Annotated in this window: 62 protein-coding genes, 1 tRNA gene and 1 riboswitch (2 of these 64 only partly in view); of the genes, 40 read left to right on the forward strand and 23 right to left on the reverse strand. The window is 68.7% G+C overall.

Translation table 11 applies throughout. From position 1 onward, the window contains the following. Positions 1–165, forward strand: partial view of a type I DNA topoisomerase gene (gene topA, locus ABIC28_RS10155; protein WP_097212866.1) — the end only. Its footprint begins 2,760 nt before the window's first position; only the last 165 of its 2,925 coding nucleotides appear in the window; its start codon lies beyond the left edge, outside the window; its stop codon occupies positions 163–165. 29 nt (positions 166–194) lie between these two features. Beyond that, positions 195–944 carry a helix-turn-helix domain-containing protein gene (locus ABIC28_RS10160; protein WP_097212867.1) on the forward strand — a complete coding sequence of 250 codons (750 nt, stop codon included), beginning with the start codon at positions 195–197 and terminating at the stop codon, positions 942–944. On the opposite strand, the gene ABIC28_RS10165 is transcribed toward ABIC28_RS10160, so the two are convergent. Continuing rightward, a complete protein-coding gene (locus ABIC28_RS10165) occupies positions 881–1,270 on the reverse strand; it encodes a VOC family protein (protein ID WP_097212868.1) in 390 nt (129 codons plus the stop codon). The two genes, ABIC28_RS10160 and ABIC28_RS10165, sit on opposite strands and share 64 nt — an antisense overlap. A gap of 91 nt (positions 1,271–1,361) precedes the next feature. Between ABIC28_RS10165 and ABIC28_RS10170 the strand changes: the two genes are divergently transcribed. After that, complete coding sequence (locus ABIC28_RS10170; protein ID WP_097212869.1) at positions 1,362–2,555, forward strand: DNA polymerase III subunit delta'; 1,194 nt, start codon at positions 1,362–1,364, stop codon at positions 2,553–2,555. A gap of 69 nt (positions 2,556–2,624) precedes the next feature. Next, positions 2,625–2,700: transfer RNA gene (locus tag ABIC28_RS10175), tRNA-Thr, on the forward strand. A gap of 65 nt (positions 2,701–2,765) precedes the next feature. Here the strand turns inward: ABIC28_RS10175 and ABIC28_RS10180 are convergent. Further along, complete coding sequence (locus ABIC28_RS10180; protein WP_354578663.1) at positions 2,766–4,025, reverse strand: tyrosine-type recombinase/integrase; 1,260 nt, start codon at positions 4,023–4,025, stop codon at positions 2,766–2,768. Next, positions 4,022–4,705: a hypothetical protein gene (locus ABIC28_RS10185; protein ID WP_354578665.1), complete on the reverse strand. Its 684-nt coding sequence runs from the start codon at positions 4,703–4,705 to the stop codon at positions 4,022–4,024. Before ABIC28_RS10185 ends, ABIC28_RS10180 begins: the two co-directional genes overlap by 4 nt. Positions 4,706–4,815: 110 nt before the next feature. Between ABIC28_RS10185 and ABIC28_RS10190 the strand changes: the two genes are divergently transcribed. From ABIC28_RS10190 to ABIC28_RS10245, 12 genes are all read left to right on the forward strand, one after another. After that, complete coding sequence (locus ABIC28_RS10190) at positions 4,816–5,058, forward strand: hypothetical protein (protein WP_354578667.1); 243 nt, start codon at positions 4,816–4,818, stop codon at positions 5,056–5,058. A gap of 98 nt (positions 5,059–5,156) precedes the next feature. Then, positions 5,157–5,450, forward strand: coding sequence for a hypothetical protein (locus ABIC28_RS10195; protein WP_354578669.1), 294 nt, complete (start codon positions 5,157–5,159; stop codon positions 5,448–5,450). Beyond that, positions 5,447–5,989, forward strand: a complete 543-nt coding sequence (locus ABIC28_RS10200; protein ID WP_354578671.1) for a DnaB-like helicase N-terminal domain-containing protein — start codon at positions 5,447–5,449, stop codon at positions 5,987–5,989. The genes ABIC28_RS10195 and ABIC28_RS10200 overlap by 4 nt, the downstream gene beginning before the upstream one ends. 148 nt (positions 5,990–6,137) lie before the next feature. Further along, a complete protein-coding gene (locus ABIC28_RS10205; RefSeq protein WP_354578673.1) occupies positions 6,138–6,386 on the forward strand; it encodes a hypothetical protein in 249 nt (82 codons plus the stop codon). 1 nt (position 6,387) lies between these two features. Continuing rightward, the gene (locus ABIC28_RS10210; protein ID WP_354578675.1) at positions 6,388–6,768 is read left to right on the forward strand and encodes a DUF7426 family protein; all 381 of its coding nucleotides are present in this window, start codon (positions 6,388–6,390) and stop codon (positions 6,766–6,768) included. Between the two features lies 1 nt (position 6,769). Further along, positions 6,770–10,048 (forward strand): phage tail tape measure protein, encoded by a 3,279-nt coding sequence (locus tag ABIC28_RS10215; RefSeq protein WP_354578677.1) that lies wholly within the window; start codon positions 6,770–6,772, stop codon positions 10,046–10,048. 47 nt (positions 10,049–10,095) lie between these two features. Further along, on the forward strand, positions 10,096–10,422 hold the full coding sequence (locus tag ABIC28_RS10220) for a hypothetical protein (RefSeq protein ID WP_354578679.1): 327 nt from the start codon (positions 10,096–10,098) through the stop codon (positions 10,420–10,422). Positions 10,423–10,432: 10 nt separating this feature from the next. Beyond that, entirely contained in the window at positions 10,433–11,191 is a 759-nt protein-coding gene (locus ABIC28_RS10225) for a hypothetical protein (RefSeq protein ID WP_354578681.1), read from the forward strand. Positions 11,192–11,250: 59 nt separating this feature from the next. Continuing rightward, positions 11,251–11,733 (forward strand): hypothetical protein, encoded by a 483-nt coding sequence (locus ABIC28_RS10230; protein WP_354578683.1) that lies wholly within the window; start codon positions 11,251–11,253, stop codon positions 11,731–11,733. After that, positions 11,730–13,241: a terminase large subunit domain-containing protein gene (locus tag ABIC28_RS10235; RefSeq protein WP_354578685.1), complete on the forward strand. Its 1,512-nt coding sequence runs from the start codon at positions 11,730–11,732 to the stop codon at positions 13,239–13,241. Before ABIC28_RS10230 ends, ABIC28_RS10235 begins: the two co-directional genes overlap by 4 nt. Positions 13,242–13,245: 4 nt before the next feature. Further along, on the forward strand, positions 13,246–13,620 hold the full coding sequence (locus ABIC28_RS10240) for a hypothetical protein (RefSeq protein ID WP_354578687.1): 375 nt from the start codon (positions 13,246–13,248) through the stop codon (positions 13,618–13,620). A gap of 329 nt (positions 13,621–13,949) precedes the next feature. Then, on the forward strand, positions 13,950–15,236 hold the full coding sequence (locus tag ABIC28_RS10245) for an AAA family ATPase (RefSeq protein WP_354578689.1): 1,287 nt from the start codon (positions 13,950–13,952) through the stop codon (positions 15,234–15,236). On the opposite strand, the gene ABIC28_RS10250 is transcribed toward ABIC28_RS10245, so the two are convergent. Further along, positions 15,233–15,685 (reverse strand): hypothetical protein, encoded by a 453-nt coding sequence (locus tag ABIC28_RS10250; RefSeq protein ID WP_354578691.1) that lies wholly within the window; start codon positions 15,683–15,685, stop codon positions 15,233–15,235. The genes ABIC28_RS10245 and ABIC28_RS10250 overlap by 4 nt on opposite strands. 184 nt (positions 15,686–15,869) lie before the next feature. On the opposite strand from ABIC28_RS10250, the gene ABIC28_RS10255 reads away from it, so the two are divergent. Then, entirely contained in the window at positions 15,870–16,643 is a 774-nt protein-coding gene (locus tag ABIC28_RS10255) for a hypothetical protein (protein WP_354578693.1), read from the forward strand. 68 nt (positions 16,644–16,711) lie between these two features. Continuing rightward, positions 16,712–16,864 carry a hypothetical protein gene (locus tag ABIC28_RS10260; RefSeq protein WP_354578695.1) on the forward strand — a complete coding sequence of 51 codons (153 nt, stop codon included), beginning with the start codon at positions 16,712–16,714 and terminating at the stop codon, positions 16,862–16,864. A gap of 600 nt (positions 16,865–17,464) precedes the next feature. Here the strand turns inward: ABIC28_RS10260 and ABIC28_RS10265 are convergent. Continuing rightward, complete coding sequence (locus ABIC28_RS10265; protein ID WP_354578697.1) at positions 17,465–17,743, reverse strand: helix-turn-helix domain-containing protein; 279 nt, start codon at positions 17,741–17,743, stop codon at positions 17,465–17,467. 522 nt (positions 17,744–18,265) lie between these two features. Between ABIC28_RS10265 and ABIC28_RS10270 the strand changes: the two genes are divergently transcribed. Then, the gene (locus tag ABIC28_RS10270; protein ID WP_097212870.1) at positions 18,266–18,451 is read left to right on the forward strand and encodes a hypothetical protein; all 186 of its coding nucleotides are present in this window, start codon (positions 18,266–18,268) and stop codon (positions 18,449–18,451) included. Positions 18,452–18,463: 12 nt separating this feature from the next. Here ABIC28_RS10270 and ABIC28_RS10275 read toward each other — a convergent pair whose 3' ends face one another. Continuing rightward, on the reverse strand, positions 18,464–19,279 hold the full coding sequence (locus tag ABIC28_RS10275; RefSeq protein ID WP_257017580.1) for an MBL fold metallo-hydrolase: 816 nt from the start codon (positions 19,277–19,279) through the stop codon (positions 18,464–18,466). Positions 19,280–19,402: 123 nt separating this feature from the next. On the opposite strand from ABIC28_RS10275, the gene ABIC28_RS10280 reads away from it, so the two are divergent. Continuing rightward, on the forward strand, positions 19,403–20,038 hold the full coding sequence (locus ABIC28_RS10280) for a TetR family transcriptional regulator (protein ID WP_097212871.1): 636 nt from the start codon (positions 19,403–19,405) through the stop codon (positions 20,036–20,038). A gap of 39 nt (positions 20,039–20,077) precedes the next feature. Next, positions 20,078–20,764, forward strand: a complete 687-nt coding sequence (locus ABIC28_RS10285; protein ID WP_097212872.1) for an EthD domain-containing protein — start codon at positions 20,078–20,080, stop codon at positions 20,762–20,764. Here ABIC28_RS10285 and ABIC28_RS10290 read toward each other — a convergent pair. After that, on the reverse strand, positions 20,754–21,119 hold the full coding sequence (locus ABIC28_RS10290) for a PH domain-containing protein (RefSeq protein ID WP_077043026.1): 366 nt from the start codon (positions 21,117–21,119) through the stop codon (positions 20,754–20,756). The two genes, ABIC28_RS10285 and ABIC28_RS10290, sit on opposite strands and share 11 nt — an antisense overlap. 211 nt (positions 21,120–21,330) lie before the next feature. Between ABIC28_RS10290 and ABIC28_RS10295 the strand changes: the two genes are divergently transcribed. The 6 genes from ABIC28_RS10295 (at position 21,331) to ABIC28_RS10320 (ending at position 25,942) form a co-directional block, all read left to right on the forward strand. Continuing rightward, positions 21,331–22,065: an RDD family protein gene (locus ABIC28_RS10295; protein ID WP_097212873.1), complete on the forward strand. Its 735-nt coding sequence runs from the start codon at positions 21,331–21,333 to the stop codon at positions 22,063–22,065. Positions 22,066–22,095: 30 nt separating this feature from the next. After that, complete coding sequence (locus ABIC28_RS10300) at positions 22,096–22,518, forward strand: DUF2752 domain-containing protein (RefSeq protein WP_245221061.1); 423 nt, start codon at positions 22,096–22,098, stop codon at positions 22,516–22,518. Between the two features lie 201 nt (positions 22,519–22,719). Next, entirely contained in the window at positions 22,720–22,917 is a 198-nt protein-coding gene (locus tag ABIC28_RS10305) for a hypothetical protein (RefSeq protein ID WP_097212874.1), read from the forward strand. A gap of 64 nt (positions 22,918–22,981) precedes the next feature. After that, positions 22,982–23,638: a GntR family transcriptional regulator gene (locus ABIC28_RS10310; protein ID WP_209927762.1), complete on the forward strand. Its 657-nt coding sequence runs from the start codon at positions 22,982–22,984 to the stop codon at positions 23,636–23,638. A gap of 98 nt (positions 23,639–23,736) precedes the next feature. Further along, positions 23,737–24,912 carry an MFS transporter gene (locus tag ABIC28_RS10315; RefSeq protein ID WP_245221819.1) on the forward strand — a complete coding sequence of 392 codons (1,176 nt, stop codon included), beginning with the start codon at positions 23,737–23,739 and terminating at the stop codon, positions 24,910–24,912. A 103-nt stretch (positions 24,913–25,015) separates the two neighbouring features. Further along, on the forward strand, positions 25,016–25,942 hold the full coding sequence (locus ABIC28_RS10320) for a barstar family protein (protein WP_354578703.1): 927 nt from the start codon (positions 25,016–25,018) through the stop codon (positions 25,940–25,942). A gap of 74 nt (positions 25,943–26,016) precedes the next feature. Here the strand turns inward: ABIC28_RS10320 and ABIC28_RS10325 are convergent, their stop codons facing one another. Together ABIC28_RS10325 and ABIC28_RS10330 are read right to left on the reverse strand one after the other, a co-directional pair. Further along, a complete protein-coding gene (locus tag ABIC28_RS10325; RefSeq protein WP_097212977.1) occupies positions 26,017–27,354 on the reverse strand; it encodes a M1 family metallopeptidase in 1,338 nt (445 codons plus the stop codon). Between the two features lie 2 nt (positions 27,355–27,356). After that, positions 27,357–31,247 carry a Pls/PosA family non-ribosomal peptide synthetase gene (locus ABIC28_RS10330; protein ID WP_354578705.1) on the reverse strand — a complete coding sequence of 1,297 codons (3,891 nt, stop codon included), beginning with the start codon at positions 31,245–31,247 and terminating at the stop codon, positions 27,357–27,359. A gap of 257 nt (positions 31,248–31,504) precedes the next feature. Between ABIC28_RS10330 and ABIC28_RS10335 the strand changes: the two genes are divergently transcribed. From ABIC28_RS10335 to ABIC28_RS10345, 3 genes are all read left to right on the forward strand, one after another. Then, the gene (locus ABIC28_RS10335) at positions 31,505–32,209 is read left to right on the forward strand and encodes a YciI family protein (protein WP_209929120.1); all 705 of its coding nucleotides are present in this window, start codon (positions 31,505–31,507) and stop codon (positions 32,207–32,209) included. After that, positions 32,210–33,427, forward strand: a complete 1,218-nt coding sequence (locus ABIC28_RS10340) for an RNA polymerase sigma factor (protein ID WP_354578707.1) — start codon at positions 32,210–32,212, stop codon at positions 33,425–33,427. An 86-nt stretch (positions 33,428–33,513) separates the two neighbouring features. Continuing rightward, positions 33,514–33,804, forward strand: a complete 291-nt coding sequence (locus ABIC28_RS10345; RefSeq protein ID WP_097212881.1) for a DUF1905 domain-containing protein — start codon at positions 33,514–33,516, stop codon at positions 33,802–33,804. Positions 33,805–33,814: 10 nt separating this feature from the next. Here ABIC28_RS10345 and ABIC28_RS10350 read toward each other — a convergent pair whose 3' ends face one another. The 4 genes from ABIC28_RS10350 to ABIC28_RS10365 all read right to left on the reverse strand — a co-directional run bounded on the left by ABIC28_RS10350 (position 33,815) and on the right by ABIC28_RS10365 (position 35,733). Next, positions 33,815–34,474 (reverse strand): SDR family oxidoreductase, encoded by a 660-nt coding sequence (locus tag ABIC28_RS10350; RefSeq protein WP_354578710.1) that lies wholly within the window; start codon positions 34,472–34,474, stop codon positions 33,815–33,817. Positions 34,475–34,560: 86 nt separating this feature from the next. Beyond that, the gene (locus ABIC28_RS10355; RefSeq protein WP_097212883.1) at positions 34,561–35,034 is read right to left on the reverse strand and encodes an iron chaperone; all 474 of its coding nucleotides are present in this window, start codon (positions 35,032–35,034) and stop codon (positions 34,561–34,563) included. Between the two features lie 67 nt (positions 35,035–35,101). Then, entirely contained in the window at positions 35,102–35,320 is a 219-nt protein-coding gene (locus tag ABIC28_RS10360; protein ID WP_097212884.1) for a hypothetical protein, read from the reverse strand. Between the two features lie 56 nt (positions 35,321–35,376). Beyond that, positions 35,377–35,733, reverse strand: a complete 357-nt coding sequence (locus tag ABIC28_RS10365) for a VOC family protein (protein ID WP_097212979.1) — start codon at positions 35,731–35,733, stop codon at positions 35,377–35,379. Between the two features lie 177 nt (positions 35,734–35,910). Here ABIC28_RS10365 and ABIC28_RS10370 point away from each other — a divergent pair, with 177 nt between their 5' ends. Then, entirely contained in the window at positions 35,911–38,712 is a 2,802-nt protein-coding gene (locus tag ABIC28_RS10370; RefSeq protein ID WP_354578713.1) for an ATP-binding protein, read from the forward strand. A 20-nt stretch (positions 38,713–38,732) separates the two neighbouring features. Here the strand turns inward: ABIC28_RS10370 and ABIC28_RS10375 are convergent, their stop codons facing one another. The 3 genes from ABIC28_RS10375 to ABIC28_RS10385 all read right to left on the reverse strand — a co-directional run bounded on the left by ABIC28_RS10375 (position 38,733) and on the right by ABIC28_RS10385 (position 41,574). After that, positions 38,733–39,350 carry a LysE family translocator gene (locus tag ABIC28_RS10375; protein ID WP_097212886.1) on the reverse strand — a complete coding sequence of 206 codons (618 nt, stop codon included), beginning with the start codon at positions 39,348–39,350 and terminating at the stop codon, positions 38,733–38,735. Positions 39,351–39,392: 42 nt separating this feature from the next. After that, positions 39,393–40,424 (reverse strand): oxidoreductase, encoded by a 1,032-nt coding sequence (locus ABIC28_RS10380; protein WP_354578716.1) that lies wholly within the window; start codon positions 40,422–40,424, stop codon positions 39,393–39,395. Between the two features lie 76 nt (positions 40,425–40,500). Beyond that, entirely contained in the window at positions 40,501–41,574 is a 1,074-nt protein-coding gene (locus ABIC28_RS10385; RefSeq protein ID WP_354578718.1) for a Glu/Leu/Phe/Val dehydrogenase family protein, read from the reverse strand. 295 nt (positions 41,575–41,869) lie between these two features. Here ABIC28_RS10385 and ABIC28_RS10390 point away from each other — a divergent pair, with 295 nt between their 5' ends. The 4 genes from ABIC28_RS10390 to ABIC28_RS10405 all read left to right on the forward strand — a co-directional run bounded on the left by ABIC28_RS10390 (position 41,870) and on the right by ABIC28_RS10405 (position 44,507). After that, entirely contained in the window at positions 41,870–42,151 is a 282-nt protein-coding gene (locus tag ABIC28_RS10390) for a hypothetical protein (protein WP_097212889.1), read from the forward strand. Positions 42,152–42,285: 134 nt separating this feature from the next. Next, positions 42,286–42,401, forward strand: a riboswitch (SAM riboswitch). A 47-nt stretch (positions 42,402–42,448) separates the two neighbouring features. After that, a complete protein-coding gene (locus tag ABIC28_RS10395; protein ID WP_209927749.1) occupies positions 42,449–43,723 on the forward strand; it encodes an aminotransferase class V-fold PLP-dependent enzyme in 1,275 nt (424 codons plus the stop codon). Between the two features lie 9 nt (positions 43,724–43,732). After that, a complete protein-coding gene (locus tag ABIC28_RS10400) occupies positions 43,733–43,825 on the forward strand; it encodes a putative leader peptide (protein ID WP_354578721.1) in 93 nt (30 codons plus the stop codon). Positions 43,826–43,871: 46 nt separating this feature from the next. Beyond that, positions 43,872–44,507 (forward strand): LLM class oxidoreductase, encoded by a 636-nt coding sequence (locus ABIC28_RS10405; protein ID WP_097212891.1) that lies wholly within the window; start codon positions 43,872–43,874, stop codon positions 44,505–44,507. 64 nt (positions 44,508–44,571) lie between these two features. Here ABIC28_RS10405 and ABIC28_RS10410 read toward each other — a convergent pair whose 3' ends face one another. From ABIC28_RS10410 to ABIC28_RS10430, 5 genes are all read right to left on the reverse strand, one after another. Further along, positions 44,572–45,108 carry a winged helix-turn-helix domain-containing protein gene (locus ABIC28_RS10410; RefSeq protein ID WP_077043011.1) on the reverse strand — a complete coding sequence of 179 codons (537 nt, stop codon included), beginning with the start codon at positions 45,106–45,108 and terminating at the stop codon, positions 44,572–44,574. A 121-nt stretch (positions 45,109–45,229) separates the two neighbouring features. Next, positions 45,230–45,781, reverse strand: coding sequence for an NADH:FMN oxidoreductase DszD (gene dszD, locus ABIC28_RS10415; RefSeq protein ID WP_077043010.1), 552 nt, complete (start codon positions 45,779–45,781; stop codon positions 45,230–45,232). Between the two features lie 64 nt (positions 45,782–45,845). Next, entirely contained in the window at positions 45,846–45,917 is a 72-nt protein-coding gene (locus tag ABIC28_RS10420; RefSeq protein ID WP_354578845.1) for a putative leader peptide, read from the reverse strand. A 41-nt stretch (positions 45,918–45,958) separates the two neighbouring features. Next, entirely contained in the window at positions 45,959–46,432 is a 474-nt protein-coding gene (locus tag ABIC28_RS10425; protein WP_077043934.1) for a YbaK/EbsC family protein, read from the reverse strand. A gap of 61 nt (positions 46,433–46,493) precedes the next feature. Then, positions 46,494–47,540, reverse strand: coding sequence for an ABC transporter permease (locus tag ABIC28_RS10430; RefSeq protein ID WP_373560272.1), 1,047 nt, complete (start codon positions 47,538–47,540; stop codon positions 46,494–46,496). Between the two features lie 131 nt (positions 47,541–47,671). Here ABIC28_RS10430 and ABIC28_RS10435 point away from each other — a divergent pair, with 131 nt between their 5' ends. After that, positions 47,672–48,250, forward strand: a complete 579-nt coding sequence (locus ABIC28_RS10435) for a TetR/AcrR family transcriptional regulator (RefSeq protein WP_097212982.1) — start codon at positions 47,672–47,674, stop codon at positions 48,248–48,250. Positions 48,251–48,289: 39 nt separating this feature from the next. On the opposite strand, the gene ABIC28_RS10440 is transcribed toward ABIC28_RS10435, so the two are convergent. Continuing rightward, positions 48,290–49,726 carry an amidase gene (locus ABIC28_RS10440; protein ID WP_354578724.1) on the reverse strand — a complete coding sequence of 479 codons (1,437 nt, stop codon included), beginning with the start codon at positions 49,724–49,726 and terminating at the stop codon, positions 48,290–48,292. 124 nt (positions 49,727–49,850) lie between these two features. On the opposite strand from ABIC28_RS10440, the gene ABIC28_RS10445 reads away from it, so the two are divergent. Continuing rightward, the gene (locus ABIC28_RS10445) at positions 49,851–50,816 is read left to right on the forward strand and encodes a helix-turn-helix transcriptional regulator (RefSeq protein ID WP_354578726.1); all 966 of its coding nucleotides are present in this window, start codon (positions 49,851–49,853) and stop codon (positions 50,814–50,816) included. On the opposite strand, the gene uraD is transcribed toward ABIC28_RS10445, so the two are convergent. Continuing rightward, positions 50,810–51,331, reverse strand: coding sequence for a 2-oxo-4-hydroxy-4-carboxy-5-ureidoimidazoline decarboxylase (uraD, locus tag ABIC28_RS10450; protein ID WP_354578728.1), 522 nt, complete (start codon positions 51,329–51,331; stop codon positions 50,810–50,812). The two genes, ABIC28_RS10445 and uraD, sit on opposite strands and share 7 nt — an antisense overlap. Positions 51,332–51,457: 126 nt before the next feature. On the opposite strand from uraD, the gene ABIC28_RS10455 reads away from it, so the two are divergent. From ABIC28_RS10455 to ABIC28_RS10465, 3 genes are all read left to right on the forward strand, one after another. Next, positions 51,458–52,285, forward strand: coding sequence for a crotonase/enoyl-CoA hydratase family protein (locus tag ABIC28_RS10455; RefSeq protein ID WP_097212895.1), 828 nt, complete (start codon positions 51,458–51,460; stop codon positions 52,283–52,285). 119 nt (positions 52,286–52,404) lie between these two features. Next, positions 52,405–52,962: a MarR family winged helix-turn-helix transcriptional regulator gene (locus ABIC28_RS10460; RefSeq protein ID WP_269589504.1), complete on the forward strand. Its 558-nt coding sequence runs from the start codon at positions 52,405–52,407 to the stop codon at positions 52,960–52,962. Continuing rightward, on the forward strand, positions 52,959–53,879 hold the 5' portion of the coding sequence (locus ABIC28_RS10465) for an MDR family MFS transporter (protein ID WP_354578731.1). 777 nt of this gene lie beyond the right edge of the window; only the first 921 of its 1,698 coding nucleotides appear in the window; the start codon lies at positions 52,959–52,961; its stop codon lies off the right edge, out of view. The genes ABIC28_RS10460 and ABIC28_RS10465 overlap by 4 nt, the downstream gene beginning before the upstream one ends.

Here is a 53,879-nt window from a genome sequence, read left to right on the forward strand (position 1 = left end):
GAGCGTGCCTCGGAGCTGCTCGCCGACCGGCGTGCGCGTGGCCCGGTGAAGAAGAAGGCGGCCGCGAAGAAGGCGCCTGCCAAGAAGGCGGCGGCGAAGAAGACCGCGGCCAAGAAGGCGCCCGCCAAGGCGGCTGCGAAGAAGGCCGCCGCGAAGAAGTCCTGACCGGTCCACACTGAGGTGGTGTAGACGAGGTGGCGTATCGGGAACTGCGAGCGGAAGTTCCGGGAGCGGTCGCCTGGTCGGTGACGTCGGATCCGCCAGGCCGGTCGAGGCCGGACGAGGGCGCCCTGGTGCTGCCCGACGGGTGCATGGATCTGATCTGGCACGAGCGCGGGCTGCTGGTGGCCGGTCCGGACACCCGGGCGCACCGCACCACGGCCGCGGGTAGCAGGGCGATCGGTCTGCGGTTCGCGCCAGGCGTCGGACCGCACGTGTTCGGTGTCCGCGCCGACGAGCTGCGAGACGTGCGGGTGCCGCTGGAGCAGCTGTGGCCGGATGCGATGGTGCGCAGCCTCTTCCATGCCGCCGAGCCGGATCCGCTGCGGGCGATCAGTGCGGCGGCACGCGACCGTCTCGGCGGGATCGGGCGTCCCGTCGAGACCGCGATCGCGGCGCAGCTGGCGCGCGGCGTCACGGTGGCGCAGGTCGCCGCGAGCCTGGGCTGGAGCGAACGCCGCCTACATCGAAAGTCCTTGTCCGCATACGGGTACGGCCCGAAGACGCTGGCCCGGGTGCTCCGCTTCGACCGCGCGCTCGGGCTCGCCCGAGGGGGCATCCCGCTCGCGCGGGTCGCGGCGGATTCCGGGTTCAGCGATCAGGCGCACCTGGCCAGGGAGGTCCGGGCGCTGGCGGGGACCTCCCTGACCGGGCTGCTCGGTCAGCCGGGCAGTGCCGCGAACAGTTCGATGCCGTGGCCGTCCGGGTCCCTGACGACCGCGTAGCGCTGTCCCCAGAACGCGTCCCACGGCTTCGATTCACCGGTGCACCCGGCCTCGGTGAGCTCGGTGTACTTGGCGTCGACGGCCTCGGGCGTGCCGCAGTCGAAGGCCAGCGACGGGCCACCGGTCCCGGGGGTGAAGTCGGGGGCGAAGCCGCGGATGACCTCGAGGGTGTCCCAGCCCACCCGCAGGCCGCCCGGCAGGGTGATCTCGTGGTGTTGCTCCTGGCCGGGATCGGCGGGCAGGTCGAGGCCGAGGCGTCGGTAGATGTCGAAGGAGCGGGGCAGGTCCGCGACGGCGAGACCGATCATGGAGAGCTGTGGCGTCATGCCCGCGACGGTAGTTCCCCGCGGTCCGGACGGTCTTGAACGTTTCGGACGCCCGCCCGGCGGCGTCGGACCCGCCCGATAGGCTCGGCCCGTGGCGGGAGTATTCGATCGACTGGTCGGCCAGGAGCATGTCGAGATGGAGCTGACCGGTGCCGCGAGGGCGGCACGGGGCGGCGCCGCCTCGGCAGGTTCGCTGATGACGCACTCCTGGCTGTTCACCGGGCCGCCCGGCTCCGGGCGCTCCGTCGCGGCGCTGTGCTTCGCCGCCGCGCTGCAGTGCACCGACGAGGGCGAGCCCGGGTGCGGGCGATGCCATGCCTGCACCACCACGATGGCGGGCACCCACGGCGATGTGCGTCGGGTGATCCCCGAGGGCCTGAGCATCAGCGTCGCGGAGATGCGCGGCATCGTGCAGACCGCGTCGCGTCGCCCCAGCACCGGGCGCTGGCAGGTTGTGGTAATCGAGGACGCGGACCGGTTGACCGAGGGCGCGGCCAACGCGCTGCTCAAGGTCGTCGAGGAGCCGCCGGCGCGGACCGTCTTCCTCCTGTGCGCCCCCTCGGTGGACCCGCAGGACATCTCGGTGACGCTGCGGTCCCGGTGCAGGCACGTGGCGCTGGTGACCCCGTCGGTGGAGGCGATCGCCGGGGTGCTGCGCGAGCGCGATCAGCTCGACGCCGAGACCGCACTGCTGGCCGCTTCGATCAGTGGCGGCCACGTCGGCCGGGCCCGACGGCTGGCGACGGACGAGGAGGCGCGGGCGCGCCGCGGCCAGGCGCTGGGCATCGCGTCTGCCGCGACCCGGCCTGCCACCGGATACGCGGCGGCTGACGAGCTGGTCCGGGCGGCGGAGGCCGAGGCCAAGGAGATGAGCGCGGCCCGCGACGAACGCGAGACCGAGGAACTGCGCACCGCCCTCGGCGCGGGCGGTACCGGCAAGGGCGCGGCGGGCGCGCTGCGCGGCTCGGCCGGCGCCCTCAAGGACCTCGAGCGCAGGCAGAAGTCGCGGGCCACCAGGACCGGCCGCGACAGCCTCGACCGTGCCCTGATGGACCTGGCCGGGCTCTACCGGGACGCGTTGGCGGTCGCGCTGGGGTCGGGGGCACAGCCGAACCACCCGGACAAGGCGGACCAGGTCAGGAAGATGGCCGCGGCGGGCAGCCCCGAGGCGCTGCTGCGGTGTGTGGAGGCGGTGCTGGAGTGCCGCGAGGCACTCTCGATCAACGTCAAGCCCCGGTTCGCGGTGGCGTCCATGGTCGCCAAGCTGGGTGCCGAGCTGAAGTAGCGGGGCCCGTTTTCGCATCCGCGGGGTGAGCCGCTAGACTCCCTCTGGCTCGACCGCGAGGTCGGGCACGCCGCCTTAGCTCAGTCGGTAGAGCATTTCACTCGTAATGAAAAGGTCAAGAGTTCGATTCTCTTAGGCGGCTCCACGAGGAAGCCCCTCTCACCTGGTCAAACAGGAGAGAGGGGCTTCTTTGCGTTCGGGGGTCGAGACTCAGACGGCGTGAAGTGGTCTTGATGTGGTCTTACTTCGCGCTGAACGCTCGGCAGAGGACTCAGCTGCAGCGACATCGAGAGCGGCCCCGAGAGCATCGGCAGCGGCATGCGCAGCCTCTGGCGTGAGATGCCCGTATAGGTCCGCTGTGATGGATACCTGGGAGTGACGCAGGGTCTTGGAGACCAGCGCAAGCGGAACACCGTTGGTGAGCATCAACGTGGCCGCCAGGTGCCTCAGATCGTGGAGCCGGCAGTCTGGCAGGCCAGCACCGCGGGAGAGGGCACGGAATCGCTTCAGCACCCACTCAGGCCGCAGCATCGCCCCGTCTTCGCGGCAGAACACCAGATCTGCGTTCTCATACCCTGCCCCCCACTTCGCACGGTCGCGGGCCTGCCGCTGCTCCTGACGCTCAAGCGCGGCCACCACTCGGCTCGACAGCCCCACACCCGCAGCACTGCCGGCGGTCTTCGGGGCACCAACTACGAGCTTGCCGCCCACATCGCTCACGGCCTGCCGGATCCGCATAGACCGGGTGCCTAGGTCGATGTCTTGCCATCGCAGTGCGAGTGCCTCGCCGCGGCGTAGGCCGGTGCCGATGATCATCTCGAACAGGTTCGCCAGGCTGTCTGGCTCGCCGTCTGAGGACTGGCTCACGTGGTCAAGGAAGGTCACTGCCTGCTGGACTGTCCAAGGCTGCACCTCGGAGCGCTCAACACGGCTACTGGTGACATGCTCGGCAGGATTGTGGCTGAGGCGCTTGGTCTTGACTGCGTCGCTGAGGGCGGAGCGTAGGACGGCCAGTACCCGCTTGATAGTCGGGGCTCCGCGGCGTTCTGCCTCAAGGTGGGTGACGAACGCGACGACGTCTTCGTGTCGTAGCTGCTCGAGCCTCTTGGAGCCGAGGGCGGGCGTGATGCGCTTCTCGATGTACTCGCTATAGCTGTAGTGGGTGAGGGGCTTGAGAGTGCGCTTCTTGTCGACGAGCCAAGCGGAGAGGTACTGGCCAACAGTTTCGCGATCGTCGTTCTTGACGCTCGTGTCAATCCGCGCATTGACGTCTTTGAGTGCGCCCGCCGCGGCCCGCTTGGTCGGGAATCCTCCGCGTCGCATCACTTTCCGATTGCCGTTGGCGTCGGGGATATAGACGGCGAAGTTCCAGGTTCCGTGCTTGTCGTTGGTAGCGAGCTGCGGGCACTTCGCCCCTAGCGGTTTGCCGTCTTGCCGGCATCCGCACCGGCGGTAGATGCGACCGCTCATCGCCACTTCTCCTCTTCCTCAGGCGTATCGAGAAATCCGTAGGTGTCTTCAAGCCCTTCACGGCCAAGTGGCTGATGTCCGCGCTCGAGCATGCGTTTGCGGTGGTCTTCCAGCTGGGTTCGCGTATCGCGAAGGGCTTTCGATGCTTGGTCAACAAGTCGCTCGAGTACGGGGTTGGACGTGAAGGAAGGGTCTTCTTTCTGCCGGTTGTATTCATTGACGGTTCTGTCGAATTCCAACACCTCCTCACTCCAGGCACCGAAGAGATCTTCTTCGGTGCGCAGGTCCGCAAGGTGTTGGTTCCGGTTGTTCTCCAGCTCGAAATCTGCGGAGTCCTCACGGGAATGCAGTGGCGAGGCGTAGACGCCCTCAAACCACTTCAGCGCGCCCCATGACGTTCCTTCAAGTCCAGGTAGCACCTCGACCGAACCCGCAGGGATGTCCGGGTAGATGAGCAGAACAGGGGCGACGTTGAGGGCCGCGGCGATGACGATCAGCTCGGTGACGTCGATGCGGTTTCGTCGGCCAGTTTCGAGGTCTGAGATGCGCGAGCGGGCGACGCGATAGCCAACCTTTTCGGTCATGTCCGAGAGCCATTGAGCCGATCGGGCTCCGCGGTGGGTGCGGATCGCCTGTGCGATGCGCTGTGTGGTCTCGGTGGACCATGAGGGCTGCGTCATAAAACGCAGACTACGCGGTTCTTGCGTAAATCGGAACACTGTGCAACGCTTGCTGTGTTCAACGCAACAGGAAGCACAGGCTGAGTGATTTAACGCAAAGGAGAGGGAAGATGTCTGCCACAGTTGCCCGCAAACAGAAGCGAGACCTGGCCGAAGCGGGTTTGACCGTTCCGCTCTGGCCAACTGCCGGACAGGCGGTGGGGGTCAGCAAGAGCCATGCCTATGCGCTCGCTCGCCGTGGCGAGTTTCCAGTTCGGGTGCTCAGGCTCGGGGCTGCCTACCGGGTAGTGACAGCAGAGCTCCAGGCATTGCTGGGGCTGCCTACCGATGAAGTGCGCGGTGGTGCCGCGTGAGTGAAGTGACCCAGGGAAAGAAGAAGGCCCCGGCAGGTGCGCCAACACCTATTCGCCGAGGCCCGGAATCCGTCCACATCACTGAAACGAGATTCGCTATGAACGAGACTACCGCACCAGCGGAAGGCGTGATCAGCTTCGTCCGCGATGTAGCCGAGATACCCGCCGATGACGGTTCGGTGAGCATCGAGGCTCAGGTGGCTGCCAATGAAGACGGAACGGTCAGCCGACTAATCGTCATCTGCGGTCGGGGCGTATTGGCCGAGGATGTGCCTGCCCTGCTCGCCGGTATAGCCGCGGCGTTCGATGCGATTGCAGCCAGCCCCCCTGCTGCTGCAACCGCGATGAAGGTCGCCCCGATGGACAGCTCGGCTCCATTGGAGGTCGCGTGACCAACAGCCTTAGTGTCGTCGCCCCGCTGGCGTCAGTCCAATCACAGGCCGAAACCCTATTCCTCGGCGCCCTGCTCGTTTCGTCTCCGAAAGCCGTTGCAGCAGTGTTGGTTTCAGTTGACGATGACGACCTCGAAGACTGGGCCGTGCGGGAGATTCTCGGCGTAGTCCGAACGCTGCATGCTGCAGGTCGCCCATGTGACGCCGTGACCGTAGAGGCGGAATTGCGCCGTATCGGTGGCGTCACAACTGACCACGCAGCGAAGCGATCCAAGCGGCTGATGGATGCCGTCACTTCAGGTGCTTCGGACCTGGCGTTGCTCGAGTACGCCAGCGCGGTAGTGGCTGAGGCGTACCGGCGCCGCTACCGCGCTCTTGCCGCCGGCCTGGCTGGTTTCGCCGAGACGCAGCCGGAGACAGAGCTACTGCCCTACCTCGTTCTTGCGGGCACCCAGTGCCGCAGCCACTCCGAGCGCCTCTCCCGCCTGAGGGGCGATTCACCCACCATTTCCAGCTCAGTAGCCCAGGAGGCTTCATGACCACAACTCACTTCGCTGTCGTTCGAGACAAGCGGAAGGCGCCCAGTCGACGCTGCATCGGCGACCACGGCTCACGTTGCGCGCAGTTGACGCGGCACAAGTCTCAGCGTTGCCCGTCGCATCGTGGCCTCGAGGCGCGGGGGACCGCATGACCCAACACGACATGGACGCAGTGGCCCCGCCCAGCTACGGCGACCTCGAGAACCTGCTCTCGCTCGTCAGCGACGGCGACACACACGGAACTCGGACGTTGCTCTCGTCGCTTCCGAATCCCGAATTCGCTGCAGTCACCAAGGCGGTGCTCGAAACACGGCAGCACCACCACGAAATCTACGAGTCCATCCTGCGGCTGATCGCCCTCGAAGCGGTTACGCGAATCAACAGCAAGGAGAACTGACGTGCTCAAGGATCTCGACACGTTCTTCGACCCGGACCTGCATCTGCCGATCCGCGGCAAGACGTACCGCGTCACCGCGCCCACGGCGGACGAGTTCGAGCATGTGCAGGAACTCGCGATATCAGACAGCATCCCGGCGGCCGAGCAAACCGCAGAGGCGATCAAAGTCCTCGGCGATGCATACGGAGAGATGAAGGCTGACGGGATTCCGTGGCCGATGATCCTGCACGCCGGCCGCACCGCCATCCTGCACTTCGGTTTCACGCCGGACATGGCCGAAGTGCACTGGCAGATGACGCATCTCGGGCGCCTCGTGGACCTGGATCAGATCGCCGAGACCCTCGCTGCAGCGCAGTCAAAGCGCAAGCGAAAGGGGGCCTGAGATGGCCCTCGACGTGGGAACGCTCGTTGCGTACCTGACCCTCGATGACTCCAGATTCGTCGAGGGTGTGCGTGAAGCTGAGCAGCAGGGGAGGAAGGCCGGCGCCAGGGTTGAGACCTCGTTCGCCGACGCTTCCCGTAGCGCCGACAAGCTGGGGCGCTCGGCTTCGGATGCAGGCCGCGATGTCGGGAAACTCGGCCGCGGCGCATCCGATGTGGACAAGGTCGGTCAGTCGGCGAAGCGCTCCGCCGACGACGTTGGGAGGATCAGTCAGGCCGCACAGGGTGCTTCACAGAAGCTCACCGGGCTCGCTGGCCAGGTGTCAGAACGCGCTGGTGCGGGTGGTGGTGGGGCCTTCGTCTCCGGGTTCGCCTCCAAGCTGGGTGATCTTGGCGGCAAGGGTGGCCCAATCGCCGCTTCGCTGGTCGGGGTCACGGCGGTCGGGCTGATGGCTGGTGCAGTGCTGATGAAGGCCATCAACGATGGGATGCAGCGTGAGGTCCAGCTCGATCTGACGCAGGCCAAGCTCGGTGTCGACGAAGCGACGATGCGCCGGATCGGTGACGCAGCCGGCCGCGCCTACTCCAACGCCTTCGGTGAATCGTTCGAAGCCAACCTCGACACCGCCAGGGCGGCAGCCAAGGCGGGACTCCTCGACACGGACGCCAGCGCCGCGGAGATGCAGACCGTCATCGAGCAGCTGGACGGTGTCGCCAAGGTCATGGAAATCGATATCCCGCAGGCGGCGAAGACTGCCGGCCTGATGGTCAAGACCGGCCTCGCCAAGAACGGCACCGAGGCATTCGACCTCCTCACGTTCGGTGCGCAGAGGGTCGAGACCGAGGTCGGTGACATCGCGGACGTGTTCGGGCAGAAGTCCGCCACGCTCACTCAGTTCGGTCTCACCGGGCAGGAAGCGATGGGCATGTTCGCTCAGGCGATTGATGCCGGCGCACCTTCAGCCGACTACCTCGTCGGCGCACTCGAGGAACTGGCAGGCAACGCGGGTGACTCCGCCGACACCTTCGCCGAGCTGGGCCTCAATGGCGACGAGATGGCCGAGCGCCTGACCGGTGGCGGCAAGCGTGCCGCTGAGGGCCTCGACATGCTGCTCGACAAGCTGCGTGACCCGGAGCTGAGCCCCAAGGCGCGATCCATCGCGTTCACTCAGCTGTTCGGCGAAGAAGCCACAGCGATGCAAGAAGCCCTCATGGCGGTCGACGTATCCAGCGCGACCGCGGATCTGGACAACTTCGCGGGCACCGCCAAGCGTGCTGTCGACGCGATGGGTGACAACCCGGCGAATCAGATGGAGAAGGCGCGCCGATCCATCGAAACCTCAGCTGACGCCATCGAAATGGCGCTCGGGCAGGCTTTCGGGCCGGCGCTCGGGGATGTCGCTGAATGGGTCGGGGCGAACAAACCGGAGATCATCGGGTTCTTCACGGGTCTCGCTGATGCCGGGTTCGCGACGCTCGACGCGGTCCTCGGGTTCTCGTCGGGTGCGCTGCGAGCCTGGGCGTTCTTCGCAGAAGGTGTCGGCAGTTCGGTAGGCCAGATCGTCCATTTCCTGGCTGGTCTCGTCGAGGCTCAGGCGAACGTGCTGGACCTGATCCCCGGCATGGGTGGTCAGGCCGACGACTTCCACGGGATCGCCGACAGCATGCAATCGTTCGCCAACGGCGCGCAGACCGCGGGCGACAAAGCCCGCGGCCTCGCGGATGTGATCGACGCTGGCCGACCGAAGTTGCAGGGGATGCGCGATGACGTCCGCGCGGCTGGCGAGGCGGCGCAGAACTCCGAGGTCATGATGCGTGCGCTCGGTGACGGTGTGACTGTCATTCCTGGCGAGAAGGACATCACGATCACCGACAACAGCCCCGAGGCGATCCAGAGGCTCGAGGCGCTCGGTTTCAAGGTTGAGACCACTCCCAGCGGCATCAAGGTCACGGCGAATACTGGCCCGGCTGAGGAAATCATGACCGATTACCTCAACCGCGAGCGGGCGATGACTGTCTGGGTCGACATCAAGAAGCGTCGCGATGCAGCTGGTGTGCCGTCCGATTTCGTTGGACCCGCAATCCAGGATGTGGCGCCCAACGCTGACGGCAACATCCACGAGTCAGGGCCGGCGTCGATCCGGCAGGGCCAAGGCCGCGGCATCTACCAGTGGGCCGAAGCTGAGACCGGCTGGGAAGCGTTCATCCCCGGTGCGGCCTCGAAGCGCCCACGCGCCGAGCGCATCCTGCAGGAGGTCGCGGATCGCTTCGGCTTCGGCCTGGTGAAGATGGCCGACGGCGGCATCAACGGTGATGCAGCGGTCGCGTTCGCCAAGTCCAAGGACAACCTCCCGTACTCCTACGGCGGTGCGGGCGGCGACAACTGGGACTGCTCTGGCTACATGTCCGGCATCTTCAACAAGCTGACCGGCGGCAGTACCCGCTTCACCACGGACTCCGACTTCGCGTCGATGGGTTGGGCGCCGGGCTATGACCCGGACGGCTTCTCCATCGGCACCAATGGAGGGTCCGGCGAGAACGGGCACATGGCCGGCACGCTGTTCGGCACGAATGTGGAGTCCGGTTCCGCGAATGGTGTGCAGTACGGCGGCCCCGCGTTGGGTGCGCAGGACTTCCCGATGGTCTGGCATTGGCCGGGCGCATCCGGCGGCGACAATCCGTCGACGGAAGAACTGGCGCAGGCGGATCGGATGGTTGAGGACGCCCTCGCCGCGGAACTCAATGCCAGTGGCCCGAGTAAGGCGGATGCCACCAAACGCCGTCAGATGCTCGAGCAGCAGCGCGACAAGCTCAAGGGCGGCGCGGCAGGCACTACCGATTCGGGTGTGTCGTTGTCGACGGATGGTCAGCGGGTGTTTGTCACCAACTGGCCGTCCGGTGCTTCGACGGAGCTGACCGCATCCAAGCCCGCACCTGCACCGTCAGGTGGGGGTGGTGGCCGCAGTGCGGCACCTGCACCGGCCACGTCGTTCACAGCCCCGCCGACGCCGCAGCAACGGCTCTCCGACTGGGCGCAACAGGCCGGACCCGACCTCGCCGAATCGTGGGGCATCCCCAAACCCGGCGGCGTCCTCGGCGCCCTGCTGTCACCCGAAACCGGGCAGGCAGCAGCGCAAACCCTCGCCGGCATCACCGCGCAGTTGCAGCAGCTCATCGACAACCCGCCGGTCCAAGAGGTCTACAACGTCACCGACATCGACGAGGCATTGCGGAAACGCGACGCCAACCGTGCCGCAAAGACGTTGACCTGGACCCGATGACCCATCCAGCGAAACCACAGCAGCACAACAACACCCAGGAGAACACCATGGCAAGCAATCCCGAACAGGCACACCCGGCCTGCGGAACCCACTACGACACCGAGACGGGCGACTACGTCATGCGGGGCGGCGCGAGGCTCACGCCGCAGGGCATCTACCTCGACCCCGATGGCAAGAAGTCCCACGGCTCCGCAAGGTTCCGCATCCGCGCCAATGACGGCGCCCTGGCGAATGCGGTTCCCCCGCAGGACGGGGCCAACCCGCAGCCCCTCCCGCCACTGGTCCCGCAGGGGCCGGGCTGGCCGACTGCGCCGGAGAGCTTCGGTTGGCCGAACCTCGAGAACCCCAACTCCATCTACGACCAGCACAACTAAGGAGACCGCCGTGAACACCATCAAGGATCTGCAGAAGAAGGCTCGCGAGCTCAAGCAGGAGCGCCAGTCCAAGCTCGACGAGGTCGTGGCGAAGGCCAAGGCGGACGTGCTGATGACGCCCAGCGAGCGGGCTGAGCACGTCGCGAGCTGGCGGAAGGAATACACCCGGCGCTACGCACCGCAGTTCGCAGCGATCAAGGAGGAGGCTGCTGCGGTCGCCCGCGAGACCCAGCGCCAGGCCGCGAAGGCACGCCCTCAGTTCGACCCGAACAACTCGGCAGACCTTGTGCGCACCGAGCAGGCGTGGCGGAATGTGGTTCTGCCTCAGCTGGAGAAGGGTCGCAGCCTCAAGGCCGCTCTCCGTAATGCGGACGCCGATGCGGTCCTTGGCGCCGAGCGTTTCGCTCCCGCTTGGATGCAGGCAAACCTGCCCGGTCAGAACGCCAGCGGCCTGGCCGGCATGCAGATCGAGGTCCAGAAGGTGCCGGGCCGCGACGGCGGGAAACTCGTCAGCGCGGACAAGGCGGTCGACACCTCCGCCGTGGCGCGAGCCGTGGCCGGTCGCTTCGCTGAGCTCGCCGACCCCGAGGGCGGAGCAGCTATCGCATCGGCGATCACGCTCGACTCCGTCCTGCCCGCATTCGATCGCTACATCGACGCCCTCGATAGCGGCAACGGCGGCGGACTCGACACGGCGATCGGTTTGGAATTGGCCCTGAGCCAGGGCGCCGGCGGCGACGAACCCGACGCAGGCGAGGACGCAGCGTAGCGACTCCCCATGGCGGCCCCAGTCTCCCGAGACTGGGGCCGCCCCGGAAGGACCACCACATGACTCGAAACATCGTCAGCCAAGGCCCCGCCCGCGGCTACTCCTGGGAACCCTTCAAGCCGGGAAACTACGTCGCGAAGAAGCACGGAGCACATTCCGACCGCGTGATCGTCCCTCTCGCAGCCGAAATCGCGAACGCCGTGTGCCAGTCACGCCCGGACCTGCAAGCCCCTGAGATGCAGCCTGCGGTCCTCGCGTATGCACGCACTGAGGCTCAGCTTGAGGTGCTCACCGCGTACGTCGACGAGCACGGCGCTTTCACCGTGACCGGCGAGGTCAGCGCAGCCGAGAAGCATCGCCTCCGCATCGACACCCAGGCGGCAAACCATCGCTCCCGCCTCGGACTCGACCCGCTGTCCAAGGCACGCCTCGGCAAAGACATCGCCTCCACCCAGCTCGACCTTGCCCAGATCCTCACCCAGCAACGCGAAGAGGCAGAGAAGGCCTCGGCCACGCCACCCACCCTTGAGGGGGAGAATTGACCACCGCCCAAGCCATCACCGTCGAACTGTTCGCCGATCAACTCCTCGCGCAACCGCTCTGGGATCACCAGCTCGACTTCGCTCGCTCCCTCGCCCGCTACCGGGTGATGTGCGCCGGCCGCCAGGTCGGCAAGTCCCGCGTCCTCGCGGTCACAGCACTGCATGAGGCGTTCACCAAGCGAAACGCAACGGTCCTGCTCGTCTCCGCTGGCGAAACTGCGTCACGACGCCTGCTTGAGGAATGCGCCGCGATGGCCACCGCTTCGCCGCTGCTACGCGGATCTGTCCTTGACGACTCCAAGTCCCAGATCACGCTCTCCAACGGCTCGCGTCTGATTTCAGTACCCGCCTCCCAGAGGCAGATCCGCGGCTGGCCCGTTGACCTACTCATCATCGATGAGGCCGGATTCGTCGACCCCGAAATCTGGCGGGCCGCGGAACCGTCCGTCATCGCCCGCCGCGGCTCCCGCGTCATTCTGTCCTCGAGCCCCTGGGGGAGCGCCGACCACTTCTTCCGGCAGCTCTGGCGCCGCGGTACGACCAGCCCCGACGATCAGGTGCAGTCGTGGCATTGGCCGTCTTCGACATCGCCGATGGTCGACCAGCAGCTGCTCGCTGAGATTCAGGCCCGCGAGCCTGCCGACTACTTCTCCCGCGAGTACCTCGCCGAATGGACAGACGACGCAGGCGCCTACTTCACCACTGCCGAGCTCGAGGGCGCCGTCGCAGGGTATGAGTATCTCGGCGTCGGCCAGCTCCCCGCCAGCCGTCCTACTGTCGCTGGAGGCATCGACTGGGGCATGGCACGCGACGCCAACGCCCTCGTCATGCTCGGCGTTCTCGACGACTGCCGGGAAAACAACCGCGACGAACTGACCTACTTCATCCCGCACCTCGAAGCCCACTACCGGATGCCCTACGCCGACTTCATCAAACGAGTCGTAGAGGTAGCAGGCAAATACAGCACGATCCGCCTGGTATCCGAGACCAACGGCGTTGGCGCGTATCCGACTGAGAGCCTGCGCAGCACCATGAATGAGGACTGGCAGAAGCGGCGGAATGAATGGACCGGCCGGGATGGGTGGGTCGATTGGACGCCGACGATGGTCACCGGGGTCACCACCGACAATCGGCGAAAGGCATCCGGCTTTGGACAGCTCAAGGTACTGCTTCAACAAGGCCGCATCGTCCTCCCAAGGCATCCCGAGCTGCTCAAGCAGTTGCATGCACTCGAGTTCGAGCAACTGACCGCCGGGCAGATGCGCATCGCCGTGCCAGACAGAGCGGGACATGATGACCTCGCAATGGCCCTCATGCAGGCCATCTCGACCATCAACCCCTACAAGCCCTGGGGCGACTGGTATGCCCGCGAAGAGAGATTCCTGGCGACCGACACTGAGTGGCTGACGGCAGGCAACGGAACCAAGATTCCCGTGCGGCCCCAGTGCTGGCCGCTCCGCGAAGCACTTCAGCGGGCGCCCGGACGCGACAAGTCGGATGGATGGTGACGACATGACCAACCCGAACAAGACCAAGGGCGACCGCGCCGAGCGAGCAGTGCGGGACTTCCTGCGCACCAATGGCTTCCCGCACTGCGAACGCACCCGAGCTGGATACACGAGGGACGCTGGTGACCTTCACCCCGCGCCGGGCCTGACTGTGCAGGTCAAGGACCGTGCCGCGTACGCCTGGCCGGAATGGCTGCGACAGCTCAACGAGCAGAAGGACGAAGCCCGCGCCGACCACGCTCTGCTGGTCCTCAAGCGCCGCGGACTGGGGGATCCGGGGGAGTGGCTGGCCGTGATGCCTCTCGCCCAGATGGCTGAGCTACTTCGCGCCGCCGGCTACGGACACGACATCGAACACGACGCGCAGGAGGCCGAATAGTGTTGAAAGACAGCGTTCACCATGGAATCATGGGCGTGTCGAGAACCGCACGGTACGAGACCTGAGACCCGCACGGGACCAGCGTTCACCCCATCCCCTTCGCAGAGCCTCTAAGGAACTCCCGTGCCTCTCAACCCTCGGACGGGTCTACCCGTCAAACCTGCCTCAGTCCGTGAAGGCGCCAGCCGCGCCGACTGCACCACCCGGACGATTCACAACTACTTCAACCGGGGACTTCTCACCCGATACCGCAGAGGCGGGCGCGTCTTCGTCGACCTCAACGAAGTCGACAGCCTCCTGGTCGCCGACATCCGTGACGGTGGTGCCGCATGAGCAACCCCGCGCAAGGGGAAAGGCCCCTCGGGACCATCGAGGAGCCTTTCGATGAGACCAACTGCCACCAAGCTGCTGACTCTGCATCCAATGCTAACGCAGAGCAGGGACAATGGCAGGGAAGCGACGATCCCTACGGCGATGTGCCGCACATCGCGGAAGTGGTTGCGCTCGAGCGCCGCGATCTTCACGAAATCCAGGTACAAGGCGAACTTTCCAAACTTCTCGTGAGAGAAGAAGCTCGGAGTCGACTACTGGCGCTGAAGAATGCCTCGACTCTCGCGTCCATCACACCGCCGGTCTCCCTGACTGACTTCCTGGCGATTCCCGATGAAGACGCGAAGTACCGAATCGATGAGCTCTTCCCCGTCGGCGGCCGCATCATGCTTTCTGCGCAGTTCAAAGCCGGCAAGACCACCCTCGTTGGGAACCTGATCCGGTCTCTCGTTGATGGAGACCCGTTTCTCGGCAAGTTCGCGACAGAACCGGTCGGGCAAGTCACCCTTCTCGACAACGAGCTCGACCAACGAACGCTCAGAGGTTGGCTCCGCGACCAGGGCATCAAGAACGTGCAGGCAGTCAAGGTGCTATCCATGCGCGGCAGGGTCGGCAGCTTCAACATCCTCGACTCCGATGTCCGAGCACGGTGGGCCGAAGTCTTGGCGGGAACCAACTTCCTTGTTCTCGACGTACTTCGCCCGGTTCTCGACGCGATTGGGCTTGACGAGAACCGTGATGCCGGACGGTTTCTCGTCGCGTTCGACTCGCTGCTCGCCGAGGCTGGAATCGACGAGGCCGCTGTCATCCACCACATGGGCCACAGTGGCGAGCGTGCACGCGGGGATTCGCGCCTCCAGGATTGGCCCGACGCGATCTGGCGCCTCGTTCGCCAGAATGAAGAGCCCAACTCCGCCCGCTACTTCTCCGCCTTCGGCCGCGACGTAGATGTGACCGAAGGTCAACTGACCTACGACGTGCGCAACCGAAACCTCACCTACGCCAGCGGGAGTCGGAAAGAAGCTGTCGACTCCGTAGCCGAGGCGGCAGCACTCCCAGACATTCTCGGATTCGTTCGCCAGAATCCAAACTCGAGCGGCCGCGACATCATCGCCGCGGTGACCAAGCAAGGCCACTCACAGAAGGTTGCTCGCGCAGCACTCAAGTCCGCCGCCTCAGACGGACATGTTGTGACGCGCCCCGGTCCACGAGGTGCGCTGCTGCATGCACTTGCCGAGGCCGGCGACCCACAACGGCTCGACCGCGATGGTTTCGTGCTCACCTAGCAATTTTCGTGGACCCAGGACCCATTCATGAAGGCCCACGTTGCAGGCTTCATCTTCCCCTTGCCGTCGAATGACTTAACAACGACAGTCGCCACGGTGCCGTTCACGGTGATCAGATACTCCTCCGGCCCCGAGAAGTCGCGTCCCTTGTAGCCCTCGCCGACCAGGGCAACGAAGTCCTCCCTTGGTGTCGCGAGCTGGCATCGTGGCGAACTGAAGTCGTAAACACCCGACCAATCGCCTTTCTGGATGAACGCATACTGATCAGCCAGGGTCTGACGTAGCCCTGCCTCGCTCGCGGGATCGATCGCCGGCGTTCCTGTAGGCCCTGGCGCGGAGATGACAGCATCACCCGGGCTACCAGCAGGACCCGTCTCGCTTGACTCCTCCACACTCGAGGTGCAGCCAGCCAGCAGCAAAGCGCCCGCACCGAGGGTCACGATCAGCATCCGATTCATGATGAATGCATAGCAGACGAACCGGATGGTCAGGAGCTGGCGCGGAATCGGCGAAGTCGACGAATCCGTCGTCTATTGTGATGCGTCGATTGTGTGACTCTGTGTCGAAAATGGGGGTTCCGTGCCGGGGGTTTCGAACAACGAGCCTGCCCAGTTTGTCCATCCCAGGTGGATTGTGAACGGGGAGGCCTTCTGGACGCCGGCCGCATGCACTGTCGCTTCCGTTCCGCTCGGCATCTACACCTCCGACGAGTTCTCAGACCATCAGACCAACCTCCGATTCCTATGGCTAGTCATCGGGTTGGCGCTCATCGCTTTCGCGATCTACGCATCCTTCGCCAAGCGCACGACTGAAGCCCGGCAGGCACAGGCCAAAGCGGAGGCCGAAGAGAAAGACCCGTGGCGACTTGAGAACTTCGTCCAGTTCTTTGAAACGCCCGTGATCCAGCTGGCGGCCGAGTCGTTCGCCTGTTGGGTTGAGTGCATCCCCCGCCACAACCTTCGCGAGTTGCGAATGGAAATCATGGCGGCAGTGGCGAACTCAGTGGGGCGATCCGGCTCACTAGGGACGCGGGCGAACCTCTTCGAGTTCGACACAGACATCGCACCCGTCGAACTTGTAAGCACCGAGTACTTCAAGGGCCGCGGCAACAGATCGGTCAGTAGCTTCCGCCCGTCCGACCCCACCTTCCGTGCAACGCTGTCCAATAAGCCACGGTTCGAGCCGATTGTCGGCAATGGATACGAGTACGAGACGTACATGACGATGCCGATCGTCGCGGGCCCGAACATGTTCTACGGAACACTCACGGTCGACGCACTCAAGTCCGGGGAGCTCAACGAAGAGCAGGACCTTCCCATCATGCGCTACTGGGCCGCTCTCCTGGCAGTGACCTACGCTCTCGAAGGTTTCAAGCCAGTTGACGGCCATCTGGGATCGCCGAACTGATACTGTCTAGTTGTGTCTAGACATGTCGGGAATGTCAAGCTTTCGGGCCATCTGAGGAGGGGGCAGGCATGAAGAACTCCAAAGCTCGCGATGCGCAGGAAGCGCGTCAGACTGAGATTCTGCGTCTCATCAAGCAGGACCCAGACGCCTACTTCTCGAGCGTTCGTCGTTCAGACTTCGGCTTCCAGCCATCCAAGAAGAAGTCAGACAAGGCCAAGTAGCCCGTACCTGACCGCTTGAAAGGCCCCCGAGCAACTGCTCGGGGGCCTTTCGCGTCAGGCTAGCCATCCGCGATACGCGGCGATGTTCCTGCAGGTCAACACATGGTCGCGATGCAAACCCCCAGGAAGGCGCTCGGCGCACCGATCGAGTGGATAAGATGGATGACGAACGGGGTTCCCCCCTCTGCCAGCTGTTAGATGATCGGCCGTCTGAAAGCGGGGGCATTGGGGCCCCGTTCGTCGTCTCACCGGTGCTGGTCACCGCGCACAGCGACCTGCAGGAGCGCGGCAGCTCAGCAGCGTGCCAGAAGACTGCAGGTGCCCGGGCACAACCCCTCACCGAATCCGACGACCGGGCCGCACTCGACATCACCTTCCAGCCCGCGGCACCGGTTGTCGCCGACCCTGCCGGACTCACCAAGGGAAGCCGCCGACGCCTTTCGCGAGGGAGTGCGGCCGAGGCTGTCGGTGATGTCGGCAGTGCCGACCCCATCGTCGAGCCGTCAGCGCGTAGCATCGCATGTGAATAGGACGTCATCCTCTGCAAGCCGTTAAATGATCGGCCGTCAGAACGCGGGGGCGGGCGTCCTATTCATATTCCTAGCGCTCCTGCGTTTCGTGGGCAGACCTGCCGGATTCCACCGCACCTGCACCCTGATCGACCACAACCTCGAATAGATCCTCAAACGACAACATGGGGAACGCAGTCAGCAGGCCGGCGATGAACTTCTCGCCCGGGTCCATGAACCCGTTGAGGGTGCGGGAGAGGGTGGATCGCTCCATGCCCATTGCGTCGGCGAGCTTCTGCTGAGTGTCCAGGCCCGACAGCTTCCGGTACTTGGCGAGCTGCCCCTGCCTGAGCTTGATCGTCGAGGACATCAGACCAAGGCCTCCTCACACGCGATCCTCTTCAAGTGCTGACGCTACTCGGAGCAACGCACTCACTAAGTCAAGGTTCCATCCAGTGAGTGCGTCAGTGCGTTCTTCTATATACGCACTGACGCACTAACACACTGGAATGCGAGCGGGTCAACACACTGCCAACGCACTGCAACGCACTAACGCGCTGGGAAAGAAGAGAGCGAAGAGGGATGCGCCGTCGATCGGCCCCTGTTTGTAGCAATGTTTGTAGGAACGATGCGCACGCGTGAGCCTGTGGTCTTGATGTGGTCTTGGACTGCGCAGTGTTGCTGCATGCGGCATGAACTACGCGCACGAGATTGGCTGGTTTACCAGGCGTGTTGCAACTCGAAAGACTATGTGCGACAGACTGTTTGTCACTCGTAATGAAAAGGTCAAGAGTTCGATTCTCTTAGGCGGCTCCACTCGAAAGGCCCCTCACCCGCACCCGCGGGAGAGGGGCCTTTCGAGTTTTGCGCGAGAGTGCGGGAGACTCCTCGCATGACCTCCACCGAACCCGAGCCGACGAAGTCCACCCGCGCATGTCGCCGCGTCGTGACGGGGGCCGTGGTGGGCGCACTCATCGCGCTCGGGTTCGTCGTCGTCAACCGGTTCCGGGCCCGGCCGCCGGTCACCCAGACCCTCTGGGATGCCGACCCGATCGGCCCGGACGACCTCGCCGGATAGCCGGAAACGCGCTCAGTCGGTGACGGCGGCCAGCGCCTCGAACTCGCTCGCGTCGTGCGCGCAGATGATGGTGACCTCGTCGCCGTGGGCGGCGTGCAGCTCGCGGAGCCTGCCCTGGTTGGCGATTCGCGACCGGCGATCCATCTCCATCAGGACCTGTGTCGCCCGCAGGCCAGGCGGGCACGAGGGCGGGGTCAGCTTCTCGTCGGCGAAGTAGTAGCCGTCGCCCGCGTGCAGGTACCAGCCGCCGCCGGGACGACGCACCGCCACCGCGCTGTGCCCGAAGGTGTGTCCACGCAGTGGAATCAGCAGCACGTCCTCGCTGACCGCCTGCACCGATTCGAACCCGAACCACCGGTCACCGCCCGGACGGTGCTCGACCCAGGTCGGATCGTGCGCCCACTGCTTCGCGCTGTACCGCGTCTTGTCGAGCAGGGTTGGCCGTGCGCGGGCGGTCGCGAGCTCGTCGGCGTGTACGTGCACGCGCGCCCACGGAAAGTCGCCGAGGCCGCCCGCGTGGTCGCCGTCCAGATGGGTGACCACGATGTCGCGGACATCCGACGGGTCGTAGCCGAGCGCGCGCACCTGGGCGATTGCGGTGAGCGCGAGGTCCATCCTGGCGCCGACCGACATCACGAACGGCCGGCCCAGCCGGCCGATCGGATCGGCGACGTCGGCCGTGCCGAAGCCCGTGTCCACCAGCGTCAGGCCGTCGGGTCCCTCGACCAGCAGGCAGTGCGCGACCAGGCGAGACGGGGCGAGGCCGGGCACGAGGCCGGCGCTGGGGCACATCGTCGCGCAGCTGAGGTGGTGGATGCGATGGCTCACGGGGGACCACTCTCCGGCCTGGGTGTGCTCGGCGCAACCGCGGGCCCAAGGACTTAAGTAGTCAGACTTAAAGAATAAGTATCAGGCATTGACCTCGGTGATGTGTGACCCTACCTTTGAGCGGTGAAGGTCGGGGAAGGGCTGCGGGAGGGATCGGCTCCGCACGCCATCATGCGTGCCGCGGAGGTGCTGATCGCCGAGGCCGGGATCGACGTCCCGCTGCAGGACATCGCCCGCGCGGCGGGTCAGCGCAACAAGTCGGCGGTGCAGTACCACTTCGGTTCCCGCGACGGCCTGATCGCCGCGATCGTCGAGTATCACCTCCGCGGGCTGGAATTCCGGCGGATGGAGCTGCTCGCCGAGTGCGAGGGTGCGCCAGGGGGCGAAGACATCCGGGCACTGCTGACGGTGCTGGCGCTTCCCCTCGTAGAGGTGGTCGATCAGCCGGGATCGACGCATTTCGCCCGGTTCTTCGAGCGCGTGCGCCACCACCGCTCCGTCGCGGACGAGATGAACCTGGACGGCGACAGTCGGCCGACCGTCCGCATCGTCATGTCGCGGCTCGATCACCTGATCGGCGATCTGCCCGCCGTCGCTCGCCGGTACCGGCTCGAGTCACTGGCGACTGTCCTGCTCGCATTGATCGCCGACTACGAACGGATGTCCGACGCCGACCACCGCGGCCGGCCGGAACCCGACGACGTGATCGACCTGCTCGTCGGATTGCTCACTGCGGCCCATTCGTCCACGACGGGCTAGGCCAACGCCGGAATGCCAGGCCACGGAAAGGATTCGACGATGAAGTTGATGTACGCCCTGTGGGGGTCGCGATTGCAGGAGGCGTTGTTCGCGGAGCGTCTCCGCGAGCAACTGGCCGCGCTCGGCGCCACCAGGCTCCAGGTCAACATCGCCGACGCCGACGTCGCTCCCGCCCAGCTTCGTCTCACGACCTATGAGCAGCCGGTGGGTGCGATCGTCAGCGTCTGGATTCCAGACGAATTCGCGGCCGTCACCGGCCTCCTCACGGCGGCGGCCGACCGGGTCGCGGGATGGGTGGTCGACGAACGGACGCCGATCCCGCCTCCGGAGTCGGACAACGGAGTTCGCGCCGACGCCCTCGCCGGTCTCGCGCTGTTGCGGATACCCGCGGGCATGGATCGGTCGGAATGGCTCCGCCGCTGGCAGGATGACCACACCACAGTGGCGATCGAGACCCAGGCCACGTTCGGCTACGTGCAGAACACCGTGATCGAGACGCTCACCGCCGACGCTCGCGCCGACGCCCTTGTCGAAGAACTGTTCCCGATGGCCGCGATGACCGATCCGCACGCGTTCTACGGGAGCGGCGGGGACGACGCGGAGCTCGGGCGCCGGGTGTCACGAATGATCGAGAGCACGTCCACGTTCGGCGCGAGCACCGACGTGGACGTGATCCCCACGAGCCGATATGTGTACGACCTGACCGGAGTTCGGCCTACCGGGTGATCTGCTCGAGGATCACCCGGTGCACGTGCTGCGCCTTTTCGATGCCGCGGAAGTCGGCTTCATAGGTCTGCTGGCCGATGTCCACGGCAATGCTGCTCGACGAGAAGAAATGTCCGGCCCATGATTTGTTGCTGAGAAAGGACACCGACCGGACATTCTTGTACGGAATGGACGTGATCGCGGTTCGGCTGCCGACGAAGCTCTTGTCCTGAATGACGAGGCGAAGATTGGTCAGTCCCATGAATCCGGTGCCCGCACCGATGCAGTCGTAGACGGCAATGATCGTCTCGCCCGCGAGAATCGCCTGTTGTACCTGCTTGAGTTGTTCGGACTTGTCGAATATCGGTTCGGTCATGTCTGTCTCCTTGTCGCTGCCGCACGTCTCGCAGTCTCAGGAGCCGACGTCGGAGGCCCTCGACGGTAGCGATCCCGGCGTCGGTGCCCGTGCTTTCGGATCAGGCGAAATGTAGCCCCCGCGAACCGGACGGACAAGGAACGTGGCCGAATGTCGTTCGGGGCTATGGTTTGGGAAGTGAACCACCACCCTGCGGACAGGAAGTGGCGCCATGTCGGACCCGAATCAGCCCCAGCAACCCGATCCCGCGCAGCCAGGCCCGCCGCCGGGTCCTCCTCCGCCCCAGCCCCAGTACGGCCAGCAGCCGCCGCAGTACGGTCAGCCGCAGTACGGTGCCCCGCAGTATCCGCCGCCGGGCCAGCCGCCCTACGGTGCCCCTCAGTACCCGCAGCAGCCGGGCTATCCGCCGCCGGGCCAGCCCTACGGCGGTCCGCCGCCGCCCGCCTATCCGTATGCCTCCTGGTGGTCTCGGGTCGGCGCATATCTGCTCGACCGGATCGTGGTTCCGCTGCCGGGCTACCTACTCGCGGGCCTCGGGGCATTCATCGCGTTCAAGGACGCGAGATCGGTCACGACCACCTACTCGGGCGACTACTACTACGACTCAGACAGCGAGCTCACGAACGTCAACGGCGTCGGTATCGCCATCATGGTGGCCGGCATCCTGCTTGCGCTCGCGTTGCTGGTCTGGAACATGGTGTTCCGGCAGGGCAACACCGGGCAGACGCTCGGCAAGAAATGGCTGAGCATCTCGGTGGTCCGCGAGGCGGACGGACGCCCGCTCGGCCCGGGCATGGCATTTGTGCGGTGGTTGCTGCTGTGGATCCTCGGCGACCTCTGCTTCCTGAACTTCTTGTGGCCGCTGTGGGACCCGCGGCACCGGTGCTGGCACGACATGCTGGTCACCTCGGTCGTGATCAAGGGCGCGGTGACCGCACCGCAATGAGAGTGAAAGTGACGCGATGACGGTGACCCGATGACGATGACCAAGCCGGAGACCCGGGCCCGCTCGCTGCGCGCGCCGCTCGCGGTCGCGGCGGCGGGCCTCGGCGCGGCGACCCTGCTGTACCTGCGGGACCCGCACCGCGCGGGTGCCTACGGCTTCTGCCCGTTCCACGTGATCACCGGCTGGTGGTGCCCGGGCTGCGGTGGGCTGCGCGCGGTGAACGACCTCACCCACGGGGATCTGATCGGGTCGCTGTCGAGCAACGTGCTGATCCTGCCGCTGGTCGTGGTGCTGGTGGTGGCGTGGATACGCTGGCTGCGGCGGCGATGGGGCGGAGTCGACGACCGGATGATCGTGCTCGGCCGGTCTGCCACGGCAGGGATACTGGTGGTGTTGGCGGTGTTCACCGTGGTGCGTAACACCCCGTGGGGAGCGGTGCTCGCCCCGACGTGACGGCGAGGCGGTCCTCGCGCCGACCTGACGATCGACGAACTCGACCCGGAGGTTCCGATGGCAATGCAGATCTTCTCGCTGATCGTGCTCGTCGGCGCGCTGGTCGTGCTGATCCCGATCGCGCGTCGGGTGTTCCGCAAGCACGACGACTGATTCGGCGCGTCCGGTCGACAGGGCGGCTGCTCTGGTCAATGCTCAGCTATGGCCGATTCGCTGAAGGACCGCGTCCGGGAGAAGCTGTTGCGTCAGATCGCCGAAGACGGCGGCTATCCCTCCGAGCGCGGCGAAGGCAACGATCCGCGACTGGTCGCGCTCGACGACGACCTGGCCGCATTGGATGAGGCGCTCGACGACGATCCCGTGATCGAGCACCTCGCGGCCAAGTATTGGGTCCCGTAAACCCGCACTCGAAACACGACCCCACCTGCGGTGGTACCGCGAGCGGTCGGTATAAATACATCTTGTGTCTAAGTTGCATTCGGCGGCGGAGGTCGTCTACCGCGAGGTGAAGGAGCGGATCCTGTCCGCCGCGCTGCCCGGTGGTGAGCTGATCAGCGAGGGCGAGATCGCCGCCGAGATGGGCACCAGTCGCACCCCCGTCCGCGAGGCCTTCCTCCGGCTCGAGGCCGAGGGCTGGATGCGGCTCTACCCCAAGCGCGGGGCGCTGATCGTGCCGGTCGCCGACGGCGAGGCCGAACACGTCGTCGCCGCGCGCAGGCTCGTCGAGACGGACGCCGTCCGGACCGTCACCGGCCACGAGACCGCCAGGACCGAGCTGGTCGCGGCCCTGCGCGCGAACCTCGTCGGCCAGCGCGAGGCGGCGGCGAGCGGGGACGTGGACGGCTTCAGTGGCCTCGACGCCGACTTCCACGGATTGATCGTGCGCGCGGGCGGCAACCCGCTGCTCGTCACCTTCTACGCAGGCCTGCGCGAGCGGCAGCGCCGGATGACCGCTCGCTCGCTGGCCAGGGACCCACTGCAGCTGGCGTCGATCATCGACGACCACACGGCGCTGGCAAACCTGGTCGAGGCGGCGGACGCCGACGGCTACGACGCCGCCGTGACGGTGCACATGCGCCGCGTGCACGGCCTGCCGCTGCTGCAGGCCGGTGCCCGATGAGCGTGCGGACCGACCTCGCGGCCGAGACGGCACCGGCCGCGAACGACGGCCGTTCGCGGAAACGGGTCGTGGCGCCGTGGGCGCTCGTGTCCGCGGCGATGTTCGCCGTCGCGTGGGGCGGCAACGAGTTCACCCCGCTGCTGGTGATGTACCGCCTCGACCACGGCTACTCCCCGGTCGTGGTGGACAGCTTCCTGTTCGCGTACGTGTTCGGCATCGTGCCCGCCCTGCTCATCGGCGGCCCGCTGTCCGACCGGCTCGGGCGGCGGCCGGTGATGCTGCCCGCTCCCTTCATCGCGGCGGCCGGCTCGCTGGTGCTCGCCACCGGCGCCGACAGCTCCGCGCTGTTGGTCGCGGGCCGCATCCTCAGCGGCGTCGGCCTCGGCATCGGCATGGCGGTCGGCGGTAGCTGGCTCAAGGAACTGTCGACGTCGCCGTGGGATCGGCGCGCGGGCACGGGTGCCGGAGCCAGGCGTGCGGCCATGAGCCTGACCGCGGGGTTCGCCCTCGGCGCCGGGGTCGCGGGTGTGCTCGCGCAGTGGGCGCCGTGGCCGAGCGCGCTGGCGTACCTGGTGCACATCTCGATCGCGGCGGCGGCGGGGGTCGCGCTGTTCGCGGCGCCGGAGACCCGGCCCGCGGTCCCGGCCGACCAGCGGGTACCGCTGCGCGAGGACCTGCGGATCCCGGCCGCGGGGCACCTGCGGTTCCGGTACGTCATCGCCCCGCTGGCGCCGTGGGTGTTCGGCTCGGCCAGCTGCGCCTACGCGGTGATGCCCGCGCTGATGGCCCCGCACAGCGGCGGTCGCCCGGTCGCGTTCTCGGCGCTGCTCTGCGTGGTCGCGCTGGCCGCCGGGTTCTCGATCCAGGCCGTGGGCAGGCGCATCGACACCCCGCGCAGCGCAAGGGCAGTCGCCGTCGCGCTGGCGATCCTGGTGGTGGGCATGACCGTCGCCGCGGTCGCCGCCGACCGGCTGACGGTCCCGCTGGCGCTGGCCGCGGCCGTCGTGCTCGGCGGTGGCTACGGCATGGCGCTGGTGTCCGGGCTGCAGGAGATCCAGCGGATCGCGCGCCCCGACGACCTCGCCGGGCTCACCGCGGTCTTCTACTCGCTGACCTACATCGGGTTCGCGGTGCCCGCGGCGATGGCGCTGTGCGTGCAGGTCTGGCCGACGGTGTTCAGCTACCCGATGCTGTTCGTGATCGGCGCGGTGGTCGCCGCCGCGTCCCTGGTGCTGGTACTGGCCAAGAGCCGATCGCACCTGCCGACCCGCTGATCGTCGGGTGGCGAGCTGGGTGAGGGCGGCGCGGCCACACCGACCTGTTCAGCGCCGTGCCGACGCGCCTTGGCCGGACCGACCACTCCTCTACGATTCGTGCATGCCTCGCGGTCCTGTCTTCGACCCGCTCGATCGAGAGCTCTTCGACACACAACGGCAGCGCTTCGACTGGAGCCTGTTACAGAACGGATCCGTCTACAGGTACGACACTCGATTCGGGCTCGACTGCGCTTCTAGGCGACTCGACGAACTCGGTTACCTGGTCCATCGGATCGATCTGCAGCACAGCACCACCGTCGTCGACGTCCACGCGGCGTTGGCCGGTGCACTGTCGTTCCCCGCTTTCTACGGCAAGAACCTCGACGCCTTCAACGATCTGATGTACGACGTCGGCGAGTTCCGATACGGCAGCGACCCGGACACCGCCGGCACAGTCCTCGCCCTTGCCGGCTACGACGCCCTGGTGAACCTGGACCGCCGGACGGCAGATGTGCTGCTGACCATTTTCGCGAAGCATGCGCGCCTGGCGGCGCTCTTCTCGCACCCGATGCTGTGCATCGTCGAATCGACCGCCCACGATCTCGGTCCCGTCAATGGACGACCGGTCCAGACCGGGAGTCTCTGGGACACACCACCGAGTTCCTGGCCGATCACAGCGAAGGAGATCGTCGAGTTCGAATTCGAAACGACCAACGCTGACGCCGCGGGGATGATCGAGGTCATCGCGTCCACGCTCGAGGAGCGCGTTGGCGGGTGGGCGAGGTGGCAGATCCTCGACCCGGTCCAACTCGACGGTTCAGCTGAGCATCTCGCAGAACCGCAGCGACGGCGTTGCGATGTGGTCGTGTCGGTGGGTGTGCGAGGGGAGGGCGACCTCGTTGAGATCGACGAGGACATCTATCGGGCTTTGGATCATGCAGGCCTGAGAGTGGGTTCTTCAAGCGGTTCGGGCTACCCCTTCGGTGCGGAGAGGGAGCGTGTTCTCGGTAAGTACAGCGAGCTGCGCGATCTGTCCGAGGATCAGTGACTGGTCAGGATTGAGCCACCCTCGACCTCCGCGGGCGATCCGCAGCGCTGCGGTTCCATCAACAACTCGTGCGGCTAGGGCATCGCCTTCTGGAACAGCCACGCGTCCCACAGCGGGCGCAGCGAGCGATCGGTGTAATGCGCTGCCAGGTCGGTGAATTCCTCGGTGGTGACGGTGCCGTGGCGGTGCTTGGCGGTCCACTGCCGGAGCAGGTCGAAGAAGGCCCCGTCGCCGAGCGCGGTCCGCAGCGCGTGCAGGGTGAGGGCGCCGCGCTTGTAGACCCGGTCGTCGAACATCAGCTCGGGCCCGGGGTCGCCGAGCAGCACGTCGTACGGCAGCCCGGTGAGGTTACGGTGCGCCTGGGTGGCGATCTCCTCTGCCGACGGTCCGCCCGAGTTCTCCGACCACAGCCATTCCGCGTAGCACGCGAAGCCCTCGTGCAGCCAGATGTCGCGCCACGACCCCAGCGTCAGGCTGTTGCCGAACCACTGGTGTGCCAGCTCGTGCGCGACCAGCCGTTCCGCGCTGCGCCTGCCGTCGCAGTGGTTCGCGCCGAACACCGAGATGCCCTGCGCCTCAATGGGGATCTCCAGTTCGTCGTCGGTGACGACGACGGTGTAGTCCGCGAACGGGTAGGGCCCGAACAGCCGGACGAAGGTCTCCATCATCTGCGGCTGCCTGCCGAAGTCGTGCTCGAACGCCGTCCGCAGCCGGGGCGGGAGCACCGCGTACATGGGCAGGCCGTCGTGATCGGCGTGCCTGCGCTCGTAGTGCCCGATCTGGATGGTGGCCAGGTAGCTGGCCATCGGCTCGGTCTGCTCGTACACCCAGGTGGTGTGGCTGGCCCGGACCTGCTTGCGCACCAGCGCGCCGTTCGCCAGCGCGAAGTACGGCGAGTCCGTGGTGATCGAGATCTGGTAGCTGGCCTTGGAGCCCGGGTGGTCGTCGCAGGGAAACCAGGACGCGGCGCCGTTCGGCTGGCTGGCCACCAGCGCGCCCTCGGTCAGCTCCTCCCAGCCCACCTCGCCCCAGAGGCTGCGGATCGGCCTCGGGGTGCCCGCGTACTGCACGGTGACCGACAGCGCGCCGCCCGCCGGGATCGCATGCGCCGGGGTGATCGTCAGCTTCCCGTGCTGGTGGGTGTATTTCGCAGGCCTGGCGCCGTTGACCGACACCTTCGACACCGACAGGCTCTGCGACAGGTCGAAGGCGAACTTCGTCCGGATCTCCGTGGTGGCGGCCGTGATCGACGCCTTGCCGGACAGCCGGTTGCCTGCCACCTTGTAGGTCAGGTCCAGCTCATAGCGCGACACCCGATAGCCGCGGTTGCCGACGTGCGGCAGGTACGAATCGAGCGGTTCCTCGTAAAATTTGCCGGCACCGCCGGCGGCGAACTTCCCTGGCTTGACCATCGTCACGCCCACGGGGTGATCGGGTTGCCCTGCCAGCGGGTGTTCGGCGGCACCGTGTCGCCGCGCATCACCAGGGACGCGGGGCCGACCGTGGCGCCGTCGCCGATGCCTGCCGCGGGCAGCGCGACGCAGTGCGGTCCCAGGGTTGCTCCGTTGCCGAGGGTGACGGTGTCCATGGCCATGATCCGATCATGGAACAGGTGGGTTTGCACGACGCAACCCCGCTCGACGGTCGCGCCGTCGCCGAGGGTCACCAGGTCGGCCTCTGGGAGCCAATAGGATTCGCACCAGACGCCGCGGCCGATCGTCGCACCCATGCCTCGAAGGTAGACGGTGAGGACGGCGGTGCCGGTGGCGGCGCGCGCGAACCAGGGCGCGGCGACGGTCTCGACGAACGCGTCCGACACCTCGTTGCGCCACACGAAGGAGCTCCACAGCGGGTGCTCCACCTTCCGGATCCGCCCGACGACGAGCCACTTCGCCACGATCGAGGCGGTGCCCGCCACCGCGCCCGCGACCAGCAGCACGATCCCGCTGAACAGGGCGGCGAACCAGAAGCCGATCGCGCCCGCCATCGCCTGCAGCGCGAACAGCACGCCGAGGCCGATGCCGAAGGTGATCATGACCGGGATCAGCCGGCACGTCTCCACCACGGCCCTGGCGATCTTGAGCCGCAGCGGCGGTTCGAACGTCCGGGAGGAGTCGGTGTCGTTGGCGGACCGGCGCAGCCGCACCGGCGGGCTGCCCAGCCACGACGAGCCGGACTTGGCCTTGCTCGGCGCCGCGGACAGCACCGCGACCAGACCGTTCTTCGGGACCCGCCGACCGGGCCCGGCCATCCCCGAGTTGCCGAGGAAGGCGCGCTTGCCGACCTTGGCCTCCTTGATGTGCAGCCAGCCGCCGCCGAGCTCGTAGGAGGCGACCATGGTGTCGTCGGCGAGGAACGCGCCGTCCGCGACCGTGGTGAACTTCGGCAGCACCAGCGCCGTGGAGATCTCGGTGTTCTTGCCGATGTTCGCGCCGAGCAGCCGCATCCAGACCGGGGTGAGCAGGCTGGCGTACAGCGGGAACAGCAGGGTCCGCGCCGAGTCCATCAGCCGCTCGGTCGCCCAGACCTGCCATCCGACGCGACTGCGCACCGGGTGGTAGCCCTCGCGAAGGCCGATGCCGAGCGCGCGGACCGCGATCAGGGTCAGCGCCGCGAACACGGCGAGCGTCAGGATCGTCGCGGCGGGCAGCCAGGCGAGCGCCAGGACCACAGCGGCGCCGAGGTCCGGGGTGTCGCGGACGCCCCAGCCGATCAGCGCGATCCCGGCCGCGAGCGCGAAGATCGGCATGCCTGCGATGACGACGGAGGTGAGCCCGAACACCGGCACCCACTTGGTCGCCAGCGGCGGGCGCTCGGTCGGCCACGGGTGGGCGGCCTTGCCGACCTTCACGGCGGGGGAGCCGGCCCAGCTCTGCCCGGCCTTGACCCGCCCTGTCACCGCCGAGCCGGGCGCGACCTCGGCGTTCTTGCCGACGCGGGCGCCGGGCAGCAGCGTGGAGCGGGCCCCGATGGCCGCGCCCGCGCCGATCCGGATCTCCCCGATGTGCACCACGTCGCCGTCGATCCAGTGCCCGGTCAGGTCGACCTCCGGCTCCACCGAGCAGCCGTCGCCGAGCACGAGCATCCCGGTCACCGGCGGCAGCGTGTGCAGGTCGACGTCGCGGCCGACGGTCGCCCCGAGGGCCCGCGCGTAGTAGATCATCCACGGGGCGCCGGACAGGTTGGCCGCGCCGCTGGCCTCGGTGAGCCGGTGCGCGACCCACAGCCGCACGTGTTCGCTGCCGCCGCGCCGGTAGGTGCCGGGGCTGAGCCCCCGCAGCAGCAGCCGGCACCCGGCGACGGAGATCGCCATTCGGCCGATCGGGGTGATGAAGGCGACGAACGCGGCCAGCAGCACCCACCAGGACACGGTCGGCGCCCACGGCACGTCGGTGAACAGGGCGAAGACGTTGTTGACGATCGCCAGCCAGGTCACCCACTGCAGCCCGGTCAGGGTGGTCAGCGGGATGGTGAGCAGGATCTGCGCGAGCTGGGTGGACCGCGGGGTCGGCTCGACGTTCCTCGGCTCCGCGGTGACGCTCGGGGCGAACTCGTCGAGGAACCCGGCCAGCGAGCCGAGCCGCGGATGGTCGTACACCTGGGCGACGGTGACCTCGGGGAAGCGTTCCCGCAGCGCGGTCACCACCTGGGCGGCGGCCAGCGAGCCGCCGCCGCTGGCGAAGAAGTCGTCGTCGGGGCCGGTGATCTGCGCGCCGAGGATCGACGCCCACAGCCCGGCCACCCAGGCCGCGGTGCCCTCGAGCCCGGCGGCCTCGGCGGCGTCCCCGGCGCCCGCGCCCGGCAACGGCCACGGCAGGGCCGCGCGGTCCACCTTGCCGGAGGTGCGGGTCGGCAGCTCGTCGAGCAGGGCCAGCCTCGGCACCAGCGCCGCGGGCAGGCGTTCGGCGAGCAGCTCCCGGGCCGCGGCGACGTCGAAGTCGGGGTCGGTGCTGGCCAGGTACCCGACCAGGATCGAGTTCCCGGCGGCGGTCTTGCGGACGGCGGCCGCCGCGCCGCTCACCCCGGGCAGGTTCTGCAGCGCGTTGTCCACCTCGCCGAGCTCGATGCGCCGACCCCCGAGCTTGACCTGGTCGTCGGCGCGCCCCTGGAACAGCAGCCCCTCCAGCTCGAGGCGGACCAGGTCGCCGCTGCGGTAGGCGCGGTCCCAGCCGAGCGAGGGCATCGGCGCGTACTTCTCCGCGTCCTTCGCCGCGTCGAGGTAGCGGGCCAGGCCGACCCCGCCGATCACCAGCTCGCCGACCTCGCCGACCGCGACCGGGTTGCCCTCGCCGTCGACCACGGCCAGGTCCCAGCCGTCCAGCGGCAGCCCGATGCGCACCGGTCCGGTGCCGTCCATCAGCGCGCCGCACGCGACGACCGTGGCCTCGGTCGGGCCGTAGGTGTTCCACACCTCGCGACCGTCGACCGCGAGTCGTTCGGCCAGCTCAGGTGGGCAGGCCTCGCCGCCGAAGATGAGCAGCCGCACCGCCTCGAGCGCCTCGGCGGGCCACAGCGCGGCCAGTGTGGGGACGGTGGAGACGACGCTGACATCGCGCGAGACCAGCCACGGGCCCAGGTCCATGCCGCTGCGGACCAGCGCGCGGGGCGCGGGCACAAGGGTGGCGCCGTGCCGCCAGGCCAGCCACATCTCCTCGCAGGAGGCGTCGAAGGCCACCGACAGCCCGGCGAGCACCCGGTCGCCCGGCCCGATCGGCGCCTGCTGCAGGAACATCCGGGCCTCGGCATCGACGAACGCCGCCGCGTTCCTATGGCTGACCGCGACGCCCTTGGGTGTCCCGGTGGATCCCGAGGTGAAGATGATCCACGCGTCGTCGGCGACGGTGGGGACCCGCGGCGCGGGCGGGTCCTCGCGCTCGGGGGCGGTGCCTGGCTCGATGGAGTCGCCGGTGATGATCGCGGCGACCTTGGCCTCGCCGAACACCAGCTCCGCCCGCTCGTCGGGGTCGTCCGCGTCCACCGGCACGTAGGCGCCGCCCGCGGCGAGCACCGACAGGATCGCCACGTACAGCGAATACGAGCCGGACGGCATCCGGATGCCGACCCGGTCGCCCGCGCCGACCCCGGCCTCGCCGAGCTGCTGCGCGCCGCGGTACATCTCCTCGAGCAGTTCGAGGTAGGTCAGGGTGGTGGTGCCGTCGTCGATGGCGAGGGCCTCGGGGTTGGTCTCGGCGGTCGCGATGACGATGTCGATCAGGGTGCGTGGCGCGGGAGCCAGCGACGACCGAAGGTACTCGGTCGGGATCAGCTGGGATCGGTCCGTTTCCGGTTGGGACTGCAGTGGCACCCGGATTTCCTGTCTGAGTCGGCTGATTGTCGAGTCGTTATCTCATGACAAGTTTGCTAGCTGGTGAACTCGTGGACGAGCGCGGCACGCAGTGGAGGGGTATCGGGGCCTGCGCAACGACGGAAATTGCCGCTGAGACATGCGAGCAGACTACGCCCGAAAAATTCTCCGGCCGTGGTGTCGTATCCGGGGTGGCGCCTTCGTCGCCTGGGTAGAGAGGCTTCCCGGCCCCTCACCCACACGGAAGGATGACAACCATGTACTACCTGGCATTGCTGGCGGGCGAGGAGAACGGTGCGGCGTCGACCCCGGGGACCCCGGAGTTCGGGGATGCAGTGGCCCGGCACGAGAGGTTCTGGGAGGCCGCGGGCACCGCGCTCGTCGGTGGCGGCGCGCTGTACCCGACCGCGGAGGCGGTCACGATCCGGCACGAGAACGGCGGCACGCTCGTCACGGACGGCCCGTTCGCCGAGTTCTCCGAGGTCGTCGGCGGGTTTTATGTGCTCGAGGCCGACGATCTGGACGCGGCGCTGGAGCTGACCCGACAGATTCCGGACGCCTCGGAGGGATTCGTCGAGCTGTGGCCGATGGTCTTCTGGCGGCTGGAGGACGAGCACGCCGGGTGCTATCTGGCGGTGCTGCGCGAGCCGGCGGGTGCGGCGAACACGCCGGGGTCGGCGGAGTGGGACGAGGGCATCCGGGCGCACGGCCGGTTCGGGGAGTTCGCGGGGCAGGCCCTCCGCGGCGGTGGCGCGCTGCACCCGCCGTCGTCGGCCACCACGGTCCGCGTCCGTGACGATGAGTTGCTGCTGACCGACGGACCGTTCACCGAGGCGGCCGAGATCGCGAACGGCGTCTACCTGCTCGCGGCCGCGGACCGGGAGGCGGCGACGGCCCTCGCGGCGCGCATCCCGCTCGGCCCCAAGGGCTGCATCGAGCTGCGGCAGATCGTGGACGAGTAAATGCACGTCGACCCGGTGTTTCGGGCGGAATCGGGCCGCGCCATCGCGACGGTGGCGCGGCTGGTCGGCGATCTCACGCTGGCCGAGGACGCGGTTCAGGAGGCCTTCGCCGAGGCGATCCGGAGCTGGCCGCGGACCGAGATGCCAGAGAACCCGGGCGCGTGGATCACCACGGTCGCGCGCAACCGCGCGCTGGACCGGCTGCGGCGGGAGTCGTTGCGGGGCAACAAGGAGCTCGACGCCACGCGGCTGTTCCCGCCGACGGAGGAGGAGGTGTGGCCGGTGCGGGACGATCAGCTTCGCCTCATCTTCACGTGCGCGCACCCCGCGCTGGCCCCGCAGGCGCAGGTCGCGTTGACGCTCCGCCTGGTCTGCGGCCTGACGGTGGCGGAGATCGCGCGCGCATTCCTGCAGCCCGAGCCGACGGTGTCACAGCGGCTGACCCGCGCGAAGAGCAAGATCCGGACGGCCGCGATCCCGTTTCGCCTGCCGCCGGAACACCTTCTCCCGGAGCGCGTTCCGCAGGTGCTCGCGTGCATCTACCTCGTCTTCACTGAGGGATACTCGGCGACCTCGGGGAGCTCGGCGATCCGTGACGAGCTGTGTGAGGAGGCGATCCGGCTGGGTCGCTTGCTGTGCGAGCTGATGCCCGACGAGCCGGAGGCGTGGGCGCTGCTCGCCCTGATGCTGTTGCAGGACAGCCGCCGGGGAGAGCGGATCGCCGCCGACGGTGCGGCCCGGCCGCTCGAGGAGCAGGATCGCTCACGGTGGGATCGCGGCCGGATCGAGGAGGGGATGCGGTCCCTGGCCGTGGCCCGGCATTCCACGGGCCAGTACTTCCCGCAGGCGGTGATCGCGGCCGCGCACGCGGGCGCACCGAGCTGGGACGCGACCGAATGGGCGGTGATCGTCGCGGCCTACGAGCGGTTGCTCGAGCTGACCGGTTCGCCGGTGGTGGCGGTGAACCGGGCCGTGGCGGTGGGTTTTCGGGACGGGCCCGAGCGGGGCCTTGAGGCTCTGGACGCGGTCCCCGACGATCCGCGGCTGGCCCGGTTACGGGTCCCGGCCCGGGCCGACCTGCTGCGCCGGATGGGCCGGACCACCGAGGCCGAGGACGCCTACCTCGCGGCGTTGGCGTTGGCGGGCAACGAGACGACCGAGCGGTTCCTACGGCGCCGGCTCGAGGAGGTCCGTGCGACCCCCGCGGACCGGAGCTGACTGCCGGGCGGACCGCGGGTCGATGAGTTTCCGTCTGCTCGGCCGTCTACATCGGTAGGCGCCGGCAGAGGCCTCAAAGGAGGACGATGATATTGGAGGCGGAATTCACCGCGACCATGCGCAAGAGCGCGAGCAAGGGTGGCTGGACGTATGTGCTGTGGCCGGAGTCGGTGACGTTCTTCGGGACCAGGGGATTGGTGAAGGTCCGGGGCACGATCGACGGCTACCCGTTCCGGAGTTCGTTCATGGCGATGGGCGACGGAACGCACAAACTGCCGGTCCGCGCCGACATCCGGCGGGCGATCGGCAAGGGCGAGGGGGACACCGTGACGGTCCGGCTCATCGAGCGGATCGATCAGGCGGGCTCCGGTTCCTGAGGCCGCGCGGTCATTTCGCGGTGAGCGAGTCGAGCGCGTCGTCGATCGGGGTGTCGCCGGTGTTGAAACCGATGAACCGGCCGATGGTCGCCGGCCTGAGCAGCACCGCCGCCGCCACCCGCGCGACGTCCTCGCGGGGCACCGTGCCCGACTCGAGGCCAGGCCCCACCTCGATCCGACCCGTGCCCGCGTCGAGGGTGAGCGTGCTGGGACCGAGGATCGTCCAGGCGAGGGCGGTGCCGCGGAGATGGTCGTCGGCCGCGGCCTTGGCCTCCGCGTAGGGGAAGAACGAACTGTCGCGCGGGACGCCGTGATCGGCCCGGGCCCCGAAGTAGGACACCATCACGTACCGGTCGACGCCTGCGCGGGCGGCCGCGTCCATCGAGCGGATCGCCGCGTCGCGGTCGACGGCGTAGGTGCGGGTGGGGTCACCGCCGCCGGCACCGGCCGACCACACCACGGCGTCGTGCCCGCGGATCAGCTCGGCGATCCGGTCCGTGTCGAGTCCCTCGACATCGGCGACGACGGCGGTGGCGCCGGTCTCCTCGACGTCCTGGGCGTGCGCTGGATTGCGGATCAGGGCGGTGACCTCGTCGCCCCGGCCGGTGAGAATCCGCGAGAGCTGCCGGGCGATCTTGCCGTGACCGCCGATGATGACGACGCGTGCCATGCTGGTTCCTTCCGTCGGTGCCGCTGCCAGTACAGCGCGTCGGTCCGGCCCCGCGCAACGGAACGCGGGGCCGCCTCGTTCGGTCCTCAGCCCGCGGCCTTCTTCACCAGCTCGCCGATCCTCTCCGCGTCGGCGTCGGTCAACGTGGTCAGGGCGAAGGCGGTCGGCCACATGGTGCCGTCGTCGAGGTTCGCGGTGTCGTTGAAGCCGAACGTCGCGTACCGGGCCTTGAACTTCTCCGCGCTCTGGAAGAAGCACACGACCTTGCCGTCCTTGGCGTAGGCGGGCATGCCGTACCAGGTCTTCGGCGCGAGGTCCGGCGCGTTGGCCTTGACGATGGCATGAATCCGTTCGGCCATGACGCGATCGGATTCCGCCATCGCGGCGATCTTCTCGAGCACGTCCTTCTCCCCGTCCGCCTTGGCATTGCGGGATCCGCGACGGGCCGCCGTCTTCAGTTCCTGGGCGTGCTCTTTCATCGCGGCACGTTCTTCGTCCGTGAACCCGACCGCGGACTTGGACTTCGCAGTGGTGCGTGTGGTCGATTTCTGAGCAGTCATCGCCTTGATTCCTCCGTGTGAGTGATGGTGAGGACGAAATTGATGCTAGGGAGCAGATGCACCCGAGTCACTGCACGACGAGGGTGCGCCGCGCGCTGCGCCGGGTGTACGGCAGCACGAACAGGTAGAGGCCGCTGAAGAGCAGCACGGCCAGCGGGAGCAGCGGCAGGTAGGAAAACCAGATGGCGGCCTTCATCGACACCGCGACCGTGGCGACGATGACGGTGACCGTGAAGACGATGGCCGTCCAGCGGTGGATCTGCCGAAAGCTGTTGTTCGAGTTCATGGGGACTCCTTGGGGAGATGAGCGAGGGGGCGCCGAGCGCGGCAGCGGGGCGGGACTCAGCGGTCCTGGATCAGCCCGAGGACGTTGCCGTCGGCGTCGGTCACGGTGGCCACCAGGCGGCCGCCGCCGACCTCGTTCGCGGCTTCCTTCACGATGGCGCCCGCGGCGGTCAGCTCGGCCAGCTTCGCCTCGATGTCCGGCACGTGCCAGTAGGCCACCGGTCCGGTCATGCCCTGCGGTCCACCGCCCGGCACCAGCCCGATGTGCTGGCCCTCGGCCTCGAAGCCGACGTAATAGGGCGAGTCGGTCTGCGGCTCCACGCCGAGCAGCGCGGCGTAGATCGTCTTGGCCGTCGCCAGGTCGGATACGGGATGCAGCACGGTCTTGATTCCCTGGGTGGTAGAGCTGGTCATGGTCACTCCTGAAGTTGGGGTGGATCGGATGTGTCACAACCATCGCTCTCGGTGGGGCCACTCCACATCCGTGGTGACCACGGAACCGTCCACGGAAAGGGGGCACGGATCGTCCGTGCCCGACACGGAGAACGTCCGAAGGTGCTGAGGGCGAAGCGGATACTGCAAGATGAGCCCATGATGGCGACGGTGGAGATCTCCGCTCGGGAAGCCGAGGTGCTCGCGTTGGTGGGGGAGCACCTCAGCAACGCCGAGATCGGCGCGCGATTGTTCATCTCGGTGCGAACCGTGGAGAGCCATGTCTCCTCGCTCCTGCGCAAGCTGGAGGTTCCGGATCGGCGGGCGCTCGCCCAGCGCGCGTCCGAGCCGGCGCACACCGATCGGTCGCACCCGGCGCCGGTCCTGCCCGCACCGCTGACCTCGTTCATCGGCAGGAAACTGGAACGGGCCGAGCTGACTGCGATGGTCAAGAACGATCGGCAGGTGACCGCGGTCGGCCCCGGCGGAGTCGGCAAGACCCGGCTCGCGTTGGCGGTCGCCGCCGAGCTGGCCGAGGAGTACTCGGACGGGGTGTGGTTCGTCGACCTGGTACCCATCACCAGCCCGGACATCTCCGTGGTCGCCGGTACGGTCGGCCTCGCACTCGGTCTCGGCGAGCAGCCCGGCCGTGGCATGGACGAGTCGGTGCTTGCCGCGCTGGCCGACCGTCACGCCTTGCTGGTGCTGGACAACTGCGAACACGTTCGGGACGGGGTGGCACTCTTCATCGAACGGCTGCTCGCGGCGTGTCCACGAGTGACGGTGCTGGCGACCAGCCGGGCTCGGTTGATGGTGCCCTTCGAACGGGCGTACACGGTCCCGCCGATGTCGTTGACCGGTGACGGCGAATCGGACGCGGTCGCGTTGTTCATGGATCGCGCGGCGGCGGGCGGCTGGCCGCCGAATCATGCTCTGCGGGAACAGGTTGCCGCGTTCTGCGGGGGTTTGGACGGGATGGCGCTTGCGATCGAGCTGGCCGCGGCCCGCTGGACCACTCTCGGGCTGGACGGACTGAGCGACGGATTGTCCGACCAGCTCCGGATGCTCGCGGGCGGAGCCCGCACGGATGACCGGCACCGCTCGGTGCGGGCGGCGCTGGACTGGAGCCACGCCCTGCTGGAGCCGGACGATCGAGTGCTGCTGCGCCGGTTGTCGGTGTTCATGAAGTCGTTCACCGTCGCGGCGGCGGCGGAGGTGACCGCGTCGGAGAAGGGCGTCGTCGCGGATGGGCTGGCCCGGCTCGCCGAGCAGAGCCTGCTGGTGGTGATCGCGTCACCGACCGGGACCCAGTACCGGGCGCTGGAAACCATCCGCCAGTACGGGATGGAGCGGCTCGTCGAGGCCGGTGAGCGCGACGAGGTCCGGTCCCTGCACCTTCGCTGGTGCCTGGCCGAGGCGGCCGACCTGGCGGTGGTCCGGGCGGACTGGCGGGCCCGATTCGACGCGGTGGCCGACGATCTCCGCGCCGCCCTTGCGTGGGTGGCCGACCGGCCTGCGCAGCGCGCGGAGGCGTACGGCCTCGCCCGGCAGCTGGCGGAGCTGACCTTCACCCGTCACCTGATCGGCGAGTCCCAGCAGCGCTACGAGCAGGCGGCCGCGCTCGCGGACGAGGCGGTCGCCGCCTCGATGTTCCGGCAGGCCGCTGCGGTGGCCGGGTGCCGGATGCGTGGTGACGACATGTACCGACTGAACCGGGCGGCCGCGGACGCGGCGAAGCGAGCCGGGGACACCGCAGGCGCCGCCGCCGACCTCGCGACCGCCGCCACGAACGCCTACCGGTTCGCGAGCAAGTTCGTCCGGACCCTGCCGCCGGAGGAGGCGATCGCGCTCATCGCCGAGGCGAGGGAGCTGGCGGGCGATGACCAGGCCGCCGAGGCCGCGGTGGCGCTTGCCGAGGCCGGGAGGGGTCTCACCGAGGCGTTCGGTGCCGCCGAGGGCGCATCCGACGACGCGGTAGCGGAGACGATCGCCCGCGCCGAACGGGCGGTCGAACTCGCCCACCGCACGGGCGACCCCCTCGCCGAGTCCGCCGCGCTCGACACGCTCACCGGCGCCCAGAGCTGGGCCGGTGACGCGTTCGCCGCCGCGGCCACGGCGCGGCGCCGGATCACGCTGCTCGCGTCCGCGCCGCCAACTCCGACCGGCACCCACGAGCTGATCGACGCGCTCGGTGAGGCCACCGAGGCCGGACTCGGCGTGGGGGACCTGCCGGGTGCCCGCCGGTGGGCACGGCAACTCGCGGATCATCCGATGCTGGTCGAGGTCGGCCATCGTGCGACGAGCCAGCTGTTGGTGGCCGACGCGTTGGCGGGCAATGTCGACGAGGTACTGACCCGCAGCGCACGGTTCCTCGAGGCGTGGCAGCGGTCCGGCAGACCGACCGGATCGGTTCTCGGTGCGGCGGTGGCCGGTGTGGGGATGATCCACGGCCTACGCGACGACGACGGTGCGCGGCGCGAATGGGCGGAGGTCATGGATCAGCTCGCCACCCCGGCGGAACATGCCTACGGCTACCGGGCGGTCTACGACTCGATGCTGTTGCTGCACAACGGAGATGCGGGCGAGGCGCTGGAGCGGATGGCGCCGGAACCCGGCGAGGTGTGGAGATGGGTCACGTGGGTCTGGCTGCACTGGTACGTGGCGCTGCGCGCCGAGGCCACCGTGCTGACCGGCAGCCCCGATGCCGCCGATCGCCTGGCCGAGGCCCGGACAATCGTGGCGTGCAACCCCGTCGCCGGGGCCATCGTGGAGAGGGCTGAAGCGATGCTCGCCCGGGACCGGGAGCGTCTGCTCGCCACGGCGGATGCGTTCGACGCCGCCGGTTGCCGCTACCAGTCGGCGCGGACCAGGGTGCTCGCAGGCGGCGACCACGCCGACCGCGGGGCGGCCGCGCTCGCCGATCTCGGTCTCGCCCCGATGGCCACGCCCCGGCCGTCCTGACCGAGGCGGGTCCGCTTCGGTCAGGAACCGCCGGCGGAGGCGAGGGTGCCGATGCCGAGGGCTGCGAGGATTCCGGCGCTGACGGTCTCCAGTCGCTGGGTCACCTTGGGCCTGCGCAGCAGCGCGACCAGGCGTGACGCGGCGACCGCGAAGGCGCCCATCACCACCAGCGCCACGACGGCCTCGACCGCCCCGAGGGTCATCGCCGAGCCGAAGGTCACCTGGTCGAGGAACTGCGGGACGACGGCGAGATAGAACAGGCCCATCTTCGGGTTCAGGGCGCACGAGAGCATCCCGGCGCCGAACGCGGATCCGGTCGAGGCCGCGACCGGTCCCGTCGCCGCGGGTCCTGCCGCCCGCCGCCGGAGCAGGGCGCGGACCCCGAGGTAGAGCAGGTACAGCCCGCCCGCGATCTTGACGACCCGGTAGGCGGACGCGGACTGCTCGAGCAGTGCCGCGACGCCGAGGGCCACCACCACCGCCCAGAACAGGCTGCCGATGGCCACCCCGATGGCCGCGGCGACGCCAGGGCGGATGCCGCCGATGCTGTAGCGGAGCACCAGGAACGAGTCGGGTCCCGGCATGAGCGCGAGCAGCAGGCAGACGCCCGCGAAGCTGAGCAGGGTGGCGGCGGTCATGGCGACAGGAAACCGCGGATCAGGACGCGAATCAAATCGGCGTCATGGGCGCAGCGCCGCGAAGTCGGCACCGGTCATCTCGACGGACAGCTCCCACAGTTCCCGCGCCAGCTCGGGATCCCGCGCGCTCTGGCTGCGACCGCACCGGGTCACGGGTCCGCGCATGCCGCGCAGACCCTCTGGGCCCAGGTAGTCGCCGTTCTCGACGTCGGGCATCGTCGCGCCGTAGAGCTGGCTCAGCGCGCCGTCGGCCTCGCTGTTGACGACGATCCGCATGCCCAGCCGGGTGAGCGACGCGAGTCCGGGGATCGGCGGCAGCATCGAGTCGAAGAGGTTGGTCGCGGCCACACCGGGGTGCGCGCCGATCGAGATCAGCGGGCTACCCGCGGCCGCGGCCCGCCGGGCGAGCTCGGCGCTGAAGATCAGGTTCGCGAGCTTGGACTGCCGGTACGCGGCCATGCGCCCGTACGGGCGTCGGTCGAAGTTCGGGTCCTCGAGGTCGATGGTCCCGCCGTAATGCGCGATGCTCGCCAGGGTGACCACCCGCGGTGCCTCGGCCCGCAGGAGCAGCGGCAGCATCGCGTCGGTCAGCGCGAAATGGCCGAGATGGTTGGTGCCGAACTGGGTCTCGAACCCGTCGGCCGTCGTGCCCTTCGGGATCGCCATCACCCCGGCGTTGTTGATGAGCACGTCGACGGACCCCACGGCCGCCGCGGTCTCGGCGGCCGCCGCCCGCACCGAGGCCAGGTCCGACAGGTCGAGCCGGACCAGCACGTGTTCGGCGGCGGATCCGGCGGCGCGACCCGCCGCCCGGACCGATTCCAGCGCGCTCGCGGCGCGCTCGAGGTCGCGGCAGGCCAGCACCACTCGGGCGCCCGCGCCCGCGAGCGTGGTCACGGCCTGCAGCCCGAGACCGTTGTTCGCGCCGGTGACCATGATCGTCCGGCCGCGCTGGTCGGGCAGGTCCGCCACCCCGAACCGCGGCTTCACGAGCGGCCGCCGGGCCGCGCGCCCGGCCTCGATGACCGGGCCGGGGTCCCGTCGGTGGGATTCGGGCGGCTCGGATTCGGGCATGGCTTCTCCAGACGTTGCGGCGCGGTCCTCGTGCCCGACCCTACGGCCGACCGCGCCACCACGCCCGGAGATGCGCTCAGCCGCGACCGAGTCGCTCGTCCGCGGCCGCGTGTGCGGCGGCCAGCGGGGTGATGCCCGCGCGCTCGGCCCGGTCGAACAGCTCGCCGAGGGTGCTGCCGATGAGATTCACCCGGGCCAGGACCTCGTCGTAGCCCCGGTTCTCGCCGTCGGCCAGGATCGCGAACAGGGCGCCGCCCGCGTTGGCGACGAAGTCGGGTGCCCACAGGATCCCCATGGCGGCCAGGCGATCCGCGCCGTCCGGGCGCGCGAGCTGGTTGTTGGCCGGACCCACGACCGCGCGGCAGTCGAGTCCGTCGATCACCTCGTCGGTGAGCACACCGCCGACACCGGCAGGGACGAAGAGGTCCGCGGGCACGAATGGGGCGTCCTCGGGCCGGACCCACTTGGCGCCGATCTCCTCGGCCAGCGCCCGCTTGCCGAGATCGATGTCGCTCACCGTGAGGACCGCGCCCTCCGCGGCGAGCGTGCGTGCCAGCCGAGAGCCGACCTGTCCGAGCCCGCTGATCGTGACCCTCAGGCCCGCGAGGCCGGCGCCGGGGAAGGCCCGATCGACCGTCGCGCGCAGGGCGGAGTAGACGCCGACCGCGGTGGGCTCGGCCGGTTCGCCGATTCCGCCCGCGGCGGTGGGCAGGCCGAAGACGTGCGCGGTCCGTTCCCGGACGATCTGCATGTCGGCCGCGCTGGTGCCGACGTCCTCGGCGGTCCGGTAACTGCCGCCGAGCCCGTCGACGATGTCGGCCAGGTCGAGCATGGCCGCGCGGCGCCGGTCCCCGTCGAGGACCTCGCCCGGCGCCAGGGCGATGACGGACTTGCCGCCGCCGGTGTCCAGGCCCGCGACCGCACACTTGAGGGTCATCGCGGCGGACAACCGGAGCGCGTCCTGCATGCCGTCCTGCCAGTTCGGGTACTGCCACACCCGGCAGCCGCCGAGCGCGGGTCCCAGCCGGGTGGAGTGCACGGCGACGGTGATCGGGAGGCCCGAGCGCGCACCGGCCTCGAGGGCGACGTGTTCGTGGTCGAAACCGCCGTGCGGGGTGCGGGTGACGGGTCGGGCTTCCAGGGTGGTCATCGTTGACGTCCTTCCGATAGCTGGGCTGGGTGGCGCTCAGAGCAGTGTCGAGGTGCGCTGTGTGTTGCCACTACAGTCGATATGGCTGGCAGAACAGTCAATAGTGAGATTTCTGGCTGATCGCAGTGATCAGTAGGCGGGGGTGACGCGGGTCACTTGTGTGACGTAGCGCTCAGTTGTCCACCGATCGGTGGACCCGAGGTTCCACCGGCGGACCCGCCGATCGGCGGACAGACACGAGCGGCGCCCCCGACGAGAGTTGATTGCGTACCCGAACCCCAGGAAAGGGAATCGCATGACGACAACACAGGCGCCGCTGCAGCTCCGGAGGGTTCTGTTCATCGGAACCCCGGCGGCCTTCGTCGAGGCCGAGCGGTGGGTCGCGGCGCACGGTCTGGAGTCCACGCGGACGCTCGGCGACGACCTGCTCGTCGCGATCGCCACCGAGGACGTGCTCGACGGGATCTGCTCGGCCGCAGACGCGGCGGCGGTGCAGCACGTGCGCGCGCTGGGGGTGCCGTGCGTCGGGGTGGCTCCCACCGTGCCGGTGTTGTCCCTCGCGGCCTATCTGATCTGAACCAAAGGGGCTGCACACCACGGTATTCCATACGAAACAGAAGAAGCCATCGGGCGTCAGGGGCCGGCTCGCGGATCACGCGAGCCGGTCCTTGCTGTTGACAACCCGCGGACCGAACTGCCATCCTCGCCGTAGGTCATGAGTGCCAGCAGATAGCCCCGGCTTGCTGGCCGGCAACCCTCCACCGCGGTGGGGTGCCCCGGGTGACGACCTGGCTGTGGTCCAACACCGGACCCGGCAAGCGCGGGCTCGTTGTCTTCCACAAGCACACGGGTCCCTGAAACCGAGGGATGTCTGATGACTGCTGTTCTCACCGCCACCGCCACCGCCGTTCGCTCCGACGAGCGTTGCACCGACCGGCCGTTCGCCGAGGTCTCCGGGGCCGACCTGACCGTCCCGCTTTCCGGCGGCGGGACCTGCACCTACGCGAACTTCGACTACGCGGCCAGCGCGCCAGCGTTGGCTCAGGTCACCGCGCGGGTGCAGGAGTTGCTGCCGTACTACGCCAGCGTGCACCGGGGTGCCGGGTATGCCTCGCAGGTGTCCACCGCCAGCTACGAGGGAGCCCGCGACGTGGTCGCCGGGTTCGTCGGGGCCCGGTCCGACGACGTGGTGGTGTTCACCAGGAATACCACCGACTCGCTGAACCTGCTCGCCGGCTGTGTGCCCGGTGAGACCGTCGTCCTCGACATCGAGCACCACGCAAATCTGTTGCCCTGGAAGAAGAACGGGGCGCGGGTCGTCCGGTCCGCGGACACCGTAGCCGAGACGGTGGAGCGGATCGTCGCCGAACTGTGCAGCAAGCCTGCCGCGCTGCTCGCCGTCACCGGCGCCTCCAACGTGACCGGCGAGGTACTGCCGATCGCCCGGCTCGCCGAGGTCGCGCACGCCTGCGGGGCGCGGATCCTCGTCGACGGCGCCCAGTTGCTGCCGCACCGGCGGGTGGACATCGCCGCGCTCGGCGTCGACTACCTGGCCTTCTCGGGTCACAAGCTGTACGCGCCGTTCGGGGCGGGCGCGCTCATCGGCAGGCGGGACTGGCTGGATGCCGCCGAGCCGTACCTGGTCGGCGGCGGCGCCACCCGCGACGTCTCGGCGGAGGGCGTCGACTGGGCGCAGGCCCCGCAGCGGCACGAGGCAGGCACCCCCAACGTGCTCGGCGTCGCGGCGCTGGCCGCGGCCTGCACGGCATTGGCAGGCCTCGACGAGGAGGCGTCCGAGCTGCACGAGCGTGCCCTGTGCGCTCGGCTCGTCGACGGGCTGCGCGGCATCGACGGCGTCGAGCTGCTCCGGATCTGGTCCGACTCGCCGGATTCGGTCGGCATAGTCACCTTTGCCGTCGACGGATTCGCGCCCCGCGAGGTGGCGAGCTACCTCTCGGACCGGCACGGCATCGGGGTCCGCGACGGCCGGTTCTGCGCGCACCCGCTGCTGGCCCGGCTCGGCAGGCCGGACGGCGCGGTCCGGGCGAGCCTCGGCCTTGGCAGCCACGCCACCGATGTGGACCGGCTGGTCGCGGCGCTGCGGGAACTGGTGGACGGCCGCCGCCCCGCCATCGGCCTCGCCGGGTAAACTCGCGCCATGGCACCCGTGACGACTGTGGCGACTGACGCCCGGTGGTGCCGTCGGCATGTGGATCTCTGCCGTACCGCGTCGGGCATGTGTCTGGGCTGAGCTCGCCCCCAGCTCATCAGCTCGCACGCATCTCTCGAGGAGACCCATGTCCATCGATTCGTCTTTCCGTACCCGGCCGCTGCACGTCGCGGTCGAATTGTCCGGCGCCGGTCACCACCCCGCGTCCGCGGCGCACACCGACTTCCGGATCCCGCTCGGGCTCACCGACTACTGGGTAGACCTGACCGCACCCGCGGACCCCGACGCGCAGCTCGATCTCGCCGCGATTCCCGGCACCGTCGTCCGCATCCGAGCGCACGACCTCCGCGGGGCGCAGCAACAGCGTGACCGGATCCGGGCGGACGCCGCGGCCGATGGCCGGGACCCGGACTCGGTCACCGTGCTGCTCGACGTCGAGGTGCTCCTCGGCGATGATTCACGTTCCGCGCGAAGGGAACTGGCGCTGCTCGACGGTGGGCTCCGGGGTGTCCGGGTGCCCGATTCGATCTCCTATGTCGGGACGGCATCGGGCCTGGCCGGGCTCATCGCCGACATCCGCGCGGCGGGGGTCGCCGACGGGGTGACCCTGCTGCCGCTGGTCCTGCCCCGAGTGCTCGACCGCGTGGTGGACGACGTGCTGCCACTGCTGCACGAGCGCGGCGTCACCCGCCCGTCGGCGGCGCTCGGCGAGGTGCTCGGGCAGTTCGGGTTGACCTCTGGCAGAAGCATTCTCGCGTCATAGCGGGTATCCGACGGCGGGAGCCATCGTCCGGTCGCACCGGTCGATGGCTCCCGCCGTTCGTCGGTCAGGCCGCCGCGGTTTCGGTGATGATGCGGACCCGGGGGTCGGGATCGAAGCGGTAGCCGGTGCCGCGGACGGTGGACACCAGCCAGCCGTAGCGCCCGAGCTTCATCCGGACCCGGGAGACGTGGACGTCCACGCTGCGCCCCGCCCGTTCCCGCTCGCCGAGGGTGCCGCTCAGCTCGAGCAGCCGACGCCTGGAGACCACCACCCGCGGCCGCCGGGCCAGGTGGGACAAGATCTCGAACTCGGTGTGGCTCAACGAGACCGGCTCGCCGCGGGTGAACACCTGCCGGGCCGGGAGGTCGATGACCAGCGGAGCGTCGATGGCCGTCGGCTTCGGGAGAGCGGCGGCAGGCGCAGGCGCGGTGTCCATCCGGGCCCGGGTGCTGACGCCGGGGAGGAGCTCCTGCGCGGTCGCGCGGAGTGCGTTGGCGAGGGCGACCAGCTGCTGCCGGTCGGTGGATCCGGTATTGCTGAACTGCAGGGTGAGGATCAGGTCGGGATTCGAATCCCGCTGTCCCAGTGCGGAATCAACCATGGGTAACTCCCAATTTCGAGTGTGTTGGTGTGCGCCGGTCGTGGTCAACGACAGCTGCGACACTCACTCCGAACGGGGGAGATGACGGTGGAGGTGGGCATGGTGGTGTTCGCCGCCGGGATCATTCGCCGAGCGGGGTCGGACGGAAGTACCGGCCGTCGTGGTACAGCAGGGGAGCCGCTGCCGCCTCCGCGTCGTCCTCGTCGTGCACGCGCGTGACCAGCCCGATCACCAGCGTGTGGTCGCCGATCGGGATGAGCTGGTGGACGGTGGTGCGCAACCAGATCGGTGTGCCGTGCAGCACCGGCTCGCCGGTTTCGAGGCGCTTCCACAGCGATTCGTCGGCGAAGCGCTGGTCGGCGCTGCGCGAGAAGCGCTGGGCGAGGTGCTGCTGGTGTTCGCCGAGCAGGTGGATCACCAGCGAGTCCGCTGCGTGCAGCGCCTTGATGCTCGAGGAGTTGTGCGCGATGTTGAACGAGACCAGCGGCGGGTCCAGCGAGATCGATGCGAAGGAGGTGGCGGTGAAGCCGACCGGGCCCGCCCCGGCGTCGAGCGTGACGATGGTGACGCCCGCCGGGTAACGGCGCATCGCCGCCCGATACTGGTCGGCGGTGATGCCGATCGGGTCCTCGGGGGTGGCCGCGTTGGGCAGGTTCTCGAGTGGCTGTGACAACGGATTCTCCGGATCTTCGGCTGCGTGAGAAGCACGCACTAGGGGTGCGTGCCGACGAGTCGGATCAGCGCGGACACCGGCTCGCGGAGGTGCGGCACAGGTCGACGTGTCGGCGGCTCCACACTCCGTCAGTCACTTCGCCTCCAGGGATCTGTTTCGCCCACTATAAGACCCGGGTCAGTCGACGTCGATGGCCAGCCCGGCCGTGATGCGGAGCAACTCGGAGAAGGTGGTGCGGAACACGGTCGCGGGATGGCCGGCCGCCGCCCACAGCTCGGGGTACTGCGCGAGCGCCGCGTCCACGTAGGTGGGCAGGTTCGTCGGGTGCCCCACCGGGGCGACGCCGCCGATCGGCTGGCCCGTCACCTCCCGGACCGTGTCGGCGGGTGCCCGGGTCAGGGTGCCCTCGAGTCGCTTGCCGGTGTGCTCGATGTCGACCCTGTGCGCGCCGGAGACCAGCAGCAGGATGGGGTCGTCGTCGAGCAGGAACACCAGCGACTTCGTGATCGCGCCGACGTCGACCCCCAGCGCGGCGGCGGCCGCCTCCGCGGTGTGGGTCGACTCGTCCTGGGTGACCACCACGCCGTGATGGCCACGGGAGATCAGGACGCGCGCGACGTGGGCGGCGTTCGGGTGCAGGAGCCTGGCCATGCCCCACAGTAGGACCGGCGCGGCGGCCGCGCACGGCATCCGGGCCGACGTGTCGCGGCACTCACGCCGTTGCGGGTGCGCGCCTGCTGGTTCTGGCGGCGAAGCCGAGCATCAGTGCGACCCCCACCACGGTGTAGATGGCGAGCGTGACGATCGGCTGGCCGACTCCGGTGCCCTGGAAGTAGACGATCGACCGCACCCCCTCGGTGCCTGCCCCCGGGGTGATCCAGCGCCCGATGGCGGCGTAGAAGCCCGGCAGCACATTGGAACCGAAAGCGCCTCCTGCGCTCGGGTTCCCGAGCACGACGAAGATCAGGATCGCCAGCGGCACTGCCAGGATCCCGACGGCCGCCCGTAGCCCCATGGTGAAGATGCCCGTCGCGAAGACCACCCCCGCGCCCAGGAGTGAGAGCGGCAGCAGGTGGCCGGTGAAGGTGCCGAGCAGGTGCGTGGTGATGAGCGCGCCGAGGAATCCCGAGACCGCGGCGTATCCGGCCATGATCGCGATGTGCTTGCCCGCCTCGCGCAGGGTGCTCGGTGCACCGATGAGCAGTCCGATGGCGGCGGCGAGCAGGTAGCCGCCCACCACCCAGCCGAGCGAGAGGTAGAAGCCGGACAGGCCGCGGTTGTCGTGCACCGCGACCGGCACCTCGTCGCGGACGACGAACGTGCGGTGCTTGACGGTGTCGACCTCGGTGAAGATGCCCTCGAGCGCGGTCGCGGCCGAGCTGCCCGCGGCGTTGGCGGTAATGAGGGTGTCGGTGCCGGCGGGGCTGATGACGTAGGCGCCCATGATCTCGCGGTCCCGGATCAGCGAGCGCGCCTCGTAGGTGTTCGCCGCCGTGCGCGCCTCGACCGGGTGGCCGTCGATGCCGTTGAGCTCGTCGGTGACCTGCTGGCCGATGCCGTCGGGCAGTCCGGACTCGGTGACCACCGCGATCGGGATGTCGCGCGGGGTCGGCTGGTGGAACGCGGCCACGTAGCTGGTGATGAAGCCGAGCTGCAGCAGCAGCACGCCAAGGACCACCGCGACCATGATCTGCCGCGGGCTGTAACGGTCGGTCGGGCTGGTGGACCGGTGCGGTTCGGTGGTGGTGGTGGTCGTCATGGCTTCCTTGCTCTCGCGGCGCGTCCTTGCCGATACTCTCGGTATTGAATACCGTAGGTATCGTGAACGAGGTAGGTCAAGGGAGAGCTGCGTCACCGCCGGGCCCGCTCGCCCGGCCGGGACGCGACGTGGTGCGCCAACGGCTGATCGACGCGGCCGCCGAGGAGTTCGTCGAGAACGGCTTCGCCGCGGCCACGCTGGCGGACATCGCCCGCAGGGCGGGGTTCACCAAGGGCGCGGTGTACTCGAACTTCGAGTCCAAGCAGGACCTGTTCGCGGAGCTGTTCGCGCAACGGTCCCTCGAGCTGGCCGGGCGGGTGCTCGCCGAGATCGCGGGGCTCAGTCCGACCGCCGCCGCGGGGCGGGGCGGCGAGACGATCAGCTCCTGGCTGGTCTCCGACCCCGGCTGGGCGTTGCTCGTGCTCGAGTTCGGCCTGCAGGCCGCAAGGGACCCGAAGATCGCGCAGGCCTACCTGCGCGAGCGGCGGCACCTGCGCGGCCAGCTCGAGGAACTCATCGCCGAGCGGGCATCGGATTGGGGCGTCGGGCGGCGCCTCGACGCCCGCAACACCGCGATCACGCTGATGGCGCTGATCTCCGGGCTGATGCTCGAGCACGCGGTCGACCCCGAGCAGGTCGACCGGCGCGCTGTTCAGACGGCCGTGTCCGAGCTGTTCGCCGGGGCGATCGCGAGCGCCACCCGCGGTTGAGCCTGCCCCTCACGGGGTCACTCAACCGCGGTGGGGCGGTCAGTACACCGATACCGGCGGGCGCCGGCCGGCCCAGGGCATCGCCCGCTCGAGGTCGCCCGCCAGCGCCAGCAGCGTCCCCTCGTCGCCGTACCGGCCGACGAACTGCATGCCGATCGGCCAGCCCTGCGTCGACTGGGCGAGCGGGAGCGAGATGGCGGGGTGCCCGGTCGCGTTGAACAGCGCCGTGAACGAGGCGTACTCGAAGATCCGGTCGTACCAGCCGCGTGCGTCCAGCGCGGGGTCGTCGGCGTCGAGGCGGCCGAGCGGGATGGTCGGTCGGCTCGTCGTGGGCGTCAGCAGAACATCGAACCCGGTGAGGAACCGTGCGACCTCTCGCGTCACGGTGTTGAACACCCGCTCGGCGGCGTAGATGTCGAAGGCGGACAGCGCCTTTCCATGCTCCACGCACGCGAGGGTGGTCGCCTCGAGGTGTTCCCGTCCGGGGGTCAGGCCCAGCTGAGCCGCGGCACCCGTCACGGCATCGCCGAGGAAGCTGCACCAGGCGTCGAGGTTTGCGCGGTCGAACGCCACGGAGTCGATCGACGGCGCGGCCTCGTGCACCTCGTGGCCCAGCTCCGACAACTGCTGCGCGACCATCTGGACCGCGGCCACACTCTCCGGGTCCACCGCGCGGTCCGGGTCGGCGGGGCTCGTGGTGAAGGCGATCCGGAGCCGCCGAGATCCGGTCCGCGCCAGCTCGGCGAAGGGCCGTTCCGGTGCGGGGAAGAGGTAGCGGTCGCCCGGCTCGGAGCCGTGCACGGCGTCGAACAGCGCTGCGCAGTCGCGCACGCTCCTGGTGATCGCGAACTCGACGCCGAGACCCATGAGTGGATCGGCGAAGTCCGGCCCCGCGGTGATCCGACCCCGGCTCGGTTTGAGGCCGACGGCCCCGCAGGCCGCTGCCGGGATCCGGATCGACCCGCCGCCGTCGTTGGCGTGCGCCATCGGCAGTGCGCCCGCGGCGACCAGCGCGGCCGAACCTCCGCTGGAGCCGCCCGCGCTACGGGTGAGATCCCACGGATTGCGGGTCGGCCCGCCGTAGGCCAGCGCCTCCGTGGTGGCGTTGAAGCCGAACTCGGGCGAGGTGGTCGTCGCCATCGTGGCCAGGCCGGCCCGGCGGAAGCGGGCCATCAAGTGGGTGTCGTACGGATAGACGACACCCGGGCCGAACAACCTGCTGCCGCTGCGGGCCGGGACGCCCGCCGCATGCACGATGAGGTCCTTGATCGCGAACGGAACTCCCGCGAAGACCCCCGTCTCGTCGAAGCCGAGCGGGGCCTCGTACCGCTCGCCGGCGATCGCGGACAACTGCGGATCGATCTTGTCGAGCGCCTGTCCTGCGGCCGCCGCGACCTCTGCCGCGCTGACCTGCCGGTCGCGGATCAGGGCCGCAAGGCCCGTCGCGTCCTGTGCCGCGTATTCACCGATGTCCATACGGTCCTCCTCGTGGTGGTGTGGGTTCCGCGGACGGTATGGCGTGCCGGCGTTCTCGGCCTCCGTCGTTTTGCGGAGGCGTGAATCGCGGTGGGCGCGGCCGGGGGCGGGGCATACTCCTGCCATGAGTGCGTCGTCCGCGCGTGAGCGTCTGGGAGCCGCCGTGCGTCTGCGCGCGGAGGTCGGCGCGGGCGCGCGGGCTCCGGAGGCGGGCCGGTTGCTGTTCGCATTGCGCGCCGCGGTCCCGCACGATCACGCGGCGCTCTCCCGTTGGGACCCGATGCGGCGGCAGCACCTGACGTCGGCCAGCTTCGGCTATTCGCCGAAGGCGGCCAGGACACTGAACCAGCGGATGCAGGATCTGCCCCTGTTCGCCGATCTGCAGCAGCACCGGATCCCGCTGCGGCTGCACGACATCGAGCCCGGCCGCAGGCATGGGGCGATCTTCGACGATGTCATCGGGGTGCACGGATACCGGGACGGGCTCAGCCATTGCCTGTTCTCCCCGGACGGGCGGTACGTGGGGATGCTGAACCTGAGCACCTACGCGGAGGACGGCGTGGACGACCAGTCGCTCGCGCTGGTCTCCCTGCTGGCGGAGACGCTGGCGGAGTCCATCGATCCGCTGGCAAGCGCAGAGGGCGGCCGGGTTCGCGTCGAGCCCGGCGAGGAGGCCTTCGTGGTGGACGCCGCGGGTCGGCCGTGGCCGGTCACCGCGGGCGCCTCGCCGCGTCTGCTCGGCGCGGGGGAGCCGTGGCGGGATCAGTGCGCGGCCGGCGCGGAGTTCCGGATCCTGATCGTCGACGGGGAGGTGTTCCGGGTGCGCCTGGAGTCGGTCCGGGCGGGCACCCTGGTCCGGTACCGCGGCGTCGAGGCCCCCGCCGAGTTGACCCTTCGCGAGCTGGAGGTGCTGGTACTCGTCTCGGGCGGGCGATCGAATGCCCAGATCGCCGCCGCCCTCGGCGTCGGCGCCGCCACCGTGGCGACCCACGTCGAGAACATCCTGCGAAAGACCGGCTCGCCGAATCGGACGGCGGCGGCCGTGTTCGCGACGAGGGTCGGGCTGAGCGCGGTGCCCGCGCGTCAGTAGTCGAGGTAGCCGCCCTCCGGACCGAGCATCCGCTCGATCCGGCTCCGGTTGATCTTCGCGAGCTCACCGAGCATGGTCTTCTGCTCGGCGTCGGGGGAGTTGTCCAGCCGGTGGGCCAGGTCGTCGAGCAGGTCCGTCGCCTCGCGACCGGCGGCACACCACAGGTAGACGTGGCCGAATTTCTCCTCGTAGCGCGCCGTCGCCTCCAGTACCGCGGACATGGTGGCCTCGTCGGGCGCCCAGACCGCGCACTGCTCCTGGCTCGAGGCCGTGGTCTGGGCCCGGCGGCCGATGCCGGGGTGACACTCCAGCGCCCGGTCGATGTCCGCCTCGGACAGCTCGAACAGCTCGGAGTCCGCCGCGGTGAGCAGCTCGCGGTGCGATCCGTACGGCCTGCCCTCCGCGACATGCCTGGCCCAGGTCGCCGAGCAGCAGCACTCGAACAGCGCGTGCACCGCGCCCCGCTCGGACAGCGCGTTGAACCTGTCGAGTCCGATCCCCTGATGCATCAACATGGCATCTCCGATCTCGCCCGGCTCCTGAAAGCCGATTCTGCGCTTCAGTCTGACCCCGGAAAAGACCCCGCGGGTGGAGTTTGCGCAGCCTTAACGTGCGCCGCCGGGGATTGTTACTCTTGAGTAATGACCGAGCAGACCTGGAATGCCTTCACCGTCGAGCGCAAGGACCGCGTCGCGCAGGTGACCCTCATCGGGCCCGGCAAGGGCAACGCGCAGGGTCCCGATTTCTGGCGCGAGCTGCCGCTGATCTTCGCCGAGCTGGACGCCGACCCCGAGGTGCGGGCCGTGGTCCTCGCCGGAGCCGGCAAGCACTTCTCCTTCGGCCTCGACCTCGCGGCGATGGCCCCGATGATGGCGCCGGTCCTCGGCGACAAGGCACAGGCCGCACCGCGGACCGCCTTCCACGAGGACATCAAGCAGATGCAGCGCTCGATCAACGCCGTGGCCGACTGCCGCAAGCCGGTCGTCGCGGCCATCCAGGGCTGGTGCATCGGTGGCGCCGTCGACCTCGTCACCGCGGCCGACATCCGTTACGCGAGCGCGGACGCGAAGTTCAGCATCCGCGAGGTGAAGGTCGCGATCGTCGCGGACATGGGCACCCTCGCCCGGCTGCCCGCGATCATCGGCGACGGCCACCTGCGTGAGCTCGCGCTCACCGGCAAGGACATCGACGCGGCGCGGGCCGAGAAGATCGGCCTGGTCAACGACGTGTTCGCCGATGCCGACGCTGTCCTGGCGGCCGCACACGTCACCGCCGCCGAGATCGCCGCGAACCCGCCGCTGGTGGTGCACGGCATCAAGGACGTGCTCGATCACCGCCGTTCGGCGGGCGTGGACGACAGCCTGCGGTACGTGGCGGCCTGGAATGCGGCATTCCTCGCCTCCGAGGACATCGGCGAGGCCATGGCCGCGGTGTTCCAGAAGCGCACCCCGGACTTCCAGGGTCGCTGACCTCCCTCCCCTCCGTTTGTGGGAACCCTCGTCCGGCCGAACCGGACGGGGGTTCTCGTCATTTGTCGCTTGCCCAACGGCGTGGCCCCGTCACATACTTGCGGCCAGAAACTAGTTGAGTGACGCAAGCATTGGGGCGCGGGATGCGAGACGAGATCGAGCCATACGCCGACGAGATCGGCAATTTCCTGGTTCGGCTGCAGCGGGTGCGGGAGCGGACCATCGCCCACGCGAAGTCCACCGACGGGATCGACCCGGCGGCCTATGGCTGCCTGTTCCGCCTGCTCAAGGACGGCCCGATGCGGTCGGGCGCGCTCGCGGAATCGATGTACACCGACCCGTCGACCGTCAGTCGCCAGGTGGCGCAGCTCGTCGAACGCGGGCACGTGCAGCGCCAGGCCGACCCCACAGACGGCAGGGCCAGCGTGCTCGCCGTCACCGAGTCAGGACGGGCCGCCGCGGGCCGGATCCGCGCCCTGCGCAACGAGCGGCTCGGGATGATGCTCGACGAATGGTCCATCGAGGACCTGCAGGACTTCGCGCGCCTGATGGACCGGTTCGTGACGGACTACGAGCGGATGCGCCCGCTGTTCTCGCCCGAGCGGAGCCTGCGGAGCGAGAGTGTCGCCGAGCGGAGCCTGCGGAGCGACTCTGATGCGGAGCGGGGTGTCCGATGACCAAATCGCCCGAACACACCGCCCCCGCCCCCGCACCTGCCGCCGGGGAGTTCAGCCATCGCGAGATCCTGGTCATCCTGAGCGGACTGATGCTTGGCATGTTCCTGGCCTCGCTCGACCAGACCATCGTCTCGACGGCGATCCGGACGATCGCCGACGACCTGCAGGGTTACGCGCTGCAGGCCTGGGTGACCACCGCATACCTGATCACCGCCACGCTCTCCACCCCGCTGTACGGCAAGTTGTCCGACATGTACGGCCGAAAGCCGTTCTTCATGGCCGCGATCGTCATCTTCGTGCTCGGCTCGCTGCTGTGCACCCTCGCCCAGTCGATGTACGCGCTGGCCGCGTTCCGCGCCTTCCAGGGCCTCGGCGCGGGCGGGTTGATGTCGTTGGCGCTCGCCATCCTCGGCGACATCGTCGGTCCGCGCGAACGCGCCAAGTATCAGGGTTACTTCCTCGCGGTCTTCGGCACGTCCAGCGTGCTGGGGCCGGTGCTCGGCGGCCTGCTGGCCGGCCAGGAGACCATCCTCGGAATCGACGGCTGGCGTTGGGTTTTCCTGGTCAACGTCCCGATCGGCGTGTTCGCGCTGGCGGTCGTCTCGAAGGTGCTGCACCTGCCGAAGGTCCGCCGTCCCGGGGTGCGGATCGACTGGTGGGGCGCGCTCGTCCTCGCGATCGGCATCGTCCCGCTGCTGGTGGTCGCCGAGCAGGGACGCGAATGGGGCTGGGGCAGTAACCTTTCGATCGCCTGCTACGTCATCGGCGTGCTCGGCGTGCTCGGGTTCATCTTCGTGGAACGCGGGATGCGCGACGCCGCACTGATCCCGCTGCGGATGTTCCGCAACTCCACCTTCGCGATGGGCGTGGTCATCTCGATCGTCGTCGGGGCCGCGATGTTCGGTGGCATCACGTTG

Origin of the sequence: Rhodococcus sp. PvR044 (assembly GCF_040548995.1) — a bacterium.
GTDB lineage: Bacteria > Actinomycetota > Actinomycetes > Mycobacteriales > Mycobacteriaceae > Rhodococcus_G > Rhodococcus_G oryzae.

What these genes read in the sequence shown, in the direction of transcription:
- ABIC28_RS10165 (WP_097212868.1), bottom strand. Translation starts at nt 1,270, where the DNA reads ATGACGCCACAGCTCTCCATGATCGGTCTCGCCGTCGCGGACCTGCCC.
- ABIC28_RS10180 (WP_354578663.1), bottom strand. Translation starts at nt 4,025, where the DNA reads ATGAGCGGTCGCATCTACCGCCGGTGCGGATGCCGGCAAGACGGCAAA.
- ABIC28_RS10185 (WP_354578665.1), bottom strand. Translation starts at nt 4,705, where the DNA reads ATGACGCAGCCCTCATGGTCCACCGAGACCACACAGCGCATCGCACAG.
- ABIC28_RS10190 (WP_354578667.1), top strand. Translation starts at nt 4,816, where the DNA reads ATGTCTGCCACAGTTGCCCGCAAACAGAAGCGAGACCTGGCCGAAGCG.
- ABIC28_RS10195 (WP_354578669.1), top strand. Translation starts at nt 5,157, where the DNA reads ATGAACGAGACTACCGCACCAGCGGAAGGCGTGATCAGCTTCGTCCGC.
- ABIC28_RS10205 (WP_354578673.1), top strand. Translation starts at nt 6,138, where the DNA reads ATGACCCAACACGACATGGACGCAGTGGCCCCGCCCAGCTACGGCGAC.
- ABIC28_RS10215 (WP_354578677.1), top strand. Translation starts at nt 6,770, where the DNA reads ATGGCCCTCGACGTGGGAACGCTCGTTGCGTACCTGACCCTCGATGAC.
- ABIC28_RS10220 (WP_354578679.1), top strand. Translation starts at nt 10,096, where the DNA reads ATGGCAAGCAATCCCGAACAGGCACACCCGGCCTGCGGAACCCACTAC.
- ABIC28_RS10230 (WP_354578683.1), top strand. Translation starts at nt 11,251, where the DNA reads ATGACTCGAAACATCGTCAGCCAAGGCCCCGCCCGCGGCTACTCCTGG.
- ABIC28_RS10240 (WP_354578687.1), top strand. Translation starts at nt 13,246, where the DNA reads ATGACCAACCCGAACAAGACCAAGGGCGACCGCGCCGAGCGAGCAGTG.
- ABIC28_RS10245 (WP_354578689.1), top strand. Translation starts at nt 13,950, where the DNA reads ATGAGCAACCCCGCGCAAGGGGAAAGGCCCCTCGGGACCATCGAGGAG.
- ABIC28_RS10250 (WP_354578691.1), bottom strand. Translation starts at nt 15,685, where the DNA reads ATGCTGATCGTGACCCTCGGTGCGGGCGCTTTGCTGCTGGCTGGCTGC.
- ABIC28_RS10260 (WP_354578695.1), top strand. Translation starts at nt 16,712, where the DNA reads ATGAAGAACTCCAAAGCTCGCGATGCGCAGGAAGCGCGTCAGACTGAG.
- ABIC28_RS10265 (WP_354578697.1), bottom strand. Translation starts at nt 17,743, where the DNA reads ATGTCCTCGACGATCAAGCTCAGGCAGGGGCAGCTCGCCAAGTACCGG.
- ABIC28_RS10270 (WP_097212870.1), top strand. Translation starts at nt 18,266, where the DNA reads ATGACCTCCACCGAACCCGAGCCGACGAAGTCCACCCGCGCATGTCGC.
- ABIC28_RS10285 (WP_097212872.1), top strand. Translation starts at nt 20,078, where the DNA reads ATGAAGTTGATGTACGCCCTGTGGGGGTCGCGATTGCAGGAGGCGTTG.
- ABIC28_RS10290 (WP_077043026.1), bottom strand. Translation starts at nt 21,119, where the DNA reads ATGACCGAACCGATATTCGACAAGTCCGAACAACTCAAGCAGGTACAA.
- ABIC28_RS10295 (WP_097212873.1), top strand. Translation starts at nt 21,331, where the DNA reads ATGTCGGACCCGAATCAGCCCCAGCAACCCGATCCCGCGCAGCCAGGC.
- ABIC28_RS10300 (WP_245221061.1), top strand. Translation starts at nt 22,096, where the DNA reads ATGACGATGACCAAGCCGGAGACCCGGGCCCGCTCGCTGCGCGCGCCG.
- ABIC28_RS10305 (WP_097212874.1), top strand. Translation starts at nt 22,720, where the DNA reads ATGGCCGATTCGCTGAAGGACCGCGTCCGGGAGAAGCTGTTGCGTCAG.
- ABIC28_RS10315 (WP_245221819.1), top strand. Translation starts at nt 23,737, where the DNA reads ATGTTCGCCGTCGCGTGGGGCGGCAACGAGTTCACCCCGCTGCTGGTG.
- ABIC28_RS10320 (WP_354578703.1), top strand. Translation starts at nt 25,016, where the DNA reads ATGCCTCGCGGTCCTGTCTTCGACCCGCTCGATCGAGAGCTCTTCGAC.
- ABIC28_RS10325 (WP_097212977.1), bottom strand. Translation starts at nt 27,354, where the DNA reads ATGGTCAAGCCAGGGAAGTTCGCCGCCGGCGGTGCCGGCAAATTTTAC.
- ABIC28_RS10335 (WP_209929120.1), top strand. Translation starts at nt 31,505, where the DNA reads ATGTACTACCTGGCATTGCTGGCGGGCGAGGAGAACGGTGCGGCGTCG.
- ABIC28_RS10340 (WP_354578707.1), top strand. Translation starts at nt 32,210, where the DNA reads ATGCACGTCGACCCGGTGTTTCGGGCGGAATCGGGCCGCGCCATCGCG.
- ABIC28_RS10345 (WP_097212881.1), top strand. Translation starts at nt 33,514, where the DNA reads ATGATATTGGAGGCGGAATTCACCGCGACCATGCGCAAGAGCGCGAGC.
- ABIC28_RS10350 (WP_354578710.1), bottom strand. Translation starts at nt 34,474, where the DNA reads ATGGCACGCGTCGTCATCATCGGCGGTCACGGCAAGATCGCCCGGCAG.
- ABIC28_RS10355 (WP_097212883.1), bottom strand. Translation starts at nt 35,034, where the DNA reads ATGACTGCTCAGAAATCGACCACACGCACCACTGCGAAGTCCAAGTCC.
- ABIC28_RS10360 (WP_097212884.1), bottom strand. Translation starts at nt 35,320, where the DNA reads ATGAACTCGAACAACAGCTTTCGGCAGATCCACCGCTGGACGGCCATC.
- ABIC28_RS10365 (WP_097212979.1), bottom strand. Translation starts at nt 35,733, where the DNA reads ATGACCAGCTCTACCACCCAGGGAATCAAGACCGTGCTGCATCCCGTA.
- ABIC28_RS10370 (WP_354578713.1), top strand. Translation starts at nt 35,911, where the DNA reads ATGATGGCGACGGTGGAGATCTCCGCTCGGGAAGCCGAGGTGCTCGCG.
- ABIC28_RS10375 (WP_097212886.1), bottom strand. Translation starts at nt 39,350, where the DNA reads ATGACCGCCGCCACCCTGCTCAGCTTCGCGGGCGTCTGCCTGCTGCTC.
- ABIC28_RS10380 (WP_354578716.1), bottom strand. Translation starts at nt 40,424, where the DNA reads ATGCCCGAATCCGAGCCGCCCGAATCCCACCGACGGGACCCCGGCCCG.
- ABIC28_RS10385 (WP_354578718.1), bottom strand. Translation starts at nt 41,574, where the DNA reads ATGACCACCCTGGAAGCCCGACCCGTCACCCGCACCCCGCACGGCGGT.
- ABIC28_RS10390 (WP_097212889.1), top strand. Translation starts at nt 41,870, where the DNA reads ATGACGACAACACAGGCGCCGCTGCAGCTCCGGAGGGTTCTGTTCATC.
- ABIC28_RS10395 (WP_209927749.1), top strand. Translation starts at nt 42,449, where the DNA reads ATGACTGCTGTTCTCACCGCCACCGCCACCGCCGTTCGCTCCGACGAG.
- ABIC28_RS10400 (WP_354578721.1), top strand. Translation starts at nt 43,733, where the DNA reads ATGGCACCCGTGACGACTGTGGCGACTGACGCCCGGTGGTGCCGTCGG.
- ABIC28_RS10405 (WP_097212891.1), top strand. Translation starts at nt 43,872, where the DNA reads ATGTCCATCGATTCGTCTTTCCGTACCCGGCCGCTGCACGTCGCGGTC.
- ABIC28_RS10410 (WP_077043011.1), bottom strand. Translation starts at nt 45,108, where the DNA reads ATGGTTGATTCCGCACTGGGACAGCGGGATTCGAATCCCGACCTGATC.
- ABIC28_RS10425 (WP_077043934.1), bottom strand. Translation starts at nt 46,432, where the DNA reads ATGGCCAGGCTCCTGCACCCGAACGCCGCCCACGTCGCGCGCGTCCTG.
- ABIC28_RS10430 (WP_373560272.1), bottom strand. Translation starts at nt 47,540, where the DNA reads ATGACGACCACCACCACCACCGAACCGCACCGGTCCACCAGCCCGACC.
- ABIC28_RS10440 (WP_354578724.1), bottom strand. Translation starts at nt 49,726, where the DNA reads ATGGACATCGGTGAATACGCGGCACAGGACGCGACGGGCCTTGCGGCC.
- ABIC28_RS10445 (WP_354578726.1), top strand. Translation starts at nt 49,851, where the DNA reads ATGAGTGCGTCGTCCGCGCGTGAGCGTCTGGGAGCCGCCGTGCGTCTG.
- uraD (WP_354578728.1), bottom strand. Translation starts at nt 51,331, where the DNA reads ATGTTGATGCATCAGGGGATCGGACTCGACAGGTTCAACGCGCTGTCC.
- ABIC28_RS10455 (WP_097212895.1), top strand. Translation starts at nt 51,458, where the DNA reads ATGACCGAGCAGACCTGGAATGCCTTCACCGTCGAGCGCAAGGACCGC.